This window comes from Streptomyces sp. NPDC107765 (assembly GCF_055657085.1).
In genome coordinates, this window is sequence record NZ_JBVKBL010000013.1 from 1 (window position 1) to 56,862 (window position 56,862).

Sequence of the window (56,862 nt, forward strand, 5' to 3'; positions counted from 1 at the left end):
CACTGGTCACACTTCCGCAGACGCAGCCAAGCCAGAGCCCGCCACTGCCACTACCAACGCCGAGGCCACACACACCACATGCGGTTGCAGTACTAAGGGCCCCTCCTCCCAGGTGCGGGCCGGGTAGGTGCGGGCCGGGTAGGGCCCCTCCAACCACCTCCCCCGACCCCCGGCCCTCCCGCCCCTCCCGCCCCGCCCGAAGCCCCCGAGCCCTACCGCAGGACCGCCGCCTCCTTCCCCTCCGCCAGCCCCACCGCCGGCCGGTCCGGACGCTGCGGCGCCACCCCGCCGATGCTCCGCAACCACGCCCACGTATCGGCCACCGTCTCGGCGACCGGCCGGCACCGCAGCCCCGTCGCCAACGCCCGGGACACATCCGCCCCGTACATCGCATCCCGCAACTCACCCGGCGCCAGCCACACCGGCAACTCGGTCCACGGCTCCACGCCGGCCGCGAGCACGTCCTCCGGCGCCGTCCAGCGCAGCTCCGCATCCGAGCCGGTGACCTTCACACAGCTCTCCAGCAACTCCCCCATGGTGGCGTGCCCGACCTCGCTCACCAGGTTGTACGCCCCGCCGAGCCCGGCCTCCAGCGCGTCCAGCGTCCACTCCGCGAGATCACGCACATCGATGTACTGCAGCGCCATCTCCCGCGGACCCGGCGCGAGCACCGGCCCACCACGGGCGATCCGGCCCAGCCACCACGGCAGCCGCCCGATGTTCTCGTACGGCCCGAGGATCAGCCCGGCCCGCACCAGCAGCGCCCGCTCCCCGAACGCCTCCAGGGCCGCCAACTCCCCGCCCCGCTTGGCCGCCGCGTAGTCCTCGGCGTCCGTGGCATCCGCGGACCCCGCCACCAGCGGCCCGCCCTCGTCCAGCCCGTAGGCCGCCGGATACGCGTACACCGACCGGCTGGACACGTACGCATACCTGCCGACCCGCCCGGCCAGCAGCCGCGCCGCGTCCCGCACCGCCGAGGGCGCACCGCTCCAGGTGTCCACCACGGCGTCCCATTCCCCCGCCCGCAACGCCGCGAGGCCCTCCGGGCCCGCCGCTCCCCGTTCACCGTGCAAGGCCGCCGCGCCCTCCGGCGCCGCATGCCGCCCCCGGTGGAAGACCGTCACCTGCCAACCCCGCGCCAGCGCCGCCTCGGTGACGGCCCGCCCCACGAACTCCGTACCGCCCAGCATCAGTAGCTTCATACCGCCGACTGTGCCGGACTGCGCCGCCCCGAACCAGCGCCGCACGCCGTCAGCGGAATCCCTGCCAGCGGAATTACCGGAGCCCCCGCCTCCGGCCCGCGGACGGCTCACGCCCTACGCCCGACGGCGAACGCGCACACCCATTGCCCGACGCCCGAGACCCGACGCCCGAGACCCGACGCCCGGTGATGGACGTCCGACGGCCGACGCGATGGACGTCCGACGCCCGACGGCCAACGGCCAACGGCAACCGCAACGGCCAACGATGAACGCTCAGTCCTCGGCCAGAACGAACGACGTACGGGCCGGCTTCAATCCCGGCACCTTGGCCTCGATCCGGTACTTGCCGGTCGGCACCGTGGCCGAACTGGGCGTCGCGCACTGCGGTCCGCTCGCCCGACGGTCCCACTCGACGGTGCGCTTCACGGAGCCGTTGGCCGGCACCTGCAACAGCGCCGGCGCGGTGCCCGAGGGGCAGTCGTTCGAGGCCCACACCCGGTCGTCACCCGCGGCGTCGCTGATCGTGAGCACCGCCGCCTTCCGCCCGAGGTCCACCTTGCAGGCCGCGTCAGCCGTGTTCTTGACGGTCAGCTCGAACTGCGGCTTCTTGCCCGGCGCGTACGAGCTCTTCACGCTCCGCAGCACCAACTCGACGTCTGGATCAGTGCAGTTGGGCAATGAAGAACTGGCCGGAACACCCTTCCCGGACCCCTGCCCGATCGGCCCGCCGGCTCCCGCGCCACCGCCCGACGCCCCGCCCCCGGAACCACCGCCGGCCCCGCCGCCCTCACCGCCGGCGCCGCCGCTCCCGCCGCCCGAGGAGCCCGCACCACCGCCGGAACCGGAGTCATCCCCTGACTCCCCTCCGGACCCCGACTCACCGCGTCCGCCGGGCTTTTGGCTGATCGCCGGGCCCGCGGACGAGGGTCCGGGCGTGATCGACGTCGCGGGTCCCTTGCCGTGCGCACCGCCCTTGCCCTCGTCGCCACTGTTGCCGCCGCCGCCCAAGTTGAGGGCCCACACGACCAGTAGGGCGAGCAGTACGACGATGGCCAGCGCAATGGCCCTCCGCCGCCAGTAGATGGAGGAGGGAAGCGGCCCGATCGGATTGCGCAGTGATCCCACGCGGAAACTCTACGAGAGATCAGCAGCCGCACCGGCCACTACCCGCCGCATCAGACTGCAACTTTTCCCATGATCAGCCTGGCCCTCACTGCCCACACCCGCCCAACCCCCCACACACAGCCCTTCCACCCCACCAACCCCACACATCCACCACCCCTCACGCACCACCGCCCACCCCACACACCCACCACCCCCGGTACAACACCGCCCACCCCCACACACCCATGCACCACCGCCCACCCCACCCCCTCGCCCCACGAGCAACCCACCACCCCCACGGTGCGGGCAGCGCCCGCGGACGACGGTGCGGGCAGCATCCTCCCGGGCCACCATGCGGGCAGTCCCACGGGTCAGTGCGGGCAGCCCCCGGGGCGCACCGCACCCCGGCCACTCTGCGGGGACGCTGCCCCCGGCCACTGCGCGGGCAGCGTCCCCGGCGGCGCCCAGCGCCTACGCCCCCTCTGGACGCGGCCACTCCACCTTGTGGCCGAAGCCCTGGCCGTTGTCGATCAGCCGTAGCCAGTCAGGGCGTAGCTCCCAGAGGGTGGTGCGTTCCAAGGCGGCCCGGAGCCGCTCGTCCGCCTCGACGAAGGGGAAGCGCCGGGTATAGGCCCGCCATCCGGCGTTCCGCTCGGCGCCCGACAGAGGCCGGCAGCGACCCCGGCCCTGAATTCCGGTCAGCGCGCTCCATTCCTGGCCGTCGCGTTGCACCGTGAAGGCGACCCGGGCCTCCGGGTCGGCCAGAGCCCGTCCGTGGCGGGTCGTGGTCGACGTGACGAAGTACAGCACCGGCCCGCCGACCGCACCTGCCGCCACCTCTACCCCCTCCGTCACCTCCTCCATCGTCTCCCCCACGTCGACCCCGCCGACCGCGTCGACCGCGTCGGTCGACTCCACCACGCCGGCGCCCCGGTCCGCCCCGGCCGCCTCGACACCGCCTGCGGCCGCGCCGACCCCGCCATCGGCTCCACCATCGGCCCCGTCAGCGGTCCCACCCGCGGCCTGGCTGGCATGGGCAGCATTGGGGGCGTCAGTGGCGACAGTCACGGCGAGGGTGGCGTGGGCGGGGGCAGTGTCGGTGGCGTACAGAACCGCGCAGGCCTGGGGACCCCCCTCGTCCACGTACGCCAGGGTGATCGTCGTGTGGGCGGCCAGTGCCTGCTGGATCGCATGCGGGCAGGGCAGGGAGCTCGCGGCTGTCGCGCCGCCATGCACCGACTCGCCACCATGCGCCGACTCACGGCCACGCACCGACTCGCCGCCCCGCCCTGACTCACCACCGCTCTCGGACCGGTCGCCACGCGCGGGCTCCCCGTCGCGTACGGCCTCGCCGTCGCGTACGGGATCCCCGCCACGCGCAGGGTCACTGTCCCGCACGCGCAAGGGCTCGCCGGCGCTGCTGCTCGGGTTCGCCGTACGTCCGGCGCTCTCTTCTGGTGTCTGCGGCATCTGCCTGTCGCTGCTGTCGTTCGTCTTCGCCATGTCCGTATCCCGGCCTTGTGCCCTACACCCCGCGCCGTGCGCCTTGTGCCCTATACCCCGCGCCTTGTGCCTGCGCCCTGCGTATTTTCCTGCGCGCCTCGGCTGGCCCGAGCCGACCTCGGTCTGGACCTGCCCAGCCGACCATGCGCTCAGCCGACCGTGCGCCCAGCTGACCATCAGCTGACCATGCCCTGCCCGCGTCTCCGCCTTGCTCGTCCCCGCCCCGTCATGCCCGGCCCTGGCGCGTCCTGCTCGCCCTGCCGCGTCTTCCCCCTGCCCGGGGCCGCCGCGCCCTGCCTTACCTACCCTCCTCTCCTCCTCGCCTCTCCTTGCCTCGTCCCTGCCTGGTCCGCCTTGTCGCCTCCTTCTATTCCGGCAACGATTACGGAGAGTAATCAGTTCCCGCGGAGTGTAATGAGTTTTGGTGAGTGTTCCCGAGGCGGTCTCGGGGGGCGGCGTACCGGCGGTAGCGGCCAAGCGTGCGTATGAGGTCCTCCTGCGAGTGGGTGGGCGTGCGGCGGGGCGCGGCCGGTGCGTTTCCTGGGCGCGGGCGGACGTGCCAGGATCGGCGGTGCCATGACTTCGACGCCTGTCACCTCATCTGCCACGTCCGACGCCGCCGAGACCGCTTCCGCCGCCGTTCCGGCCGCGGAGGCCGCAGACGGGACCGCGCTGCACGGGCCGGTCACCGACTGGTTCGACGAGCATGCCCGCGATCTGCCCTGGCGCCGCCCCGAGGCGGGCGCCTGGGGTGTGATGGTGAGCGAGTTCATGCTCCAGCAGACGCCGGTCAGCAGAGTGCTGCCGGTGTACGAGCAGTGGCTGGCCCGCTGGCCGCGCCCCGCCGACCTGGCCGCCGAGGCGCCGGGCGAGGCGGTCCGCGCCTGGGGCCGGCTCGGTTATCCGCGGCGCGCGCTGCGGTTGCACGCCGCCGCGTCCGCCATACAGGAGCGGCACGGCGGTGACGTACCGCGCGAGCACGCCCAGCTGCTGGCGCTGCCCGGCGTCGGCGAGTACACCGCCGCGGCGGTCGCCTCGTTCGCGTACGGGCAGCGGCACGCGGTGCTGGACACGAACGTGCGGCGGGTGTTCGCGCGCGCGGTGGCCGGCCGGCAGTTCCCGCCGAACGCCACCACCGCCGCCGAGCGCAAGCTCGCCCGCCAACTCCTGCCCGAGGACGAGGGGCTGGCGGCGCGCTGGGCGGCGGCCACGATGGAGCTGGGTGCGCTGTTGTGTACGGCGCGCACGCCGGAGTGCCACCGTTGCCCGATCGCCTCGCGGTGTGCGTGGCGGCTGGCCGGCTCCCCGGCGCACGACGGTCCGCCGCGGCGCACCCAGACGTACGCCGGTACCGACCGGCAGGTGCGGGGCAAGCTGCTCGCGGTGCTGCGGGAGGCGGTGGCGCCGGTTCCGCAGCAGGTGCTGGACGCGGTGTGGGACGAGCCGGTGCAGCGCGCCCGGGCGCTGGACGGGCTGGTCTCGGACGGCCTGGTGGAGCCGCTGGGCGGTGGCCGGTACCGGTTGCCGCTGTCGTAGACGGGTCATAGGCGGGGTCGTAGGCGGGAGCTCGATCAAGCTCGATCGACGTGGTCGGCCGAGCTCGATCGACGTGGTCGGCCGAGCCTGATGGGCACCCCTGCGTAACCGCCGCCCGTGGGCGTGCCCGCGCCCGTAGGCGTAACCGCCACCCGGCCCCGCACTCCCAGACCCCACACCCCCACACCCACCCCCACACCCACCCCAACACCCTCACGCCCTCCCCCCAGGGGCGGCTGCGCCCGCAGCCGCCCCTGACTCTTGACTGCCTTTCATGGCTGAAAAGGGGCGGTAATTGGCTGGATGGTGATTCTTCGATCGGGCGGTGCGGCAACCCGGCAACGGGGACGCGTGCGCTCCGACGAGTAGCCGTGAGGGGTGCCCTGGCTGGTGCCATGACGGCTGCCGTGACGGGTGCGAGGCGAGTGCCCTGAGCGTCATGGGCCTTTGGGCGGGGGTGTTGTCCGTCCGGAGTATGACGGGGCGGGGGTCGCCGTCCACCCGAGGTATGACCCCCGGCGGGCTGTTACACAACCGAGGGTTTTCCGTGCACTCGCTGTGGGGCCCACGCACATTACGCCGCAACACCCCCTCCGTAGCGTCTTCCACGTGCTGGAGATGACCGCCAGCGCAGTCAACGTGGGGAATCGCAAGCGGATCGGAGGCGTCGGGATGGCGACCAGCGGCGGCAAGGTACTGGACTTCGAAGAGTACGTGCGGACGCGGCAGGAGGCCCTGCTGCGCAGCGCCCGGCGTCTGGTGCCCGATCCGGTCGACGCTCAGGACCTGCTGCAGACGGCGCTGGTGCGTACGTACGGCCGCTGGGACGGGATCGCGGACAAGTCGCTGGCCGACGCCTACCTCCGCCGCGTCATGATCAACACCCGTACGGAGTGGTGGCGGGCCCGCAAGCTGGAGGAGGTGCCCACCGAGCAGCTGCCGGACGCGAGCGTGGACGACGGCACCGAGCAGCGCGCGGACCGGGCGCTGCTGATGGACATCCTCGGGGTGCTGGCCCCCAAGCAGCGCAGCGTGGTCGTGCTGCGGCACTGGGAGCAGATGAGCACGGAGGAGACGGCTGCCGCGCTCGGGATGTCCACGGGCACGGTCAAGAGCACGCTGCACCGTGCGCTGGCGCGGCTGCGTCAGGAGCTGCAGGCCCGCGACATCGACGCGCGGATGCTGGAGCGCGGCGAGCAGGACCGGGGGCGGCAGGACCAGGAGCGGTGCGCGGCCTGACGTGCGGGGCCTGACGTGCGAGGGAGCGGCTCCCCGGGCACGCGCGTGACAAATGTGTGAAAACGGTCACGTGGTCCGGAGCCGTACGGTTCACGGGTCGACGCGTCACAATCGCAGGGGACACCCCGGAACACTCCGGAACCTGGGGACACCTCGGGACACTCCGGAGCACCGCGGGAACGGCTTCGCCGGACGGCAGCGCGCTGCTCGGCGGGCGGCATTCCGTAGCGAGGACGGCTTTCACTCAGCAACGAGGACCACGACCACCACGCAGACCGACGACTATCGTCACTTCAGAGCCTTCAGAGCCTCCAGGCACTTCAGTCACTCGGCCTTCAGGCACTTCAGTCACTCACGAACAGCAGCGGGATCGGCGGCTGTGCGAGCAGCACGGTGAGCAGGAGCGGATTGTCCAGGAACAGGTTGACCAGGATCGGGTTGACCAGAGGCGGCGCGGCCACGGCAGGGGTGGCCGCCGTCGGCCTTTTGCTGGCCGGGTGCAATCCGGGGGGCGAGGGTGTGCGCAGCGAGGGGTCGGCGAGCAGCACCCCGGCGCCCAAGGCGGCGGCGAGCAACATGCCGAGTCCGACCTCGTCGGCCGGGTACAAGAAGGTCGACGCGGTCCGGCTGATGCGGGACGATCCGAAGGTCGGCGCGGATGTGAAGAAGTCCCTGTACAAGCCGTGCGCCGCCGACGAGTATCCGGTGGAGGTGACCTATGCGTCGCTGACCGGCGGTTCGTCGCCCGATGTCATCGTCAACGTCATGACCTGCGCGGATTCGGTGGGGATCGGGTCCTACGTGTACCGCAGGGACAGCGGGGCGAAGGACGGGTATGACAACGTGTATGCCAATGAGCAGCCGTCGGTCTCCGCCGCGGTCAACAAGGGTCAGCTGGAGATCTCGAAGCAGACCTATGCGGCCGGCGACCAGGTGTGCTGTCCGTCCGGTGAGGACGTGACGACGTACCGCTGGGCGGGCGGCCGCTTCCGCCAGGACAACCAGTACCACACCGACTACAGCAAGACCACCGTCGACAGCATCCCGGCGCCGGACGACAGCGGCGCGGGACCGGAGGGTTGAGACAACCGCATGGCCGACACCCATGTGCTTTTCGTCGAGGACGACGACGTCATCCGCGAGGCGACGCAGCTCGCGCTGGAGCGGGACGGATTCGTGGTCACCGCGATGCCGGACGGGCTCGCGGGGCTGGAGGCGTTCCGTGCGAACCGTCCGGACATCGCGCTGCTCGACGTGATGGTGCCGGGGCTGGACGGGGTGAGTCTGTGCCGGCGGATCCGTGACGAGTCGACGGTTCCGGTGATCATGCTGTCGGCGCGGGCCGACTCGATCGACGTGGTGCTGGGCCTGGAGGCGGGTGCGGACGACTACGTCACCAAGCCGTTCGACGGGGCGGTGCTGGTGGCGCGGATCCGTGCGGTGCTGCGCCGTTTCGGTCATGCCAGCGGCCCGGACGGTGCCAAGCCGGCCGGGGCGGCGGACGACGGCCCGGACGAGGCGGTGCTGCGCTTCGGTGATCTGGAGGTCGACACCGAGGGCATGGAGGTCCGCAAGGGCGGCGAGAACGTGGCGCTGACGCCGACCGAGATGCGGCTGCTGCTGGAGTTCTCCAACGCGCCGGGTACGGTCCTCTCGCGCGACCGGCTGCTGGAGCGGGTGTGGGACTACGGCTGGGGTGGTGACACCCGGGTCGTGGACGTCCACGTCCAGCGGCTGCGCGGCAAGATCGGCCAGGACCGGATCGAGACGGTCCGCGGTTTCGGATACAAGCTGAGAGGCTGACGCCGCCGGTGGTGAGGCTGGCCCTGCGGACAGGGCTGAGATGGAAGCTCAGCGCCGCGATCGCGCTCGTCGGAGCGCTGGTCGCGATCGCGCTGAGCCTCGTCGTGCACAACGCGGCCCGCCATTCCATGCTCGACAACAGCCGGGACGTGCAGGTCGAGCGGCTGAATTTCACCCAGAAGATCTTCGAGTCGACCAGCCGGCTGCAGTTCGGTGCGAAGCTCGACGATCCGGCGCTGCCGGCTCCGCTGCGCCGGGAGGTCGCGGAGAACGAGCGCGCGACGTATTTGCAGGACACCGGGGAGACGGCGCCGGAGGTGTGGGCGGCGACGCCGTTGAGCGACGGCCGGGTGCTGTCGATGCACGACCGTTTCCCGGATCGTTTCGCCGTTCTGGACGATCTCGACCAGGCGCTGCTGATCGGTTCGACCGCCGTGGTGGTGGGCGGCTGTGCGCTGGGCGTACTGGTCGGCGGGCGGCTGTCCAAGCGGCTGCGGAAGGCGGCCGCGGCGGCGGGGAAGCTGGCCGACGGGGACCGGTCGGTACGGATCCGGGACGAGGTCGGCGGCCGGGTGCGGGACGAGACGGACGATCTGGCGTGGGCGGTGGACGCCATGTCGGACGCGCTCCAGGAGCGGATCGAGGCCGAGCGGCGGGTGACCGCGGACATCGCCCATGAGCTGCGCACGCCGGTCACCGGTCTGCTGACCGCGGCCGAACTGCTGCCGCCGGGCCGCCCGTCGGAGCTGGTCCGGGACCGTGCGCAGGCGCTGCGGACGCTCGTCGAGGACGTCCTGGAGGTGGCCCGGCTGGACGGCTACGCCGAGCGCGCCGAGCTGCAGGACGTGGCGTTGGGCGAGTTCGTCACCCGCCGGGTGCGGGCCCTGGACCCGGACATCAGGATCGATGTCGTACGGGACTCCGAGGCGACCACCGATCCGCGCCGGCTGGAGCGGATCCTGGGCAATCTGATCGCGAACGCGGCGCGGCACGGCAAGCCGCCGATCGAGGTGACGGTCGAGGGCCGGGTGCTGCGGGTGCGCGATCACGGGCCCGGTTTCCCGGAGGCGCTGCTCCGCGAGGGGCCGAGCCGGTTCCGCACCGGCAGCAGTGACCGGGCGGGCCGCGGCCACGGGCTGGGCCTGACCATCGCCGCGGGCCAGGCCCGCGTACTGGGCGCCCGTCTGACCTTCCGCAACGCGGACGAGCTGACGGACGGCTCGACGGGCGCGATCTCCGTCCTCTGGCTGCCGGAGAACGCCCCGACGAATACGGGGAGCTTTCCCGTCATCCACCTTCCGGACAGATAGCCCACGTACCTGGCTCTCCCGCCGCGGGGCTTGCTCGCCGTTGCCGCTTTGCGGCGCCGCCCACGTACCCGGCTCTCCCGCCGCGGGGCTTGCTCGCCGTTGCGCTTTGCGGCGCCTCCCCCGTACTCGGCTGCAGCGCCATGGTTGTTGCTCGCCGTTGCGCCTGGCGGCGGGCGTTTGTTTGTCGGGTGCGGTGCCGGCCCTCCGGACTTCGTCCTCCGGTCCAGCCCCTCCCGTAGTGGGGGGAAATAGCTGAGTGGGGGTGCACGTGATCTCTCACGTGCACCCCCACTCGGCGTTTTTCACCCTCCACGACGGGAGGGGACGGGCCGGAGGCGCCCGCCGCAGGCGCTACGGCGAGAGTTCGTCGCGTCAGACAGCCGCCGGTACCCGCTCCTCCGGGCTGGGGGCCGCCTTGGGTGCGGCCCCGCCCCGCAGCGGGACCTCCTTGAGGAACCACGCCGCCGCGAAGCCGATGATGCTGACCAGGGCGCCCCACAGGAAGACCTGGTGGGTGCCGTTCGCCACCGCGTGCGCGTAGGCGTCCTTGATCACCGGCGGGAGCTGGGCCATGCGCTTGGGGTCCATCTGGGCGCCGCCGCCGGTCATCTTGGCGCCGGCGGCCTTGCCGAGCCGTGCGACCATCGTCGACTGCACCTCGTTGGTGAAGATCGCGCCGAGGATCGCGACGCCGAAGGAGCCGCCGATGGTGCGGAAGAGGGTGGCGGACGAGGAGCCGACGCCCATGTCCTTCAGCTCGACGCTGTTCTGGGCGATCAGCATCGTGGTCTGCATCAGGAAGCCCATGCCGGCGCCGAGCACGGCCATGTAGAGGCCCGAGGTGAAGCGGCTGGTGCCGGTGTCCATGAGGGACAGCACGGCCAGGCCCGCGGTGATCAGGCCGCCGCCGACCACGACGAAGACCTTGTACTTGCCGGTCTGGGTGGTGACCCGGCCGGCGAACAGCGAGACGACCATCATCGCCAGCAGCATCGGCAGCAGCAGCAGGCCGGAGTTGGTGGCCGAGGCGCCCTGCACGGTCTGCTGGAACAGCGGCAGGAAGGTCATCGACCCGAACATCACGAAGCCGACGAGGAAGCCGATCACGGTGACGAGCGAGAAGTTGCCGTTGCGGAAGATGTGCAGCGGCAGCACCGGCTCGGCGACCTTGCGCTCGACCAGGACGAACGCGATCAGGGCGAGGACGCCGAAGACGCCGAGGCCGATGATCTGCGTCGACAGCCAGTCGTACTCGGTGCCGCCCCAGGTGGTGATCAGGACGAGGGCGGTGATGCCGAGGGTGAGCAGTGCGGAACCGACGTAGTCGATGCGGGCCTTGGAGCGCTTCTTCGGCAGGTGCAGCACCGCGGTGATCATGGCCAGGGCTATCGCGCCGAGCGGGAGGTTGATGTAGAAGCTCCAGCGCCAGCCGAGGTGGTCGGTGAGGGTGCCGCCGACCAGCGGGCCGCCGATCATGGCGACGGCCATGACGCCGGCCATCATGCCCTGGTACTTGCCGCGTTCGCGCGGCGGGACCAGGTCGCCGAGGATCGCCATGACGCCGACCATCAGGCCGCCCGCGCCGAGTCCCTGGACCGCGCGGAAGCCGATGAGCTGGCCCATGTCCTGGGCCATGCCGGACAGTGCGGAGCCGACCAGGAAGAGCACGATGGAGGTCAGGAAGACGCCCTTGCGGCCGTACATGTCGCCGAGCTTGCCCCAGATCGGGGTCGAGGCGGCGGTCGCCAGCGTGTAGGCGGTGACGACCCAGGACAGGTGCTCCAGCCCGCCCAGTTCACCGACGATGGTCGGCATCGCGGTGCCGACGATCATGTTGTCCAGCATCGCGAGGAGCATCGCGATCATCAGCGCGAAGACCACCATCCGCACGCTCGAAGGCTTTTTGCCCTGCGGTGCGTCCGAGGGATTCGCCCCGGTCGCGGTCATTCGTCCGTCCCCCGTCGGGGTCGCAGGCTGCGACTTCCCCATCACTCACTCTCTCCTACTTACTTGCCGCCCGGCTAGTTCAGTACAGTGAGGAAGGTAGGCCGCTAACTAGCCGGGCGTCAAGTAAGTTTCTTTGGCCCCGTCCTGGGCACGCCTCCCACCAGCACCGACGACGCAGGAGAGCACCATGAGCACCGGGCAGACGCGCCGCGGGAACACCCGCCAGCGCATTCAGGACGTCGCTCTTGAGCTGTTCTCCGAACACGGCTACGAGAAGACCTCGCTCCGGGAGATCGCGGAGAAGCTGGAGGTCACCAAGGCGGCGCTGTACTACCACTTCAAGACCAAGGAAGACATCGTCATCAGCCTGTTCCAGGACCTGACCAGGCCCTGCGACGAGCTGATCGCCTGGGCCGAGGAGCAGCCGCGGACGCTGGAGACGAAGCTTGAGGTGATCCGCCGCTACAACGAGGCGCTGCGTTCGGCCGAGCCGCTGTTCCGCTTCATGCAGGAGAACCAGGCGGCGGTGCGCGATCTGAGCATCGGCGAGACCTTCAAGGCGCGCATGCTGACCCTTTTCGGCCTCCTGAAGGAGGACGATGCGGAGCTGACGGATCAGGTGCGCTGCATCACGGCGCTCTTCTCCATGCACGCGGGGATGTTCGCGATGCAGCACGTCGAAGGCGACCCCGAGGAGAAGCGCAAGGCCATCCTCGAGGTCGCCACAGAACTGGTCACGGCGGCAAACCCGCCGAACCGCCGGCCAGCCCGGCCGGATTCAGCTCAGACGGCGTCGCCGTGAGCCCGCAGGAATCCGGTCGGCTCGATGCCCGACCCGTAGTTGGGGCCGGTGCGAACTTCGAAGTGCAGGTGGGGGCCGGTCGAGTTGCCGGTGCTGCCGGACAGGCCGATCTGCTGGCCGGCGCCGACCTGCTGGCCGACGTGGACCTGGATCGCTGACAGGTGCGCGTACTGGGTGTACACCCCGTTGGCGTGCTGGATCACGATGGCGTTGCCGTAGGCCGGGCCGTCGCCGCCGCCCCAGGGGCCGGCCTTGATGACGGTGCCCTGGTGGACGGCCTTGACCACGGTGCCGCTCGGCACGACGAAGTCCTGGCCGCTGTGCTTGTGCGCCCAGTGGCTGCCGGGGATGCCGAAGGGCTCGCCCAGCGTGTACTTGTCGACCGGCTTGACCCAGGCGTCGGCCTTCTTGGCCGCGTCCTTCTTGGCCTTGGCCGCGGCGGCCTTGGCGCCGGTGGCGGCCTTGGCCTGGGCGTCGGCCTGGGCGCTGACGGTCGTGCCGACGTGCGAGGTGAGGCCCAGCAGACCACCGTCGGCGGCGGAGGCGGCACCGGCGCCGAGCGCGACGGTCACACCGACACCGGCGGCGACCACGGCGGCCCGGCGGCGCAGCAGGGACTTCGCGGTCTTGGGGGTACCGGCGGAGTTCTTGGAATGGCGAATGGCGGCGAACTTCGACATGCGGGTTTTTTCCTTCCGGAATTCGATCAGGAAGATCTGGGAGATCCGAGGGATCAGGCAGATCGGGGAGATCAGGAATTTCACGACTGCCCGGCTGCGGACCGGGAGTGCCATTCCTTGGTAACCGGTCGGGGCCGCCCCGCCAAGAGCCCCTGCTACTAGGCAGGCCCGTACAAAAGCCGTCGGGAAAGAGCCTCTTGCATTCCGGCCGGGCCTTTGCATGACCCGTACGAATCACCGCATTCCGGACAGCCCAGACGTCCACGAAACTGCGGCTGATCAGCGCTTTTACTCGTTCGTTGCCCAGGTGGTGGCCCCGCCCGGGCCGCCACCCCCACCACACCCCGCCCCGGCCCCGGAAAACCCCCGCGCCCCCACCCGCACTTTCTTCTAATTCCGCTAGTAGGCCCACAAGCGGCTGTGCGTCATGTCACCACCGGCCCGACTTCTTTGTGACCTGGATTACCCGGGCGATGTGACCTGGATTACCGGAAGGCTGTGACCCGCATTACTCGCGGGCGCTGATCCGGTTATTGCGGGGGGCTTCTTCGGCGACGCGGGATGGCGAATTCCGTGACCGCCGCCACACCGTCCCGGCTAGCCTGGCCCCACGACATCACCGGCCATATCACCGATCACGGCCACCGGTCGCGGTCACCGGTCGTGGATCACCGGCCCATGGGGGAGGCGGCGCACACGATGGACCCGTCAGCAGTGGGGATCCGGCTCGCGTCCGGGGCGGTGGCCCCGCTCGTCCGGAAGCTCTTCGTCAAGGAGGGGCCGGGCGCCGGCCTCGTCCCGGCCCCCGTACGGATCTCCGCCCTGGTGTCCTTCACCGGCGAGCAGCGCACCCTCACCCGCAAGGACCTGCACAAACTCGCCGCGGAGCTGGTGCAGCGGGCGTTACGCAGCCGCGGCCCCGGCGAACGGCCGGTCCCCGCGGACGAGGAGCGGGCCGTGGCCGACGCGCTCGCCGACACCCTGCACGCCCTCGGCGACCTCGACATGGACGACGTACAGGCCGTCCGCCTCGGCGCCGGTGCCCTCGCCGGCCGCCTGCTCGTCGCGGCTCCGTCCGCCGCCCGCGGCCTGTCCCGGGACGCCGAGCTGCTGCACCGCGCCCTGCTCGACACCGCCTGCCTGCACATCGTGCACTTCTTCAGCCAGCGGTCGGCCTTCGTCGCCCGCACCCTGGTCCAGCAGAGCCGCAGCCTGGACGGCCTGATCACCACCATGGACGCGTTCCTCGAACGGCATCCGTCCCCGCGGGCGGCGGAGCTCGCCTTCGAGCGCAGCTATCTCACCTACGTGGCGCGCAAGCACAGCCGGCTCACCATCTACGGCATCGACCTGACCCACTCCCCGGACCGGTGGCCGCTCGACGCCGCCTACCTGAGCCTCGCGGCGACGCCGGCCGCCGGGCGCGGGCCGGCGACCACCGCCCCGTGGGAGGAGGACGGCGCCCACCCGGCCGGCGCCCCGGCGCCCCTCCCCGCCGACCAGGCCCTGGCCGGCCGCGACCGGGTGCTGCTGCGCGGCGTGGCCGGCTCCGGCAAGAGCACCCTCGTGCAGTGGCTGGCCGTCTCCTGCACCAAGGCCCCCGGCGAGACGCCCCTCCCCCACCTCTACGGCCGGATCCCGTTCGTCCTGCCGCTGCGCACCCTCACCCGCGACGGTGCGCCGCTGCCCACCCCGGACCGCTTCCTCGCGGCAGTCGGCTGCCCGCTGTCCGGTGCCCGGCCCGACGGCTGGACCGACCGGATCCTGGCCTCCGGGCGGGGCCTGCTCCTCGTCGACGGGCTGGACGAGATCCCGGACCGCGAGCGCGACCGGGCCCGGCGCTGGCTGCGCGATCTGCTCGACGCGTTCCCGGACAACCTGTGGCTGGTCACCACCCGGCCCTCCGCGGTGCGCGACGACTGGCTCGCCTCCGACGGCTTCGACGAGCTGACGCTGGCGCCGCTGCGCCGCGCCGAGGTGGCCGCGTTCATCGGCCGCTGGCACGACGCGGCCCGCCTCGGCGCCGAGGACCCCGCCCGCCTCGACGCGTACGAGCAGTCGCTGCTGGCCGCCGTCCACACCAAGCAGGACCTCGCCCGGCTCGCCACCAATCCCCTCATGTGCGGGCTGATCTGCGCCCTGCACCGCGACCGGCGCGGCTATCTGCCCACCGGCCGCAAGGAGCTGTACGACGCGGCGCTGGTCATGCTGCTCTCCCGCCGCGACCGCGAACGCGACATGGCCGCCCCCACGGGCATCGAGCTGAACGACGAGCCGCAGATCCAGCTGCTGCAGCGGCTGGCGTACTGGCTGATCCGCAACGGCCGGACGGAGCTGGACCGGGACCGGGCCGAGCGGATCGTCGCCGAGGCGCTGCCGGCGGTGCCGGCGGCCGCCCGGCAGGGGGACGCGGCGGCCGTACTGCGTCATCTGCTGCTGCGCAGCGGGTTGCTGCGCGAGCCGGTGGCCGGTTCGGTGCAGTTCGTCCATCGCACGTTCCAGGACTACCTGGGCGCGAAGGCGGCCGTCGAGGACGGTGACATCGGGCTGCTGGTGGCGCATGCGGAGGACGTCCAGTGGGAGGACGTGATCCGGATGGCGGTCGCACACGCCCGCCCGCGCGAACGGGCCGAGCTCTTACGGGAGTTGCTCGCCCACGGAGACACCGCCGACGACGCCGCGACCCGGCTGCGGGTCCATCTGCTCGCCCTGGCCTGCCTGGAGCACGCGACGGAACTCGACCCGGGCGTACGGGAGGAGGTGAACGCACGGGCACGGGCGATCCTGCCGCCGCGCAGCCGGGAGGAGTCACGGCTGCTGGCCTCGGTGGGGCCGCTGGTCGTGGAACTGCTGCCGGGACCGGAGGGACTGGAGGACGACGAGGCGCAGGAGGTGGTGGCTACGGCGGCGCTGGTCGGGTCGGACGCGGGGTTCGAGGTGATCAAGCGGTTCCGTGACCATCCGGCGGCCGGCACACGGGTTCAACTCGCCGCTTCGTGGCGAGCGTTCGACGCCGAGCGCTACGCCCGGGACGTGATCCGGCACCTCGACGAGGAGGTGACGATCACTGCGGAGTCCACCGAGGAGCTGCGCCTGCTCAAGGCGCTCGGAGGCCGCCAACGCATGGTGGTGAGCGGCTCGTTCACCGCCCGCGAACTCTTGGCCGAACTGGTCCACGAGCCCCTCCGGAGCCTGACGATCGAGGGGAATCCGCTGATCAACGACCTGGACTTCCTCCGCGAGTTCCCGAACCTGGAGTGGCTGTCGCTGTGGGGGTGCCCCGCGGTCGAGAGCCTCGCCCCGCTCGCGGACCTCGGCCTCCGCACGCTGAACCTCAACTCACTGCCAAGGCAGAATCTGCCGACCGGACTCGATGCGCTGACCGGCCTCACCGGTCTGGGCCTCTACTCCCGACTGCCGGACAGCACCGCGGCTTTGCCCGCCGGTGCCCCGCTGGCCTTCCTGGCGACCGACCAGCCCCTCGGAACCGAGCTCGCCAGTCTGGTCTCCTGGCCCAGCCTGCGCACCCTGCACCTCGCGCGGCTCACGGATGCCTTCGGCGAGGACCAATGGGCCGAGCTGGCCTCGCTTGCGCAACTGCGCTGGCTGTCCCTGGGCCTGGCCTCCGACCAGGTGTCGCTGGAGCTCCCGCCCGGCCTCCGGCTCCCCCAGGTCACCGGCCTCAGCCTCCTCAACCCGGCACGGGTACCCGCACCCCGTCTGAGCGCGCTGCTGGACACCCTCCTCCCGGCCTTCCCTCACCTGCGCCAGCTCGACGTCTACGGCGTAATCGACACCCCGATCGCCCTTCCTTCCCTGGCCGGCCTGTCCGAGCTCCAGGAACTCGGTCTCTACGACCTCCGCCCCGACCCCGTCCCCGATCTCCCGCCCGGCGTCAAACTCACCCTCCACCCCCGCCCCCGCGCCTAGGCTGGCCGCACCGCACCACAGGCGCCCAACCCCCCTGCCCGGTACCGCAGTTACGGGAAGTCCATGGATCCCACGAGCCTCGCCGCACGTCTCGCCCCGCACACCGTCGATCCCCTCGTCCGCAAGCTGTTCCGCACCGACGGGCCGGTCACCGGGCTGGTCGGCCGGCCCGTTCCGATCGCGCTGCTGGTGTCGTTCACCGGTGAGAAGCCGGAGTTGAGCGGGTCCGGGCTGGACGACCTCGCCGCGTCCCTCGTCGAGCAGGCGACCGGTGCCGGGGACCCGGACCTGGCCGCCGCGCTGGCCCGTACGCTGCGGGCGCTGGCCGGGACCGGGATGGACGACGTCGACGCGGCGCGGCTGCTGCCCGCGGAGTTCGCCCGCCGGCTGTGCGCGCAGGTGCCCGGCGCCGCCGGCCGGCTCGCGGGGGACCGTGCGCGGCTGTACGGGCTGCTGGTGGACGTGGTGGCCCGGCACGTCCTGTACTTCCTCACCCGGCGGTCGCCGTATGTGGCCCACGCCCTCCCCGAGCAGACCCGTACGCTCGCCGAGCTGATCCACGGGCCGGGCGCAGCGGCCCCCGCCGCACCGCCGGACCGCACCCCCGGCGAGGCCGTCGACGAACCCACCATGGATGAACAAGCCGTGGACGAGGCCGCCTTCGAAGAGGGCACCTTCGACGAGGCCGCCTTCGAGGAGGAGTACGCCCGGCGCACCGCTGCCCTCCACAACCACCTCACCATCTACGGCATCGACCTCGCGCACTCCCCCGACAGCTGGCCCCTGGACGCCGCCTATCTGGGGCTGCAGTGCGAGCCGGGGTCGCCGGAGGACGATCCGCCGCTGCCCGCCGAGCGGGCGCTGGCCGGGCGCGGGCGGGTGCTGGTGCGCGGGGTGGCCGGGGCCGGCAAGACGACGCTGCTGCAGTGGCTGACCGTCGCCACGGCCCGCGACGAGCTGCCGGAGGCGCTGGTGGAGCTGCGCGGCCGGGTGCCGTTCCTGCTGCCGGTGCGCCGGTTCGCGCGGGCGGGGCTGCCCGACCCGGAAACGTTCCTGGACGCGGTCGGGTATCAGGACGCGGACCGGGCGCCGGCCGGCTGGGCGGAGCGGGTGCTGGCCGAGGGGCGGGCGCTGCTGCTGGTCGACGGGGTCGACGAGGCGCCGGAGGAGGAGCGGGAGGAACTGCGCCGCAAGCTCGGCGAGTGGACCGGCCGCTACCCGGGGAACGTCTGGATCGTCACGTCCCGGCCGTCCGCGGTGCCCGGCAACTGGCTGGCCGACGCGGGCTTCGCGGAGGTGGCGCTGGCGCCGATGAGCCGGGAGGACGTCGCCGCGTTCATCCAGCGCTGGCACCGGGCGGCGGCCCAACAGCGCCCGGCCGACCTCGACCGGCTCGCCGATTACGAGCGGACGCTGCTCAACGCGGTGCGGATCACCCGTGATCTGGGGCGGTTGGCGACCAATCCGCTGATGTGCGGGCTGCTGTGCGCCCTCCACCGCGACCGGCGCGGTTATCTGCCGCACGGCCGCAAGGAGCTCTACGACGCGGCGCTGTCGATGCTGCTGGAGCGGCGGGACCGGGAGCGGGCGATGGGGGCGCCCGACGGGGTGGAGCTGACCCGGCAGCCGAAGATCCAGCTGCTGCAGAAGCTGGCCCACTGGATGCTGATCCACGGCCGTTCGGAGATGGACCGGGCGACGGCGGTCGCGACGCTGGCGGAGCATCTGCCGGCCATTCCGGACGCCGCGCGGCAGGGCGGGCCGGAGGAGGTCTTCCGGCATCTGCTCAACCGGACCGGGCTGCTGCGGGAGCCGACGCCCGGCACCGTGGACTTCGTGCACCGTACGTTCCAGGACTATCTGTCCGCGCGGGCGGTGGTGCAGCGGCACGATTTCACGCTGCTGCTGGAGCACGCGCACCACGACGCGTGGGAGGACGTGATCCGGATGGCGGTGGCGCTGTCCCGGCCGGACGAGTGCGCGGCGCTGCTGGACGGGCTGCTGGCCCCGCATCCGGGCGTGCGGGCCGCGGAGGCCCGGCACCGCAAGCTGCTGGCGGCGGCCTGTCTGGAGCACGCCGCGGAGCTGGACCCGGCGGTCCGGGCGCGGGTGCAGCGCTTCACCCGGGACATGGTGCGCCCCGGTACGCCGTCGGCGGCCCGGGCGCTGGGCTGGATCGGGCCGATCGTGCTGGAGATGCTGCCGGACCCCACGGACGTCCCGGACCAGGAGGCGGTGCTGCTGGCGATCACCGCCACCTCGATCGCGGACGACATGGCGATCGACTATCTGACGGGACTGCGGGACCGGGCGCACCACGACATCCGGGCGCAGCTCGCCGGGGCGTGGCGGCGCTACGACACGGCCCGCTACGCCCGCGAGATCATCGCCCACCTCGATCCGGCCGAGCTGTATTTCCCGGTGTCCGGCCCGGAGGAACTGCAGGCGCTGCGCCGGCTGGGCGGGCGCCCGCACCTGCGGATCGCCGGGCACTTCACGCCAGACCAGCTGGTCGAGGGCATCGCGCCGGCCGATGGCCTGACCCGGCTGTGGCTCGCGTACGACCTCGGCGTTTCGATGGAGTGGCTGTCCGCCTTTCCGAATCTGGACACGCTGCGGATCGGCCGCCGCATTCCGCCGGTGCAGGGGGTTCCGGACGGAATTCGTGTGGTGCGGAGCTAATCACCGGAGCTAATCGTTCCGGAAGCGCCCGGAAGCCCCAGGGAAGTGCCCCGGAAGTGGCGCAGAAGTGCCGTGGAAGTGCTGGGGGGAAGCGCGCCGGAACAATGGCTCTGCCGCGTCGGTGTCTCATCGGTATCTACTGCATCGTGCGTATCCGCCGTATACCGAGCGCCGAAGGCCGAAGACCCGGCACCCGTATCCACCAAACGAAAACGGAACTGCCCGGAATCGTTTCGTACGATTCCGGGCAGTTCCGGTGCACCTGCTCCGATTTATTCGGTTGGGGCGCTATAGCCGCTTTGCACGGTGAGGCGTTTCCGCTGCTCAGGCATCCTTGCTCAGGTTGGGGCCCGAACCGCCGGTCGCGGACTCGATCGGCGGGGCGTCCGGCAGGGCGGACTTCTCCTCGCCGCGGAAGGTGAACTTGGCGCTGTCACCCTCACCCTCGGTGTCGACGACCACGATGTGACCCGGACGCAGCTCGCTGAAGAGGATCTTCTCCGAGAGGGCGTCCTCGATCTCGCGCTGGATCGTGCGGCGCAGCGGACGGGCGCCGAGCACCGGGTCGTACCCGCGCTTGGCCAGCAGCGACTTGGCGGTGCCGCTGAGCTCGATGCCCATGTCGCGGTCCTTCAGCCGCTCGTCCACCTTGGCGATCATGAGGTCGACGATCTGGATGATGTCGTCCTCGGTCAGCTGGTGGAAGACGACGGTGTCGTCGACACGGTTGAGGAACTCGGGGCGGAAGTGCTGCTTGAGCTCTTCGTTGACCTTGTTCTTCATCCGCTCGTAGCTGGACTTGGTGTCGCCCTGGGCCGCGAAGCCGAGGTTGAAGCCCTTGGAGATGTCCCGCGTACCGAGGTTCGTCGTCATGATGATGACGGTGTTCTTGAAGTCCACGACCCGGCCCTGGGAGTCGGTCAGGCGACCGTCCTCCAGGATCTGCAGCAGCGAGTTGAAGATGTCCGGGTGGGCCTTCTCGACCTCGTCGAAGAGCACCACGGAGAACGGCTTGCGGCGCACCTTCTCGGTGAGCTGCCCGCCCTCTTCGTAGCCGACGTAGCCGGGGGGCGAACCGAACAGCCGGGAGACCGTGTGCTTCTCGCTGAACTCCGACATGTCGAGGGAGATCAGCGCGTCCTCGTCGCCGAACAGGAACTCCGCCAGCGTCTTGGACAGCTCGGTCTTACCGACACCGGACGGGCCGGCGAAGATGAACGAGCCACCGGGACGCTTGGGGTCCTTCAGGCCGGCACGGGTACGCCGGATGGCCTGGGAGAGCGCCTTGATGGCGTCCTTCTGGCCGATGACGCGCTTGTGGAGCTCGTCCTCCATGCGGAGCAGACGCGAGGACTCCTCCTCGGTGAGCTTGAAGACCGGGATGCCGGTGGCCGTGGCCAGGACCTCGGCGATCAGCTCCTCGTCCACCTCGGCGACGACGTCCATGTCGCCGGCCTTCCACTCCTTCTCCCGCTTCGCCTTCGCGGCCAGGAGCTGCTTCTCCTTGTCGCGCAGGCCCGCGGCCATCTCGAAGTCCTGTGAGTCGATCGCGGACTCCTTCTCCCGGCGCACGTCGGCGATCTTCTCGTCGAACTCGCGCAGGTCCGGCGGCGCGGTCATCCGGCGGATCCGCATCCGGGAGCCGGCCTCGTCGATCAGGTCGATCGCCTTGTCCGGCAGGAAGCGGTCGGAGATGTAGCGGTCGGCCAGGGTGGCCGCGGCGACCAGTGCGGAGTCCGTAATGGACACGCGGTGGTGCGCCTCGTAGCGGTCCCGCAGGCCCTTGAGGATCTCGATCGTGTGCGGCAGCGACGGCTCCGCGACCTGGATGGGCTGGAAGCGGCGCTCCAGGGCCGCGTCCTTCTCCAGGTGCTTGCGGTACTCGTCGAGCGTGGTGGCACCGATGGTCTGCAGCTCACCGCGGGCCAGCATCGGCTTGAGGATGCTGGCGGCGTCGATCGCGCCCTCGGCGGCGCCCGCACCCACGAGGGTGTGGAGCTCGTCGATGAACAGGATGATGTCGCCGCGGGTGCGGATCTCCTTGAGGACCTTCTTCAGGCGCTCCTCGAAGTCACCGCGGTAGCGGGAGCCGGCGACGAGGGCACCGAGGTCGAGGGTGTAGAGGTGCTTGTCCTTGAGGGTCTCGGGCACCTCGCCCTTGACGATGGCCTGGGCCAGGCCCTCGACGACCGCCGTCTTGCCGACGCCGGGCTCGCCGATGAGGACCGGGTTGTTCTTCGTACGGCGCGACAGCACCTGCATGACGCGCTCGATTTCCTTCTCGCGCCCGATGACCGGGTCGAGCTTGGTCTCGCGAGCGGCCTGCGTGAGGTTGCGGCCGAACTGGTCCAGGACGAGGGAGGTCGAGGGCGTGCCCTCGGCGGGGCCGCCGGCCGTGGCGGCTTCCTTGCCCTGGTAGCCGGAGAGCAGCTGGATGACCTGCTGCCGCACCCGGTTGAGATCGGCACCCAGCTTCACGAGGACCTGGGCGGCGACGCCCTCGCCCTCGCGGATCAGGCCGAGCAGGATGTGCTCGGTGCCGATGTAGTTGTGGCCGAGCTGGAGGGCCTCGCGGAGCGACAGCTCCAGGACCTTCTTGGCACGGGGGGTGAAGGGAATGTGCCCGGACGGGGCCTGCTGGCCCTGGCCGATGATCTCCTCCACCTGCTGACGGACCGCCTCAAGCGAAATGCCGAGGCTCTCCAGGGCCTTTGCGGCGACACCTTCACCCTCGTGGATCAGGCCCAGGAGGATGTGCTCGGTGCCGATGTAGTTGTGGTTGAGCATCCGGGCTTCTTCCTGAGCCAGGACGACAACCCGCCGCGCGCGGTCGGTGAACCTCTCGAACATCGTTAATCGCTCCTCAGAGCGGTCAGGCAGTTAGGGGTCGGTCCCCTCCCTGTCCTTCCGCATGCTAGTCCCGCGGGGCGGGACAGCTCATTCCAACTGCCGACACCCGTCCGGATCACCCCCGCTCCGGCGGGGAAATTTACTGCCGAACAGCTGACATCTGCTCCAACTCGATGGTGCGAGACGATGTTCCCGCAGGCCAGGCATATACGCCCTCCGCCACTACGCCCGTGGCGAACGCGCCCTTCCCCGACACGCCGCCCGCATCCCGCCGAAAGCCGGGCCGAGGCGCTTCGTGCGCCGGTCACACCGTCTCTTCCCACTGAGACTGTCTTACCCGCTGCCTCTGACACTCCATGCGGCGCGGACCGCTTCCATCCGCTACGGGCGAACATCCGCGCGCCGCCGGACGCCTCACCAAGCCGCTTACGCAAACACGGTGAGTATGGGTGCAGGCACGCACCGTAACTTCCGTGGTCGCGGGCAGTTGCACCGGTCATGCTCCGCGTGCTCCCGCGCCCCCGCAACCTCCACAGCCCCTCCGAGGGCTCCGGCCCACCGGACCCCTCGGGTCCGCTCGCCGCCGCCCGTCGGCGGTACGAGGACGGCATGGGGTGGCCGACGGCACCTACGGACCCGCCGGAGCTGCTGACCGGGGTGCGTTTCGACGTGCTGGAGATGCCGGCCGGTGCCGGAAGTGCGGTGCTGCGGCGGTGGCCGCTGCTGGGCCCGGTGGCACTGCTGCGGCCGGGAGGCGACGCGAACCCTCCGGGTAACCGGCCGAAATTGCTCGTTCTCATCGCGCCGGGCGGCGCCGAGGAACTTCCGGGAATCCTGGAATGGCTGGAGTGGGGCGCACTCGCCGGGGATCTCACGGCGCGGGGGGCCGGCGGCCGGATGCCCGCACCGGCGTTCCCCTTCGACCCCTCATCACCTGGTGCATTCGGTTCGTGGGAGGCCGCGGTATGGGTGCGACCTCCCCGGACCGGGCACGAGGCGGAGAATTCCCTGCCCGGCACGGGGTTCGGGACAGGAATCGGGGACGGTGGAGGCGTCCCCGACCTCGTACGGCTTGTGAGCGCGGCGGCGACGGAGTGCCACCGTGCCCGGTTGTTGCGTGCTGGTAATGCCCAATCGGACCGCGTGTGCCGCGATCAGGCGTTGGCCTTCTCGAATGCCTCGCGAATGTCGGCGGGGACACGGCCGCGGTCATTGACGTTGTAGCCGTTCTCCTTCGCCCAAGCGCGGATCTTCGCGGTGTCCTGGCTGCCGGCGGAAGCCGCCGCACGTGCCTTGCCGCGACCGCCGGAACGTCCACCGGTACGACGGCCGGCCTTCACGAAGTCGGCGAGCGACTCACGCAGCTTCTCGGCGTTGCTGTCGGAGAGGTCGATCTCGTAGGCCTTACCGTCGAGCGCGAACGTCACGGTCTCGTGGGCCTCGCCGCCGTCGAGGTCGTCGACAAGAAGAACCTGAACCTTCTGTGCCACCGGTTTCCCTTTCATCGAATGCGGATTACGACGGAAAGCAAACCGCTTTTCCGGGAAAAACACAAACCCTTGGGTAGGGTTCACTTGCCCGCAGACCGGGGAACGCATGCTTCCGTAGCCATGAGATAGGGGAGCGATTCGGACATAGAACACTCATCACAGGTGCAGAAGCATCCGGCTGTTACCCAGGGTGTTGGGCTTCACTCGTTCGAGGCCGAGGAACTCGGCAACGCCCTCGTCATAGGAACGCAGCAGCTCGCTGTAGACATCACCGTCTACCGGGGCCTCGCCGATCTCGACGAAGCCGTGCTTGCCGAAGAAGTCGACTTCGAAGGTGAGACAGAAAATGCGCCGCACTCCGAGCCAGCGCGCGGTGGCCAGCAGCTTCTCCAGCACCTGATGACCCACGCCGGCCCCCTTGAGCTGCGGATCCACCGCCAGGGTGCGCACCTCGGCCAGGTCTTCCCACATCACGTGCAGTGCGCCGCAGCCGACGACCTCGGCGTCTTCGTCGCGCTCGGCGACCCAGAACTCCTGGATGTCCTCGTAAAGCGTGACCGTGGCTTTGTCGAGGAGGATCCCGTCGCGGGAGTAGGCGTCGATGAGACGGCGTACGGCGGGGACATCGCCGGTCCTGGCGCGGCGGACGGTGAGGCCTTTTGAATGCGCGGGCATGCCGGGACGCTATCGCCCCTTGCCGCCGGCGTTCGCCCCGGGTTCACGCCCTTCGCCGGATCCCGGTTCGCCGGCCGCTTCCGGTGGCGCGGGCGTCCGGTCTTCTTCCACCGGGCCGGCCTGTTCTGCCCGTTCGCCTTGTCCGGCGGCTTCTTGGTGGCCTTCTGCTTCTTCGGGGTCTTCTGCGTCTTCGGGGTCTGCCGGCTCGTCGACCTGCACCATCCGTACGGCATCGCGCAGAGCCTGCCGTTGTTCCGGCGACATCATGCCGAAGAAGGCCACAAGTGCGGCGGCGGGGTTGTCACTGGCGGACCACGCTTCGTTCATCAGTGCGGCGGCGTAGGCGGCGCGAGTGGAGACCGCCTCATATCGATAGGCGCGGCCTTCTGCTTCGCGGCGCACCCAGCCCTTCTGATGGAGGTTGTCCAATACGGTCATGACCGTGGTGTAGGCGATCGACCGTTCCTTCTGGAGATCTTCCAGGACTTCTCGAACGGTGACCGGGCGGTTCCACTCCCAGACCCGCGTCATCACCGCGTCTTCCAGATCACCCAAGCGTCTCGGCACACAAGAACAATAGTGGGAGATGTCCAGAATGCCCGTTGATCTCGTTGCGTTTGGAGGAGGGAAAGCCGGAAAAGGAGGCGGCCCGGGACGCTCGGTCCCAGGCCGTGGGTGCGTGCGGGCCGCCGGTGCGGCGGCCGGCGGATCAGGCGCCGTGCGCGGTGGACTTCCGCCCCGGGGAAACCGAGGATCCCGCGGCCCCCGAGGATCCCGAGGTCCCCGACGACTCGGTCCGGGCCAGCGCCGCGTCCACGGCGGCGTCCTCCTTGGACTTGTTCGCACCGCCCTGGCTCTTGATCATCGTCACGATCAGGCAGGTGAAAGCCACCGCCATCACGACGGGCGGGAGCAGGGCTGCGACGTAATCCATGGCGTATGGCCTCCTTATAGGGCGTAAGCCGCCGAGGGTACGCAGCCAGGGTACGCAGCGCTCAGGCGGTGCGGCTCTCCGGGGGCGGGGCGGGCTTGCGGCGGGGCGGGAAGACCTCGCCGGGCGTGGGGATGGGCCGGTCCGGGCGGGGGCCCTTGGGCCGCGGCTCGCGCTGCGGCTGCGGGGGCCGCTTGGGTTCGGGCTCCCGCGCGGGTTCCTGTTCCCGGCCGTTGCGGGCCCCTGAGCGGCCGCCAGGCAGCGCGCGGAGCCGCACCCGTACGGATTGTTCGGCCAGTTGCTCGCAGTGGCGCAGCAGGGCGCTGCGGCGTGCGAGTTCGGCCCCGCCGGCGCAGCGGGTGCGCAGCGAGCGCAGTGCGGCGAGGTCGTCGGGGCCGGGCACGTGCCCGGCGGCCAGTGCCTCCTTCAGCTGCGCGAGGTAGCCGGCGGCGGAGCCGGGCAGGGCGTCGCGGTAGCGGGCGAGGTCGGCCAGCAGGAAGGTGCGCAGCCGGCCGCCTTCGCGGACCGCCTCGTCGACCGCCTCGGCCAGCCGGAGGTATTCCTGGATGTCCCGGTCGCGCTCCGGCCCGGGGGTGCCGGGCGGGGCGGTGGAGGACGTCGTGGTCAGGGCATGGGCGAGGGCGCGACGGAGCACACGCAACTCATCGGCGCTGAACGCCATGCCGCCGCGGGTTCCGTTTGGCATTGGCATGTGGCGACTTTACGACCGATTCCGACAAAACCGGCTTAATTCGTGAATGGTGGCGCGGCAGAACCCGACAGAACCGGTACGGCGGACGCGGGCGGGCGCCACCCGCGCCGGGCCGTTTCCCTCCCAGGGCCGGGGCTCTCCCTCCCTGGGCCGGGACTCCTAGGACCGGGCGACGTTCCGCTCGTAGACCAGGCGCAGCCCGATGAGGGTGAGCCAGGGCTCGTGCGCGTCGATCACCGAGGATTCGCCGAGGACCATGGGGGCGAGGCCGCCGGTGGCGATCACGGTCACCTCGTCGGGGTCGTCGGCCAGCTCCCGCGCCATCCGGTGGACCACGCCGTCGACCTGGCCGGCGAAGCCGTAGAGGATGCCGGACTGCATCGCCTCGACGGTGTTCTTGCCGATCACGCTGCGCGGCCGGGCCAGTTCGATCTTGCGGAGCTGGGCGCCCTTGACGCCCAGCGCGTCCACGGAGATCTCGATGCCCGGCGCGATGACCCCGCCGACGTATTCGCCGCGCGCGCTGACCGCGTCGAACGTGGTGGCCGTGCCGAAGTCGACGACCACCGCCGGACCGCCGTAGAGCTCCACCGCGGCCAGGGCGTTGATGATCCGGTCGGCGCCGACCTCCTTGGGGTTGTCCATGAGGATCGGCACGCCCGTCTTGACGCCCGGCTCGACCAGGACGGCGGGCACGTCGCCGTAGTAGCGGCGGGTGACCTCGCGCAGCTCGTGGAGGACGGAGGGCACCGTGGAGCAGATGGCGATGCCCTCGATGCCGTCGCCCAGGTCGTCGCCGAGCAGCGGGTGCATCCCCATCAGGCCCTGCAGCAGCACGGCGAGTTCGTCGGCGGTGCGGCGGGCGTCGGTGGAGATCCGCCAGTGCTCGACGATCTCCTCACCGTCGAAGAGCCCGAGGACGGTGTGGGTGTTGCCCACGTCAATGGTCAGCAGCATGGCGGTCAGCGGTCCTCACGCGGCTCGGCGTCCCGGGAGCCGGCCTCCTCGCCGTCCTCGTGCCCGCCGTCCTCCTCGCGCAGGTCCAGGCCGATGTCGAGGATCGGCGAGGAGTGCGTGAGCGCGCCCACCGCCAGATAGTCGACGCCGGTCTCGGCGTAGGAACGGGCGTTGGCGAGGGTGAGCCGGCCGGAGGACTCCAGCATCGCGCGGCCCGCGACCAGCTCGACGGCCTCCTTGGTCTGCTCCGGGGTGAAGTTGTCCAGCAGGATCAGGTCGGCACCCTCGGCGAGGATCGGCGGGATCTGGTCGATCCGGTCGACCTCCACCTCGATCGGCACACCGGGGAACTCGGTCCGTACGGCGGTGAACGCCTCGGCCACCCCGCCCGCCGCGACGACGTGGTTGTCCTTGATCAGCGCGGCGTCCGACAGCGACATCCGGTGGTTGACACCGCCGCCGCAGCGCACCGCGAACTTCTCCAGGGCGCGCAGTCCCGGCGTCGTCTTACGGGTGTCGCGGACCTTGGCCTTCGTTCCTTCGAGGAGGTCCGCCCAGGCCCGGGTGGTGGTCGCGATACCGGAGAGCCGGCACAGGATGTTGAGCGCGCTGCGCTCGGCGGTGAGCAGGTCGCGGGTGCGGGTGGTGACGCTCAGCAGCTTGGTGCCGGCCTCGACCCGGTCGCCGTCCTCGACGTGCCGTTCGACCGCGAACTCGTCGGTGCACACGATGGACAGCACCGCTTCGGCGATCCGCAGACCGGCGACCGTGCCGGCCTCACGGGCGGTGAAGTCGCCGGTGGCGACGGCGTCCTCGGGGACGGTGGCCACGGTCGTGACGTCCACGCCCTGGTCGAGGTCCTCCTCGACGGCGAGGTGCGCGATGTCCTCGACCTGTACGGGGTCGAGCCCGGCGGCCACCAGGAGGGCGGCCAGATCGGGGTCGAGCCCGCAGGTCAGCGGGTCGAGCTCGTACGAGGCGTCGTCACCGCCACCACAGCCGCAGGCGTCGCCGCAGCCACCGGTGGGGGCGCCGCCGCCGGGCCTGCCGATCTGGAGGAGGGGGAGGTCGTCGGGGGTGCTGCTCACGGGATGGGCTCCGTCTTCGGGATGGGGTGGTCGGTGGGGTCTTCGGGGCGGGCGGGCCCGGCGGGCTACCGGAGGGCCGGCGGGAAGCCGGCGTCCTCGGTCGTACGGATGGTCAGCGCGCGGTCCGCGTCCAGGGTGATGCGGAAGTGCCGGCGCCAGGAGGCATCGTCGCGGTCGGGGTGGTCCTCGCGCCAATGGCAGCCGCGGGTCTCCTCGCGGCGCCGGGCGGCGGCGACCAGCACCCGGGCGACGCACAGCAGGTTGGTGGCCTCCCAGGCCTCCACACCGGGCTCGGGGGCCTTCTGCGCGGCCTCCGGGGCGCCGGCCTGCGCGTCGGCCGCCGCGGTCGCCTCCTGGTGGATGCGGTCGAGTGCGGCGGCGGCACGGGCCAGGCTCTCGGCGCTGCGCACCACCCCGGCGCCGGCGGTCATGATCCGCTGGACGGCCGTGCGGGTCTCGGGGGCCAGCAGCGGGAGGGTGGCCGGGGGCGCGGCCGGCGCACCGGCGGCCACCGGGGCGGGGCCGTCCGCGGGGCGCGGCGCGGGGCCGCCCGCGGCGATGTCGGCGGCGATCCGCTCGGCGAAGACCAGGCCCTCCAGAAGGGAGTTGGAGGCGAGCCGGTTGGCCCCGTGGACGCCGGTGCAGGCGACCTCACCGCAGGCGTAGAGGCCGGGCACCGTGGTGCGGCCGTGCAGGTCGGTGCGGACGCCGCCGGAGGCGTGGTGCGCGGCCGGGGCGACCGGTATCGGTTCGGTGACCGGGTCGATGCCGTGGCTGCGGCAGGCGGCGAGGATGGTCGGGAAACGGCTCTCCCACATCGGGGCGCCGAAGTGCCGGCCGTCCAGATACATGTGGTCCACGCCCTGTTCGAGCGAGCGGCGCAGGATCGCCTTGGCGACGATGTCCCGCGGCGCCAGTTCGGCGAGCTCGTGCTGACCGACCATGAACCGGGTGCCGTCGGCGTCGACGAGGTGCGCGCCCTCGCCCCGTACGGCCTCGGAGATCAGCGGCTGCTGGCCCTCCGCTTCCGGCCCCAGATAGAGCACGGTGGGGTGGAACTGCACGAATTCGAGGTCGGACACCTCGGCGCCAGCGCGCAGCGCGAGGGCGACGCCGTCACCGGTGGACACGGGCGGGTTGGTGGTGGCGGAGAAGACCTGCCCCATGCCCCCGGTGGCGAGGACCACGGCCGGGGCGTGCACGGCTCCCACGCCGTCGTGCTGGCCCTCCCCCATGACGTGCAGGGTGACGCCGGAGGTGCGGCCGGCCTCGTCCGTGAGGAGGTCCAGGACGAGGGCGTTCTCGATGGTGCGCAGTCCGGCGGCGCGGACCGCCTCGACCAGGGCGCGGGAGATCTCGGCCCCGGTGGCGTCGCCGCCGGCGTGCGCTATCCGGCGCCGGTGGTGGCCGCCCTCACGGGTCAGCGCTATCTCGTCGCCGCCCGGGGTGGTGTCGAAGCGGGCACCGGCCGCGATCAGCCGGTGGACGGCGTCCGGGCCCTCGGTCACCAGGGCGCGTACGGCGGCCTCGTCGCAGAGTCCGGCGCCCGCGACGAGGGTGTCGTCCAGGTGCTGCTCGGGGGTGTCGCCGTCGCCCAGGGCCGCGGCGACACCGCCCTGCGCCCAACGGGTGGAGCCGTCGTCCAGGCGGGCCTTGGTGACCACCACGGTGCGCCGGCCGGCCGCGGCACAGCGCAGAGCGGCGGTCAGCCCGGCCACGCCGGACCCCACGACGACGACGTCGGCCTCGATCGCCCAGCCGGGGGCGGGGGCCTTCAGGCGTATGCCGGGTACGGGGCCGGTGGCTGTTGCGGTGGCGGGCGCGGTCATCGGGTCGCTCCGAGGGGGCCGGGGGGTGGGGTGGGCGGTACGGCGGTCGCGGGGGCGGACCGCTCGCGGGCGGCGGATGCAGGTGCCCGGGCTTCCTGAGGGACGGGCGTCACGTCGTCGCGGCAACCGGAAGCGGCGCCGGAGGCCGGCGACTCCGCGCCGAAGGTGAGGCGGAGGTTGTCGATGAGGCGCGTGGTGCCGACCTTGGCGGCCACCGCCAGGATCGCCTCCCCCACGTACGCGTCGGAGATCTCCGTGAAGTCGGACGGGTCGACCAGCGCCAGGTAGTCGAGCACCAGGGGCGGGTCGAGCCGTGCGGCGTCCTCCAGGACGGCGCGGGCGGCGGCGCGGGCGACGGACGGCGCGTGCCGGGGGACCGCGGCGGCGTACGCGACGGCGTGCGCATCGGCGGCCGCCCGGTCCTCCCCGAGGGCGGCCAGCGCCGCCGAGCGGTCCTGGGCCGCGTGGGCCGTGCAGGCGGCGCGGGCGCGCAGCGCCTCCTCGGCGGTGAGCCGGTCGCGCGCCGCGAACAGGGCCGCGGACAGCGCCAGCGCGGTGCGCCGCTCCGGGGCGGACAGATAGCGGTTGCGGCTGGAGAGGGCGAGGCCGTCCTCCTCGCGCACCGTGGGGACGCCGATGATCTCGACGGGGAAGTTGAGGTCGGCGGCCATCCTGGTGATGACGGCGAGCTGCTGGGCGTCCTTCTGGCCGAAGAACGCGAGGTCGGGCGCGGTCAGGTGGAGCAGCTTGGCGACGACGGTCAGCACACCGTCGAAGTGCCCGGGCCGGCTGGCCCCCTCCAGGCGCGTCCCCATGGGCCCGGCGGTGATCCGGACCTGCGGTTCGCCGCCCGGATAGACCTCGTCGACGGACGGCGCGAAGACGGCGTCCGCACCGGCCGCCAGGGCCAGCTCGACGTCCGCGTCCAGGGTGCGCGGATAGCGGTCCAGGTCCTCACCGGCCCCGAACTGCAGCGGGTTGACGAAGACCGTGACGACGACCTGGCCCTGCGCTCCGGCCCGCCGGCGGGCGGCGCGGACGAGGGTCGCATGGCCCTCGTGCAGCGCCCCCATGGTCATGACGACGGCCCGCGCGCCACTACGGCGCGGCAGGTCACGGAGCGCGGCGGCGGTGTGGAGGAGGGTCATCGCTCGTCTCCCTCGGGGCCGTGACCGTCCTGGCCCGGATCGTTCGGACCGGGGCCGTCCTGGCCGGGGCCGTTCGGGCCCGGGCCCTTCGGGCCGGTGGCGGGCGGGGAGTCGGGGGCGGCACCGGCGAGCACGCCGAGGAGGTCCTCGGCCAGCTCCGGCTTCAGCAGGCCGTGGGCCAGCGCCCGGTCCGCGGTGGCCCGGGCCATGGCGAGGTATCCGGCGACGTTCTGGGGGGCGTGCCGGCGCAGTTCGGCGACGTGGGCGGCGACGGTGCCCGCGTCACCGCGCGCCACCGGGCCGGTCAGGGCGGCGTCGCCGGACCGCAGCGCGTTGTCGAGGGCGGCGCCGAGCAGCGGGCCCAGCATCCGGTCCGGGGCCTGCACGCCCACGTCACGCAGCAGCTCCAGCGACTGGGCAACCAGGGTGACCAGGTGGTTCGCGCCGATGGCCAGCGCCGCGTGGTAGAGCGGACGGTCCGATTCCGCGATCCATTCGGGCTCCCCGCCCATCTCGATGACCAGCGCCTCCGCGGCCATCCGGAGCTCCTCGGGCGCGGTCACCCCGAACGAGCAGCCGGCCAGCCGCTGGACGTCCACGGAGGTGCCGGTGAACGTCATCGCGGGGTGCAGCGCGAGCGGCAGCGCCCCGGCCCGGGTGGCCGGGTCCAGCACCGCCGTCCCGAAGCGCCCGGAGGTGTGCACCAGCAGCTGTCCCGGCCGTACGGCGCCGGTCTCCGCGAGGCCGCTCACCAGGCCCGCGAGGGCGTCGTCGGGGACGGTCAGCAGGACCAGCTCGGCGCGGGCGAGCACCTCGGCCGGGGTGACCAGCGGGACGTCCGGCAACAACTCGGCCGCCCGCCGCACGGAGGCGTCGGAGACCCCCGACACGGCGACCGGGCGGTGCCCGGCGAGCTGCAGGGACGCGGCCAGGGCGGGGCCGACCCGGCCGGCGCCGACGACCCCGACCGTCAGCCGGGCGGGGCGGTCCTGGGCCTCGGTGGGCGGATGTGCGTTCACGTGGCGATGGCCTTCCGTTCCAGTCCTCAGGGGGTACCGGACGATTCCTCGCCATGCTACGCGAGTGTTTCCGGGAGACTTCAGAGCTGTACGGAGGGTGAGACGCGGATCTCTCCCAGAGTTATCCACAGGTTTTTCCACAGGGCTCGCGGGCTGTGCGCAGCTGCGTCATGATCGGTCCCGACGGCGACCCACGCACGGGCCAGCGCACGGGCCAATCAGTCCGGCGGCAAGCCACCGCACGGCAAGCCACCGCACGGGCGGCCCACCGCACGGGCGGAACGGAATCGTCGCGAAACGGCAGGCGGGCGGACCGGGGTCAGGCTGAGGGCCGGCGACGGCTGGGGGCAGGTTCACGGCCGTAGACCGGCTCACGAAGGACCAGGGGGTGACGGGGATGACCGGATGAGGGGGACGAGGGAATGACGGGGATCATGAAAGACAGCGACAAGGGCAGCGACCACGGCCCCGGCGTGAGCGAGGCCGGGAGCGGCAGCTCCCGGGAGGCGCGGCGGATCGCCGCACTGCGCCGGGTGGCGCGGTCGCTCGCACCGGCCCCACGGCCCGAAACGGTCCGCGAACGGCTGGACCGACTGGTGGCCGACGCCCCCACCGCCTACGACCTGGACAAGATCACCGACATCTACGCCGACGACGACGGGATAGTCGGCGAGCTGGAACGCCGTACCGCCGAGGCGCTCGGCACGGAGGCCGCCGCCTTCTTCCCGACCGGCACGATGGCCCAGCAGGTGGCGCTGCGCTGCTGGGCGGGGCGTACGGGCAATGCGACGGTCGCCGGCCATCCGCTCTCCCACCTGGAGATGCACGAACGGGACGCGTACGCAGTGGTCAGCGGATTGCGGATGGTCCATCCGACCCGCGCGCCCCGGCTGCCGACCGCCGAGGAGATCTACGGGCTCCAGGAGCCGTTCGGAACCCTGGCCCTCGAACTCCCCCTGCGCGACGCCGGTTTCGTACTGCCGGAGTGGGACGAGCTGACCGCGGTGGTGGCGGCCGCCCGGGACCGGGACGCGGTGGTGCACTTCGACGGCGCCCGTCTGTGGGAGTGCGGCCCGCACTTCGGCCGCACGCTCCCCGAGATCACCGCACTCGCGGACAGCGTCTACGTCTCCTGCTACAAGTCGCTGGACGGCATATCGGGCGCCGCGCTCGCCGGTTCCGAGGACTTCGTCGCAGAGGCACGTGCCTGGCGCCACCGCTACGGCGGCCAGCTGTTCCAGCAGTGGCCCGCCGCGCTGGCCGCCCTGGCGGGCCTGGACCGCGAACTCCCCCGGCTGCCGGAGTACGCCGCCCACGCCAAGGTGGTCGCACAGGCGCTGCGCGAGGGCCTGACGGCGGCCGGCGTGCCGTGGTTCAGGGTCCACCCGGAGGTGCCGCACACCCATCAGTTCCAGGTGTGGCTGCCGCACCCCTCCGCGGTCCTGGACGAGGCCGTCATACGGCAGGCGGAGGAGAGCAGGACGGCGCTGTTCCGCGGCTGGTTCGAACGAGGCCTGACCGAACCGCCGGGAGTGGCCCTGACCGAGGTCACGATCGCCGCGCCCGCCCTGGAATGGACACCGCAGGACGTCCGTACGGCAGTTGCGGCATTCATGCGGTGCGTGAGGGAGGTGCGGGCCGGGTCGGGGGCGTGACGGCCTTTCGTCTCATGGGGTGGCGGTGGGGGTGGGGGTGGGGCGGGGGCCCCGGGGGGAGGCGGGGGAAACGTCGAGGGAGCCCCCCAAGGGCCGCGCCGCACCCGAGGTTCCTCGCATCGCCCTCCGGAGGCGTCGCCACCAGCGGATTTCGCGCACGGTGCGCACGGTGTGGGTGCCGGGGAGGGGCGGGGCGGTCTCGCCTCGTCGGGCGGCCCGGTAGGCGTCGAGAAGGTGCTGCTGGTTCGCGTTCATGCCGCCACTCTGGAACGGACGGTCCGCCCGCGGCGCATCGATTGACGGGAGCCGTCAATCGACGACCGCGCAGGTCGCGGGCTCGCGCATGATGGGCCCATGGCCAACGTCATCGACATCACCGGGCTGCCCACGGAGCGCATCGTCTTCGCCCCCTCTCCGCTCGCGGAGTTGGGCGCCGCGCTGCACGCCCTGTCGGAGCCAGGACACCACCCCGGGCTGCACGGCTGGGTCACCGCCACCAACGCGGCCCTGAAGACCGACCTCGCCGACCGGCTGTGCGAGGCGGACTTCCTGTGGCGGTCCTCCCGTTCCGACATCCTGCTGCCGGCCCACCCCGGATCGACGCTGGCCGAGGAACTGGACGAGCTGGACAAGATCGACGACGAGCGGTTCGTGGCCGCCGCGTTCGAGATCTCCTGCTCGGCGACCTACACCCGCGCCACACCGTCCCCGCTGGTCGATGCCGAAGAACGGGCGCGGGTACGGGAGATGGCCGCCGCGCGCGGTCCGCGGCAGGCGGCCTTCACCGACCGGATGCTCACCGACCCCGACGGCCTGCGGGTCTGGCTGCGCCGCCTGCTGGAGGACTGCGAGGACGCGTTCTTCGGGGACATCTGGCGCCGGGTGGGCATCCAGTTGGCGGCCGATGCCCGGCACAAGACCGAACTGCTGCGGCGCAAGGGCCTGGCCGAGACGCTGCCCGCGACCTCGATCGCACTGTCGCTGGACGAGGCGCAGGACGGGAGCGGCGGCGTCCGCATCATGGTGGACAAGTTGGCCAGGGGCCGTACGACGGCGTTCGCGAGCCCCGGGGATCCCGGCGTCACGTTCCTGCCGACGTCGTTCGGCTGGCCGCATCTGCTGGTCAGTTACGCCCCGGGCTGGCGTCCGGTGCTGCAGTACCCGGTCGCCAGCCCGGAGTTGCCGGCGCCGGCCACGCTCGAACTCATCCAGCAGCGGCTGGAGGCGCTGGGGCATCCGATGCGGATGCGGCTGTGCCGCACGCTGGCGCGGGGGCCGCATACGACGGGGGAGCTGGCGAACTCGTACGGCATCACCTCACCGGAGGTGTCGCGGCACATCACGACGTTGAAGAAGGCCGGGCTGATCCAGACGCGGCGCCGTGGGCGCTATGTGCTGCACCAACTGGACCTCCAGGTGGTCGCCCGGCTGGGCAGCGACTTCCTGGAGGGCGTACTGCGCTGACGGCGTGCTGCGCTGGAGGACGTCTGTGCTGACGGGCGTACTGCTGCGCCATACGCCTTGTGCTGGAGGACGTACTGCGTGCGCGGCAGGGCGTACCGCGCCGAGGTCCTCCCCCGGCACCTCTCCGGCCTATCCCCGGCCCTCCCGGCCCCGACCCACACCCGCCGTCGCCCGACCCTGCCCTACGTGCCCGCCGGCCCCTACGCCCCCGCTCCGCCGGCCCGCACCAGCCCCGTTTCGTACGCCAGCACCACCGCCTGGACCCGGTCGCGGAGGCTCAGCTTCGTCAGGATGCGGCCCACGTGCGTCTTGACCGTCGCCTCGGACAGCACCAGCCGGGCCGCGATCTCGCCGTTCGACAGCCCCTGGGCGACCAGCAGCAGCACCTCGCGCTCGCGGTCCGTGAGCCGCTCCAGCTCGGGGCGGCCGGGCTCGCCGGAGGTGGCGGGCAGCATGGGCGTGAAGCGGTCGAGGAGCCGGCGGGTGGTGGACGGTGCGACGACGGCGTCGCCGCTCTGCACCGCGCGGATCGCCGCGAGCAGTTCGCCGGGCGGCACGTCCTTGAGCATGAATCCGCTGGCCCCGGCCTTCAGTGCGGAGAAGGCGTACTCGTCCAGGTCGAAGGTGGTCAGGATGAGCACCTTGGGGGCGTCCTCCTTCTGGCCGCCCTCGCAGATCCGGCGGGTGGCCTCGACCCCGTCCAGATGCGGCATCCGGACGTCCATGAGGATCACATCGACCTTGGTGGAGCGCAGCACCTCCAGCGCCTCGGCGCCGTTCCCCGCCTCCGCGACGACCTCCATATCCGGCTGGGCGGCCAGCACCATCCGGAACCCGGTGCGCAGCAGCACCTGGTCGTCGACGAGCATCACGCGGATGGTCATGGGTCAGGGGTCCCTTCGTGGGCTGATGGCTGAGCGGGTGGAGCAGGTCGAGCGGGTGGAGCGGGTCGAGCAGGGCGCGGTGGGTCGAGCGCAGAGGGTCGAGCGGGTCGCGTGGGGCACAGTAGGTCGAGTGGGGGCTGCGTGAGGTGAGCGGGCTGCCGCAGGAGGGCCTGCTCGGCTCAGCGCATCACATGCCTCACCGGCCTGGTTTCAGGGGGAGTACGGCGCTGACGCGGAATCCGCCGCCCGGGCGCGGGCCGGCTATCAGGGTGCCGCCGACCATGCCGACCCGTTCCCGCATGCCGATCAGGCCGTGGCCGAGGCCGTCCGCCCCGCCCGATTCGTAGAGCTCGTGCTGCGCACCGCGGCCGTCGTCCTCGACGAGCAGTTCGAGGTCGTCGTCCCGGTAGCTGAGGCGGACGGTGGCGGCGACGTCGGGGCCGCCGTGTTTGCGGCTGTTGGTGAGCGCTTCCTGGACGATGCGGTACGCGGTCAGTTCGACGCTGCTGGGCAGCGGGTGCGGCTCGCCGTCCACCCGGAAGTCGACGGGCAGTCCGGCGCCGCGGACCTGGTCGATGAGGTCGGTGAGCTGTTCGACGCCGGGCTGGGGGACGTATTCGCCGCCTTCGGCCTGTTCGCCGGTGCGCAGCACGCCCAGCAGGCGGCGCATCTCGGCCAGTGCCTGGCGGCCGGTGCCGGAGATCGTTTCCAGGGCCTGCCGGGTCTGTTCGGGCGCGGCATCGAGGACGTAGGCGGCGCCGTCGGCCTGGACGACCATGACGGAGACGTTGTGGGCGACGACGTCGTGCAGTTCGCGGGCGATCCGGGCGCGCTCGGCGGCGACCGCGATACGTGCCTGGGTCTCGCGCTCCTTCTCCAGCCGGGTGGCCTTCTCCTCCAGCTGGGCCCAGTAGGCGCGGCGGGTGCGTACGGAGTCGCCGAGGACCCAGGCGAGCACGAAGGGGACGGTGAGCAGCGCCGTGAAGAACAGGCTTTCCCACAGCTGCCGCCTCTCGGGCCCCTCCCCGAAGCGCACCAGGGACAGGGCCGGGCCGACGAGGGCGCCGGCGAGGGCGCAGCGGGAGGCCCAGCGGGCGGTGGAGGTGCCGGATGCGACGGTGTACGTGATCACGAACATCGCGAAGTTGCCGATATTGGGCGGGATGTTGAAGATCAATTGGCCGACGCCGATGGCGGCCGTCAGCAGCAGCATCTTCACCGGGGCCTTGCGGCGCAGCGCCACGACGAGGCAGAGGCCGACCGTGAAGATCGCGGCGGCGATCTGGCGGGCGCCGAAGAGGTCCGTGCTGACGACCCACAGGCTGGTGAACCCGAGGAGAAGGACGGCCCAGAAGGTGTCCACTCCCGTCGGGTGCCTGCGGAGGAAGTCATAGAGGCGCTGCACGTCACCCAGCGTAGGCAGAGCGGAAAGGTGTACGAGTCAACCGGAGGGGCGATCCTCTACGTCAGCTCTACTCCCCAAGGTGGAGACTCCATGCACCAAATGTGTCGGACCAGGGGACGGCCTGCACATCAACCCGTGGGTCGACCTGGCGCCCCGCCCGTACCGTGGGGTGGTGACGAATGAGTGGTGCGGCTGGCGGGACGCGACCGAACGGGCACTGTACGGGGCGGACGACGGCTTCTACACGCGGCCCGGTGGCCCTGGTCCGGCCGGCCATTTCCGCACGTCGGTGCATGTTTCCCCGCTGTACGCCGGTGCCGTCGCGGCCCTGCTGTGCCGGGTGGACGGCGCGCTGGGCCATCCGGAGGAGCTGGCGCTGGTCGACGTGGGCGCGGGCCGCGGTGAGCTGCTGACGGGGGTGCTGGCCGCGCTGCCGGACGGGGTGGCCGCCCGGCTTCGCCCGTACGCCGTCGAGCGGGCCGCGCGCCCCGGGGGGCTGGATCCGCGGATCGACTGGCTGGGCGAACTGCCGGCGCCCGGCTCGGTCACCGGGCTGCTGTTCGCGAACGAGTGGCTCGACAACGTGCCGGTGGACATCGTCGAGACGGACGGGGACGGGGTGGCTCGGCGGGTGCTGGTCCGCGCGGACGGCACCGAGCGGCTGGGCGAGCCGGTCGACGGCGCGGACGCGGAGTGGCTGCGGCGCTGGTGGTCGCCGCCGGCCCCGTCCGCCGCTCCTGACGTCCGTGCCGCGCCCACCGTCCGTGCCGCGCCCTCCCCCGGGCTCCGCGCGGAGATCGGGCGTCCTCGGGACGAGGCGTGGGCGCGGGCCGTCCGTACGCTGCGCGCCGGGCTCGCGGTCGCCGCCGACTACGCGCATGAGCGGGATGACCGTCCGCTCTTCGGCACCCTCACCGGCTTCCGCGACGGCCGCGAGGTGCGCCCTGTTCCGGACGGCAGCTGTGACATCACGGCGCATGTGGCGCTGGACGCCTGCGCCGGGCCGTCGGCCGAGCTGCTGACCCAGCGCGAGGCGCTGCACGCCCTGGGGGTGGACGGCCGTCGTCCGCCGCTCTCCCTGGCGTCCACCGACCCGGCCGCGTACGTCCGGGCCCTCGGTACGGCCGGCGCGGCGGCGGAACTGACCGATCCGGCGGGGCTCGGGGGCTTCGGCTGGCTCGTGGAGCCGGTGGGCGGGGAGTGCGCGGGCCTGCTCAAGCCGTGATGCCGGGGCTGCTCAGCTGTGAGGCCGGGCCTGCTCGGGCCGTGAGGATGCTGCCGGGGCTGGGGCCTTCCGGCGGGACGCCTCGTCGGCGTTCCGCGAGGGCGTCCCGTGATGGCGTCCCGCGAGGGCGTTCCAAGGGGTGGGACGGCGCAGGCCCAGGGCGTCCACCGGGGTGGCGGGCTGCGAAACTGTTCCCATGACGGAGACGACGGTCGGCATCGGCGGCGCGGCGGAAAGCACCGACATGGTGCTGAACATCGGCCCGCAGCATCCCTCCACGCACGGTGTGCTGCGGTTGCGCCTCGTCCTGGACGGCGAGCGGATCCAGCACGCCGAGCCGGTGATCGGATACATGCACCGGGGTGCCGAGAAGCTCTTCGAGGCCCGCGACTACCGCCAGATCATCATGCTCGCCAACAGGCACGACTGGCTGTCGGCGTTCTCCAACGAGCTGGGTGTGGTGCTGGCCGTCGAGCGGATGCTGGGCATGGAGGTGCCCGAGCGCGCGGTGTGGACGCGAACGCTGCTGGCCGAGCTGAACCGCGTGCTGAACCATCTGATGTTCCTCGGGTCATACCCCCTCGAACTGGGCGGTATCACCCCCGTCTTCCACGCGTTCCGTGAGCGCGAGGAGCTCCAGACCGTCATGGAGGAGATCTCCGGCGGCCGGATGCACTACATGTTCAACCGCGTCGGCGGCCTCAAGGAGGACCTGCCCGCCGGCTGGCTGGGCCGGGCCCGGCAGGCCGTCGCGGATGTGCGCTCCCGTATGGACGTCTTCGACAACCTGGTGCTGGGCAACGAGATCTTCCGCGGCCGGACCCGGGGCGTCGGGGTGCTCGCCCCGGAGACGGTGCACGCGTACGGCGTTTCCGGGCCGATCGCCCGCGCCTCGGGCGTCGACTTCGACCTGCGGCGCGACGAGCCGTACCTCGCGTACGGGGAGCTGGCGTCCACGCTCAAGGTGGTCACCCGGGAGGAGGGCGACTGCCTGGCCCGCTTCGAGTGCCTGCTGGAGCAGAGCCACAACGCCCTGGATCTCGCCGACGTCTGCCTGGACCGGATCGCGGAGCTGCCGCCGGGGCCGATCAACCAGCGCCTGCCGAAGGTGCTGAAGGCGCCCGAGGGCGCGACGTACGCCTGGACCGAGAACCCCCTCGGCATCAACGGCTACTACCTCGTCTCCAAGGGCGACAAGACGCCGTACCGCCTGAAGCTGCGCTCCGCGTCATACAACAACATCCAGGCGCTGGTGGAGCTGCTGCCGGGGACGCTGGTCGCCGACATGGTCGCGATCCTCGGCTCGATGTTCTTCGTCGTCGGTGACATCGACAAGTAGAGCACCGGCGAGGGCACCGATGTTGTCCACAGGCTGTGGACAACATCGGTGCCCTCGTCGGCTCCCGCCCCCGAAAACCACTCGGCCCCGGAGCCGGTCGGGGCTTCGGGGCCGAATGTTTGAGAGCGAGGGCGGGGGGTCGGGAGCCCGCCGAATCCGGAAATGACAGCCAGGAAACGGCGGTCAGGAGATGGCGGTCAGGAAATAGCGGTCCGGAGGGCGCCGAGGTCGAGTTGCTCGGTCTCGTCGTGGGCGGTCAGGTCGATGACCTCGCCGGTACCGCTGGTCGTCTCGCCGTCCGCGGTAGAAACCCCGTCCTGCGTGCCCTCCACGGGCGCCCCGGGCTGCGGCTCCCCCGCGTCCTGCTCGTTCTGCTCGTCGCCCGCAACCCGCTCAGCGGCGGCCGGCGCGGCACCGGACTCCGGCGCGCCCCCCGCCTCCGTACCGGCCCCGGGGAGGGCCGTGCGGCCGGCCGTACGGGCCGCCGTCCGGGCCGAGTGCTCGGCGAGGGCCTCGTCTCCGACGACGTCCGCCAGGTCGTCCTCCAGCGGCGCGGGCAGCTGACGGGGGCCGGGGGCGGTCGCGTTGCCGAAGAAGTCGAAACCGCCCACGGTGCGCGAGGCGGTGGGACGCAGCGGGGCGACCGCGGCGGCGGACGGGACCGGGCGGAGCGCGGGTCCGGCGGCGGTGGCCGTACGGGCGGCGAGAGCGCCGCCCGTGCGCTGTGCGGCGGCCGCCTGGCCGTTCCCCCGGCCGTTGTCCCCGTCCTGGCCGGTGGGGCCGCCCGAAGCGGTGTGGCCGCCCGGTGCGGGCTGCGCGGGCCGCTCGGCGGCGGCGCGCTGCCGGGCGGCGTTGCGCGCCAGTTGACGGAGCGCCTGGTCGGCCTGCGCGTACGCCGCGGCGGTCGGGGCCGGCACCGGCCGGTCCGTCGACGGCCGGCCCGAGGTCTCACGGTCCACCGATGCCTGACGGCCCGACGCTTGGCGGTCCACCTGTCCCCGGCGGCCCGCTGCCGGGGCATCGGGGGCGGTGGGCGCGGCCGCTCCTGCGGACCCGGGCGCCCGGGAGGTGCCGGCGGCGGCCGGGAGTGCCCGGGCCGGGGCGGTCGCCTCGATGGCGAGCAGCCGGCGGCCCTCCAGGGCGCTGGCCCGCTCGGTCTCGGCGGTGGCGTAACGGCGGAGCAGCTCGGCGTGTTCGCTGCGCAGCCGGGCCAGTTCGGCGCGCTTGGCGCGCAGCTTGGTGTCGAGGGCGGCGCGGAGCTCGCGGGACTCCTCGATGTCGGTTTCGAGCTCGGCTATCCGCTCCTCGGTGCGCCACTCGTCGCGCACCCGGGCGCGGGTGAGTTCGGCGACCCGTCGGCCGGCCTTGCGGTCCCAGCTCCTCAGCAGGACGGCACCGGTGACGGCCGCGGCCGCCGCGCCCGCGGCGAGCACGCGTTGGACCAGATCATCGCCGACAAACCACGGGCCCGCGGCGCAGACAAGGGACACACCGGCGACCGTCGTGGGAGGAAGCAGCCGGTGGAGGGGTGGGGAATGGCGGTGGCGTCCTCGTGGCATGGCCAGAAACTTACCGTGCGTGCGGGATCTATGGGGCCCGGCCCACAAATCCGTTTCCGGCTGGTTACTTCCTGACCAGTCCCTTCGCCTCCACATATGACTGCGCGACATCCGCGGGCTTGAGCCGCTCGGCATCCACCTTGCGGTTCAAGTTGATCAAGTCTTCGGTGGTCAGGGTGCGGGTGAGCTTCCCGAGGGCGCTCTCGATCCGCTTGTCCCCGGCACTCTTGGCATTCACCACCGGCAGCACATTGTCGGCGTTCTGCAGCCGCTTGTCGTCCTTGAGGAGCACCAGTCCGAAGCTGTCGAGCGTGGCGTCCGTGGTGGTGGTGAGCACCAGTTGATCGGTGCTGTCCTTGACGGCCTGCTTGGCCTGCGGCGTCCCGACTCCCTTGGGGTCCAGACCCGTGATGTCGATGCCGTACGTCTTCTCCAGGCCCGGCTTGCAGAACACCCGGGTCTCGCACTCCTCACCCGAGGCGAGTTTGATCTTCTGCTTCGATTCTCCGAGGTCGGAGAGGGTGGAGAGCGAGTGCTGCGCGGCGAATTCCTTGCTCACCGCGAAGGCGTTCTGGTCCGTCGCGCGGCCTGCCGGCAGCACCTTCAGTCCGCGCGGTCCGGCGAGCTTCTTCAGTGCCGCGACCGTCTTGCCGATGTCGCCGGACGCGACCGGCTTCGCCTTGCTGCCGTTCTTCTTCGCGTTGAGGAATTCGGCGAGCGTGGAGGCATATTCGGGAACGACGTCGATCTGGCCCTTCTCCAGGGCCGGTTCATACAGCTCTCGATTGGCGAGGGTCTGAACTCGGGTGCGGTAACCGGCGTCCTGCAGGAGCCGGGAATAGATCTCGGCGAGCACCTTGGACTCGGTGAAACCCGCCGAGCCGATGACCAGCTCACCGCGCTTTCCGCCCTTGCCCTCGCCGCCGCCCTTCTCCTCCAGGGTCGGGCCGCCGCACGCGGCCAGCCCGGCCGCCACCGCCAGCACCGTGCCCGCGACCACCGCGGTACGTGCCGTGCGTGCCGTACGCACCGTGCGTTCCGCGCGTGCAATGCGTTCCGTGCGTGCCGTGTTGCTTCTCATCGCTGCCACGTGGGTGCTCCTTCAGCCCGTCAGTCAATTCAGTCCGTAAGCCGGCGGCCCCTCAGCCGGCAGCCCGTCCGTCAGTTCCGTCCGTCAGTCCGCCGACCCCTCAGCCCGTCAGGCCGCCGGCCCCTCAGCCCGTAAGTCCGTCAGTCCGTAAGCCCGTCAGTCCGCCGGTATCAGCTCTGCGCGGGACCGGGCGGACCGCATGGTTCGCCGGCCGCCCCGCATCGGGTCGAGGAGCCGTTCGGCGAGGACGAGGACGCCCTCCACAGCCAGGGCGAGGACGGCCACCAGCAGCGCGCCCGCGACGACCTGTGCGGTGTCGTAGTTGCCGAAGCCGGCGGTGATGATCCGGCCCAGTCCCCCGCCGCCGGCGAGCGCCGCCAGGGTCGCGGTCGCCACCACCTGGACCGTGGCCGACCGCAGGCCCGTCATGATCAGCGGGTAGGCGAGCGGTATCTCGACCCGGAACAGCACCTGCGGCCCCGACATACCCATCCCGCGCGCGGCCTCGACCACATTGCGGTCCGCCTCCCGCATCCCCAGATAGGCGTTGGTCAGCAGCGGCGGCACCGCGAACAGCACCAGCGCCAGGACCGTCGGCCAGTCGCCGTGCCGGCCCAGCGGGCTGAGCGTCAGCAGCACCAGGACCGCGTACGTCGGCACCGCCCGCCCGATGTTGGCGAGATTGACCGCCAGCGCGCCGCCCTTGCCGAGGTGACCCAGCCAGAGCGCCACCGGCAGCGCGATCAGGCAGGCCAGGGCCAGACACACCGCGCTGAGCCGGACGTGCTCGGCGAGGCGGTGCGTCACGCCCTTCTCGCCCGCCCAGTTGGCGGCCGTCGTCAGCCACTGCCAGGCCCCCGCGATCACGCCCATCGCTCAGCCCACCGCCTTCGTGGCACGGGTCCGGCCACGCGCCCACGCCGCCGCCCTGCCCCACACCCCGGCCCGGACCCCGGTACGGGCCCCGGCCCGCGTCCACGGCGTCAGCAGCCGCTCCAGGGCCATCAGCAGGATGTCCGCGACCAGCGCCAGCAGCACGCACAGCACCGAGGCCGTCAGCACCTCGGCCTTGAAGAAGCCGGCCATTCCGCTGGCGATGAGGTTGCCCAGGCCGCCGTAGCCGACGACGGAGCCGACGGTCGTCATCGCCACCGTCGAGACCGTGGCGATCCGCAGCCCGGCCACCAACGCCGGTATCGCCAGCGGGAGTTCGACGCCGAACAGCAGCCGCACCGGGCCGTACCCCATGCCGCGGGCGGCCTCCCGCACCCCTGCGGGCACCGCCTGCAGACCGGCGAGGATGTTGCGCACCAGGATCGTCAGCGAATACAGCACCAGGCCCGTCACGACCACCGCCGCCGAGACCCCGAAGACCGGTGTGAGCAGCGCGAACATCGCCAGCGAAGGGATCGTGTACAGCACCGTCGTCAGCCCCAGCACCGGCCCGGCCGCGCCCCGCCGGCTACGCGCCACCAGCGCCAGCGGGAAGGCGAGCAGCAGGCCGAGCGCGACGGACACGGCGGTGATGCCGAGGTGCTGGACCGTGGCGTCCAGCAACTCCTGGCTGCGGGTGCGCAGATACTCACCGCACACCCAGTCGTTCGCCTCCAGGCAATTCGCCCCGCCCGCCCGGCCGCTCATACCGTCACCTCCCCCGCCGGTCCTCGCCCGACCACGCCGCCCCGGGCGCACCGTGCGGCATCTCTGCCCTGGCGCAACCCGTTCGCTCATCTTTTCGATGCCGTGTGACCGACCCTAGACCCGACCACTGACAATCGCACCGGCCCCGCCGCCCACCGGCCCGTATCGCCATCCACCCGCAACACCCCGTTCACGGCCGGCGGCAGGCGGCGGTACGGGTGGCAGGCGGCGCACGGGCGGTCCGCGAGGCGCAGAGGTGCCGGGCCCGCCCGCAACGCGCCGCCGGGCCTGCCCGCAACGCCGCCGGACCCGCCTGCCCAACGCCGCGGGGCCCGGCCCGCGCAGCGTCTCGCTGTCGCAGGCCGGGCCCCGCCCGGTGTCACTGTGCGGGTCAGGCCCGCGCGTCGGCCCCGCCGTCGCCCTCGTCGTCCGGCAGCTTGCAGACCCTCTCCAGGAAGATCGCGGCGACCACCACGGCCGCGCCGGCGAGCACCGACAGACCGGCGTAGATCGCCTGGTCCCGGCGGGCTTCGACATCGAGGCCGGCGGTCAGCAGGAAGACGCCGACGCCGCCGTACAGCCCGGCCACCAGCGCCGCCACCAGGGCGCTCGCCTGGCCGAAAATCACCGCACGGGCGGCCAGCAGCGGATCGACGCCCTTGGCGCCGGGCCGCCGCTCCCGCTGGGCCCGCAGCCGTCCGCGGATCTCGAAGGCGGTGCCCGCGAGTACGGCGGCGAGGAACGCCAGCACGATCGGCGCGGCCACCGGCACACTCGGGAGCGTGCCGAAGGAGTCCCACAGCCGGGCGCCGCCCCAGGCCAGCACCCCGGCTGCCAGGAACAGCCCGACGAGCACCTTGATGTGTAGCTGTTTCACCGAGCGATCGCCCCTCGCACCGTCCTGCCCCTTACCGCCACCGCGGCCGTCCTCGTCGTCGTACCGCCGCCGTCGCCATGGCCGTCACTCCGGTCCCGCGACCGCGCCGGTCCCACGACTCCTCCGGTCCAACGCCTACTCCGGCAGCCGGAGTTCCAGGTCCGCGCGCGGCAGCACGCCCGTGCGGCCGACCACCGAGAGGAGCTCGGCCACCGCACCGCGCCCGGGAACCTCCGCCTCCGGGTCGATGTCGTACCACGGCGCCAGGACGAAGGCCCGCTCATGGACGCGCGGGTGCGGCAGCGTCAGCCGCGGGTCGTCGGAGACGATGCCCTGATAGGCCACGATGTCGACGTCGATGGTGCGCGGCCCCCAGCGCTCGTCGCGGACCCGCTTGAAGGCCTCCTCGATGGCGTGCCCGCGCTCCAGGAGGGAGTCCGGCGGCAGGGTCGTCTTGATCAGCACCACGGCGTTGAAGTACGACGGCTGGCTGCCCTGCGCGACGCCCCACGGCTCGGTCTCGTACACCGGGGAGACCGCTTTGACCCGCAGACCGGGCGTGTCCTCCAGCGCGTCCACGGCGCCCTGGAGGGTCTCCAGGCGGTTGCCGAGGTTGCTGCCGAGGGAGATCACGGCGTGCTTGGGGTTGGAGAGCGTCACATCGGCGGCGTCCACCTGCTCCACGACGGAGGCGGGCACCGGCTGTACGGTCGGGTCACTGCTGGTGTTCATGTACTCGACTCCGAGTGATGGTGATGGTCACGTCGTCGAAGGGGACGGTGATCGGCGCGTCCGGCTTGTGCACCACCACCTCCACTTCCTGCACACCCTCGTGCTTGAGGCACTGGTCGGCGATGCGCTCCGCCAGGGTCTCGATGAGGTCGACGGGCTCGCCCTCCACGACGGCCACCACCTCCTCGGCCACGACGCCGTAGTGCACGGTCTTCGCGAGATCGTCGGAGGCGGCCGCCTGACGGGTGTCCAGACCGAGCACCAGGTCCACGATGAAGGTCTGGCCTTCTTCGCGCTCCCGCGGGAACACCCCGTGGTGGCCTCGGGCCCTCAGCCCACGCAGCGCGACACGATCCACGCGAATCACTCCCACTGGTCCACGGCACCTCTGGCGCCACTGTTCGTCGGTTCCGGGCAGGCGCCGGAGCGATCCGGCAACACTGCCCCGCCATCGAATCTACCTTCGAGCACCGACAGTCCTCGCCCACGGGGGCTATGGACAAGACCCCGACCTGCTGCTAGGCGTGCCGCACGAGCGGGCCGGGAGATCGTCCGCGCGCCTCTTACCCCCTGGTCCGCGCCCCACCCCTACCCGTCCCGCACTTGGCTCGAACGGGTGCGCCCTCGTCCATATGGCTGACGCCCGCCGCTGACACCGGCACAGAACCGGGCCATCGGCGCAAGTCCGGACGGCCATGGCAAGGCTCACACACCGGCCGGCCCCGGGCACACCCCCGACACGCACCGGCCACAGCCCCGGCACATCCCGCTCACCCGCCGGCCACTCCCCCGGCAGGCGCGGTTCACACCGCGCCCGCGTCCGGCTCCCCCTCGTCGTCCTCGTCCTCGTCGTCCTCGCGGTCCGCCAGCACCGGCGACCCGTGGTGCGACCACACCCGCCAGCCGTCGTCCGTGCGCCGGAAGACGTTCGTCGCCACCACCAACTGGCCGATCAGCGGCCCCACCGACCCGTCGTCCTCGGCCGGCCCGCCGCTGAGGATGTTCTCGGTGCAGGTCACCAGCGCGGTGTCCCCGACGACGTCGATCTCGACGTCGGTCAGGAAGAACTGGATGTACTCGGTGTTCGCCATGATCAGGGCGTACGAGCGGAGCACCTCGCCGCGACCGCGGAGCACCGGCCACCCGGGATGCACCACGCTCACCTGACCGTCCAGCCACAGCTCGGACAGCGCCTCGTGATCGCCGCGCTCGATGGTCTCGTACAGGGTCGTGTTCGCCTGCTCGACCAGCTCGATGTCCGTTCGTGGGCCCAAGCCGCTCACACCGCTCCCGTCGTCTTCGACGTCCGCTTCGTCCTACCGTCCGTACCGTCCGCCGGGTCCGTTCCGGCGGCCGTGGTCGCCGCGCCCTCCACGGCACGGGCCACCCGTACCGCGTCCGCGCTCGCCCTGACCTCGTGCACCCGCACCGCCCAGGCCCCCTCTCGCGCCACCATCGCCGATACCGCCGCCGTCGCCGCGTCCCGCTCCCGGGCCGGCGGCGGGGCCGCTCCCTCGTCCCCCGCCAGCACCCTGCCCAGGAACCGTTTCCTCGATGCCGCCACCAGCAGCGGCCGGCCCAGCGCCCGCAGCCGCTCCAGACGGGCGATCAGGGCCAGGTCGTGCTCCGCCTGCTTGGCGAAGCCCAGACCGGGGTCGATGACGATCCGCTCGGGGTCGATGCCGCCGGCCACCGCGCGCTCCATGGCCTGCCCGAGCTCGTCGACGACCTCGGCGACCACGTCGCCGTAGACGGCGCGGTTGTTCATGTCGATGGACTGGCCGCGCCAGTGCATCACGACGAACGGCACGTGGTGCGCGGCCACCACCGGCACCATCGCCGGGTCGGCGGCACCGCCGCTGACGTCGTTGACCAGCCGCGCCCCCGCCTGCACCGCCTGCTCGGCGACCGAGGCGCGCATGGTGTCGACGGACACCACGGCGCCGGCCGCGGACAGCTCCCGTACGACCGGGACGACCCGCCGCAGCTCCTCGGCCTCGTCCACCCGCGCCGCGCCCGGACGGGTCGACTCGCCGCCCACGTCCACCAGGTCGGCACCCTGTGCCACCAGGTCCAGGCCGTGTTTGACGGCGAGTTCGGTGTCGAACCACTCACCGCCGTCGGAGAACGAATCGGGCGTCACGTTCACGACGCCCATCACCGCGCAGCGGTCCCAGTCCGGCAATCCGGCCACCTGGCCACGCAAGGTACTCATGGGACCAGCGTAGGCCGTGTGCCGACCGGCCGGATTGCCACCGTCGCCTGGGGCGTACGGCCGGGGGCCGTACCGCCGGGTGTCCCGGGCCGGCCCCGGCCGCGCCGCCGTGCAGGTGTCCGTCAGGCCGCCTGCTCGACCGCGTCCGCGGCCCGGACCGGCTCCACCGTATGTGCGCACGGCCGCGGCTCCGCGGCCTTCCTGCGGCGCAGTACGCGCGGCAGCTCCAGATAGCCCTCGGCCTGCATGGTGGCCAGGCCGATGCGCGGGATGTCCCGGGTGGTGCGGAAGACCACGAAGCGCGGCTCCCAGCGCGGGCGGAATTTGTCGTTGAACTTGTACAGCGACTCGATCTGGTACCAGCGGGACAGGAAGAGCAGCGTCCCGCGGGTGATGCGCATCACCGGCCCCGCGCCCAGCTTCTCGCCGCGCTCCAGGTAGGAGCGGAAGACCGCGAAGTTCAGCGAGAGCTGCTTGATCTTCAGGTCCGGCGCGGCCTGCAGGGCGGCGACGATCAGCAGCTCGTTCATGCCGGGGTCGGCGCTGCGGTCGCGCCGCATCCGCTCCAGCGAGATGCCGTCCGGGCCCCAGGGCACGAAGTACTGCAACGCCTTCAGGTCGCCGAACGGGCCGAGCTCCTCGCCCTCCCCGGGGGTCAGATGCGCGGTCGCGATCACCGCGTCGCCGTCCTTGACCGCGTCGATGCGGCCCAGCGCCATGGAGAAGCCACGCTCCTCGTCGGTGTCGCGCCAGGCGTCGGCGGCCCTCTGTACGTGCTCCAGCTCCTCCGGCTCCAGGTCACGCACCCGGCGCACCTTGGTGGTGTACCCGTTGCGCTCGATGCGCTTGACCATCTGGCGCACGTTGCGCATCGCACGGCCGGACAGCGTGAAGTCGGCGACGTCGACGATCGCCTCGTCGCCCAGCTCCAGCGCGTCCATGCCGGTCTCACGGGTCCAGACCTGGCCGCCGGTCTCGCTGCAACCGTGCACCGCCGGCGTCCACGAGTGCGCCCGCGCCTCCTCCATGAAGCGCTCGATGGCGCCCGGCCACGCCTCCACGTCGCCTATCGGGTCACCGCTGGCGAGCATCACGCCGGAGATCACCCGGTAGCAGACCGCGGCCTTGCCGGACGCGGAGAAGACCGCGCCCTTGTCGCGGCGCAGCGCGAAGTAGCCGAGCGAGTCCCGGCCGCCGTGCCGGGCCAGCAGCTCGCGCAGCTGCCGCTCGTCCTCGTCGGTCAGCCGGGCCGCCGGGTGCTCGGGGCGGAGGGCGAGGTAGGCGGTGGTGGCGACGGTCAGCAGGCCCAGCGCGCCGAGGGAGTAGCCGACGGTGTAGTCCACCTGGTGGGTGTAGCCGATCGGGCCCTCGAAGCCGAAGAGGCCGAACAGCACATGCTCGGCGCGCTGCAGGAAGGACGGCGACCCGACGATCTTGCCCGGGTGGGAGCTGACGATCACCATGCCGATGGCGAAGCTCGCGCCGCCCAGGACCACGAAGTTGGCCAGCGCCTTCCAGCGGCTGCGCGGATCGGGCAGGGCCGCGAACTCCTTCCGGTGCCACACCAGGAAGCCCAGCAGCGCGGTCGAGAGCACCGCGCCGAAGACGGAGTGGCGGTACACGAGCTGAGCGGCGATCCCCACCGGGAGCAGCGCCACCGCCGCTCCCCAGGCCCGCCGCTTACGCCGTTTGAGTCCGTGCGCCAGGAGGAGCAGCAGGATGCCGACGACGATGGAGGCGGCGGCCGCCAGCGGACTGACCGCGCCCGGCAGCACTTCGGCCAGGGCGTGCACCCGGCTGTGCCGGAAGCGCGGGAACACTCCGGCGACCAGGTTCAACAGGCCGACGGCCGCGCCGGCGGTGCCGATGAGCCCGGGCACCGCTTCGGGCCGTGGGCCGCGGAGCCAGCGTGGCGTTCGCCACGCAACCTTCTCCGACTTTTCGCCATCTAGCCTGTCAGACATCACTTTCCCGTCGCCCCGGTCGAGAAGACGTGCGAGCCTAGTCGCAGCATCTGGACTTTTGCGCCCTGTATGACGGCGTTTCAGGGCTCGGGGTTCCATCAGCGGTACGGATGACCCGGCCGCCCGGAAGAAAGCACCACATGGGTCTCACCAGCAAGAAAGTGCTGCTTCTTGCCGTCCTCGTCGCGGTGGCACTGTTCATCCTCACCATTTGGCTCTGGCCGCGCCTGTCCAAGGGGAACTGGCGCACCGTCCTCGGCCGGGTCGGGCTTTTGCTGGCGACCCAGCTCTCCCTCTTCGCCGCGGTCGGCCTGTTCGCCAACAACTCCTTCGGCTTCTACGCCTCCTGGGCCGACCTCTTCGGCCAGGAGCAGGAACCGGGTGTGGTGACGAATTACCAGACCGGCCCGAACGGCACCAAGCTGCAGATGCTGGGCACCGAACGCATCAGCGTCCAGAACGGCTCCCGGCCGTCGTCGGCCGGCCGAATCGACAAGGTGCTCATCCGCGGCGAGCATTCCAAGATCGCCAGCCCGGCGTTCGTCTATCTGCCGCCGCAGTACTTCCAGAAGAAATACGCGAAGAAGAAATTCCCGGCGGCGCTGGTGCTCACCGGCTACCCGGGCACCGCCGAGGCCCTCTACAAAAAGCTGCATTTCCCGCAGACCCAGCACGGCCTGCTCAAGGAGCACCGGATGCGGCCGACGGTCCTGGTGATGATGCGGCCGACCGTCGCGCCGCCGCGGGACACCGAGTGCGTGGACATACCGGGCGGCCCGCAGACCGAGAGCTTCTTCACCACGGACCTGCGCGCGGACATCACCGAGCACTACCGAATAGGGCGTGAGGCGAAGAGCTGGGGCGTCATCGGCGACTCCACCGGCGGCTACTGCGCGCTGAAGATGACCATGCGCCACCCCGAGGCGTACTCCACCGCGGTGGCCCTCTCCGGCGCCTACAAGGCCCCGCTGGACGCCACCACCGGCGACCTCTTCGGCGGCGACCTGCGGCTGGAGCGCGAGAACAACCTGCTGTGGCGTCAGCGGCACCTGCCCGCACCGGCGGTGAACCTCCTGGTCACCAGCAGCAAGCAGGGCGAGGGCAACTACAAGCAGACGCTCCGCTTCATCGAGCAGACGAAGTCGCCCACCCGCGTCTCGTCGATCATCCTCGACAGCGGCGGCCACAACTTCAACACCTGGCGCCGCGAGATCCCCGCGGCCCTCGAATGGCTGGGCAACCACCTCAAGGCGTGACGCCCGGCGCCGGCCCTTCGGAGGGTCCTCCGTGCGGCGGGACGGCCGGTGTGCCGCCCCGTCGCCTTCCCGCCCCGTCGCCTTCCCGCCGGCGTCAGCGCGCCAATATCAGGCTCATCGCCTCGGCCCGGGTCGCCGCATCGCGCAGCTGACCGCGGACGGCCGAGGTCGTCGTCTTCGCGCCCGGCTTCCGCACCCCGCGCATTGTCATGCACATGTGCTCGCACTCGATGACGACGATCACGCCGCGCGGCTCCAGGATCTCCATCAGCGAGTCCGCGATCTGCGTGGTCAGCCGCTCCTGCACCTGCGGGCGCCGGGCGAACACGTCCACCAGACGGGCCAGCTTCGACAGGCCGGTGATCTTGCCGTCGGCGGACGGGATGTAGCCGACGTGCGCCACACCGACGAACGGGACGAGGTGGTGCTCACAGCTCGACATCACCTCGATGTCCTTGACCAGCACCATCTCGTCGTGGCCCAGGTCGAACGTGGTCGTCAGCACGTCCTCCGGCTTCTGCCACAGCCCGGCGAAGATCTCCTTGTACGCCCGTGCCACCCGAGCCGGCGTCTCCAGCAGACCCTCGCGGTCCGGGTCCTCGCCCACCGCGATCAGCAGCTCGCGGACGGCATTCTCGGCCCGCTTCTCGTCGAACGTACCGATCGTGCCGTCGACGTCCAGCGTCACAGGGTCCGTCATATGTGCCTCGTTCCTTCTGCGCCCGCTCGAACGCGATGTCCCTCGAACGCGGTGTCCCTCGCGGAAATGCCGCGCCCCCCAGGCTAAACCTGGGGGGCGCGGCATGTATTCCAGGGCCTGTGGAGCCCCTGGTCAGCTCTCCGTGTGCGGCTCCTCCGAGCTCTCCACCTTCTTCTCCGTGGAGACGGTGGCCGCCGTCACGGCGCCGTTGGCCGGGGCCAGCTCCTTGGGCGAGAGCACCGGCGGGCGGGTCGACGGCGTACGCCGCGAGGAACCGGTCCACGCCGGGCGGGCCGGGCGCTTGACCACGTGCTTGAACAGCTCCGCGATCTCCTCCTTGCCGAGGGTCTCCTTCTCGAGGAGCGTCAGCACGAGGTTGTCGAGGATGTCGCGGTTCTCGACCAGGATCTCCCACGCCTCGTTGTGCGCGGTCTCGATCAGCTTCTTGACCTCTTCGTCGACCAGCGCGGCGACCTCTTCGGAGTAGTCGCGCTGGTGACCCATCTCACGGCCCAGGAAGGGCTCGGAGTTGTCGGTGCCGAACTTGATCGCGCCGAGCCGCTCGGTCATGCCGTACTGCGTGACCATCGCGCGGGCCGTGGCGGTGGCCTTCTCGATGTCGTTGGCGGCACCGGTGGTCGGGTCGTGGAAGACCAGCTCCTCCGCCGCGCGCCCGCCCAGCATGTACGCCAGCTGGTCGAGCATCTCGTTGCGCGTGGTGGAGTACTTGTCCTCGTCGGGCAGGACCATGGTGTAGCCCAGGGCCCGGCCGCGGGACAGGATCGTGATCTTGTGCACCGGGTCGGAGTTCGGGGAGGCCGCCGCGACCAGGGCGTGTCCGCCCTCGTGGTACGCGGTGATCTTCTTCTCCTTCTCGGACATGATCCGGGTCCGCTTCTGCGGGCCCGCCACGACGCGGTCGATCGCCTCGTCCAGGAAGTGGTTGTTGATCAGCTTCTCGTCGCTCCGGGCCGTCAGCAGCGCGGCCTCGTTGAGGACGTTCGACAGATCGGCACCGGTGAAGCCGGGGGTGCGCTTGGCGACGGCCGAGAGGTCGACGTCCGGGGCGACCGGCTTGCCCTTCTGGTGGACCTTGAGGATCTCCAGACGGCCCTGCAGGTCCGGACGGTCGACGGCGATCTGCCGGTCGAAGCGGCCGGGGCGCAGCAGCGCCGGGTCGAGGATGTCCGGACGGTTCGTCGCGGCGATCAGGATCACACCGCCCTTGACGTCGAAGCCGTCCATCTCGACGAGGAGCTGGTTCAGGGTCTGCTCACGCTCGTCGTGGCCACCGCCGAGACCCGCACCGCGGTGCCGGCCGACGGCGTCGATCTCGTCGACGAAGACGATCGCCGGGGCGTTCGCCTTGGCCTGCTCGAAGAGGTCACGGACCCGGGAGGCACCGACACCGACGAACATCTCGACGAAGTCGGAGCCGGAGATCGAGTAGAACGGGACGCCCGCCTCGCCGGCGACGGCGCGCGCGAGCAGCGTCTTGCCCGTTCCGGGCGGGCCGTACAGCAGCACGCCCTTGGGGATCTTGGCGCCGACCGCCTGGAACTTGGCCGGCTCCTGCAGGAACTCCTTGATCTCGTGGAGCTCCTCGACGGCCTCGTCCGAGCCCGCGACGTCCGCGAAGGTCGTCTTGGGGGTGTCCTTGGTGAGCAGCTTCGCCTTCGACTTCCCGAAGTTCATCACCCGGGAGCCGCCGCCCTGCATCTGATTCATCAGGAACAGGAAGGCGATCGGAATCAGAATGAAGGGAAGCAGCGTCATCAGCAGACTGACGAACGGATTCGTCTTCGACGGGGAGACGGTGTACCCGTCCTTGATCTCGCCGGTCTGGTACTTGGCCTGCAGGTTCTTCGCGAGATCGACGCCCTGGTCGCCGATGTAGCTCGCCTGGATCTTGTTGGAGCCGTCGACCTTGTTGGAGCCCGACAGCTCGACCTTGATCTTGTTCTCGTCGCCGGTGGTGAGCTCGGCGGACTTCACCTTGTTGTCAGCGATCGCCTTGACGACCTGACCGGTGTCCACCGTCTTGTAGCCGCCGGACGAGCCGACGACCTGCATCAACACGACCACGGCGAGGACGGCCAGCACGATCCACATGACCGGCCCACGGAAGTATCGCTTCACGTCCATCCATACGGAGCCGTTGGCGGCCCCGTCCCTCCTGCCACAGTGAGGCACAACGCCCTTGGAGGGCTGGTCGTGCGTACGGTGTATTACTGGCCCGAAAAACAACTGCCTTCGGACGGTACCCCAGCATTGTCACCCGGCGCCTGCGCCGACAGAGAACATGCAGCCGGGGATTTGGCTCTCCCTGCTCCAACGGCGGGCGGCCGCGAAGGGTTCCCGACGGGCCGCGGCAACTCCGCCGGACCCGTCCGGCCACCCCGGCCGGACGGGTGCGCGGGCGCCGTCAGCCGCCGTAGACCTGGGGCGCGAGGGTACCGACGAACGGCAGGTTCCGGTACTTCTCGGCGTAGTCCAGGCCGTATCCCACGACGAATTCGTTGGGGATGTCGAAGCCGATCCACTTCACGTCGATGGCGACCTTGGCCGCCTCCGGCTTGCGCAGCAGCGTGACGACCTCCAGCGAGGCCGGCTCGCGCGAGCCGAGGTTCGACAGCAGCCACGACAGCGTCAGGCCGGAGTCGATGATGTCCTCGACGATCAGGACGTGCTTGCCCTTGATGTCGGTGTCGAGGTCCTTGAGGATGCGGACCACGCCGGAGGACTGGGTGCCCGCGCCGTACGACGACACGGCCATCCAGTCCATCGTGACGGGGGTGGACAGCGCGCGCGCCAGATCCGCCATCACCATCACCGCGCCCTTGAGGACACCGACGATGAGCAGGTCCTTGCCCGCGTACTCCGCGTCGATCTTGGCAGCCAGCTCGGCCAGCTTCGCGTCGATCTCTTCCTTGCTGATGAGTACCGACTGAAGGTCGGAGCCCATGTCCTTGTCGTCCACCCGTGCCACTCTCGCTCGGTTCGGTGTTCACGTCAGCCGTGAGACTTCAGATGCAAGGCAGCGTGTGCGGCTCAGCCCTGCCGGATGACAAGTCTGCCACCCTGCCGCCGGACACCGACCCGCCCGGGGAGGTTGATGGCCCCCTGGCCCCGCCAGGCGGTGATCAGCCGGTCCACTTCCTCGATGTGGCGGGCGAAGAGGGAACCGGCGGGGGAACCGGCGCCGATCACGGCCCGGCGCAGCACCCGGCGGCGGACCGCGGGGGGCAGCGCGTACAGGGCCGCGACGTCGAGGCCGCCGGTGTCGTCGAGGACCGTGCCCTCGGCGTCGGCCGCCCAGGCGTCCAGGGCGTCGGCGTCGTCGCGGGAGAGCTGGGCGGTCCGGGCCAGCGCCTCGACGACGCCCTTGCCCAGCGCCTTCTCCAGGGCGGGCAGGCCCTCGTGGCGCAGCCGGGAGCGGGTGTACGCGGGATCGGAGTTGTGCGGGTCGTCCCAGACGGGCAGCGACTGGATCAGGCAGGCCTTGCGGGCGGTCTGGCGGTCGACGTCCAGGAAGGGGCGGCGGTAGCGGCCGCCGCTGCCGCTGGTGGCGGCCATGCCGGAGAGCGAACGGGTCCCGGAGCCGCGGGCGAGGCCGAGCAGCACGGTCTCGGCCTGGTCGTCGCGGGTGTGGCCGAGCAGGACGGCGGTGGCGCCGTGGCGCTCGGCGGTGGCATCGAGAGCGGCGTACCGGGCGTCACGGGCGGCGGCTTCCGGACCGCCCTCCCGGCCGACGGTGACGGCGACGACCTCGACCGGGTCGAGGCGCAGGGCCCGCAGCCGCAGCGCGACCTCGGCGGCGCGCAGATCGGAGCCTTCCTGGAGGCCGTGGTCGATGGTCACGCCCCCGGCCCGGACGCCGAGCTTGGGCGCCTCGAAGGCGAGGGCGGAGGCGAGCGCCATCGAATCGGCGCCGCCGGAGCATGCGACGAGCACGAGCGGGGGCTCGTGCCGGTCCTGTGCGCTGTGGTGGGTGAGCACGTCGTGGAGTACGCGGCGGACCGCCAGGCGTATCGCGGCGACCGCTGGATGGGGACCCATGTCCGTTTCCAATCGTTCAGCTGGGGTGCCTCGGGCCGGTGAGGGCTTTTCGTCACACAGAGTGCCTAGATGGTGACAGAGGCGAGCGGTTCCCCGAGCATTGCACGCCTATCCATCGGTAACGGTCCCTCAGACGGGTGATTGAAGGGGCGCTCTACTGCCACGCGGTGTGCCCAGCTCACAACGTTCGCCTACGGTGCCCCGTCCGCCTTCCGGTGCACCCGCGCGACCCAGTCCGCCGGTTTGGCGATCTCCTGTTTGGTGGGGAGGGTGTTCGGCGACGTCCAGACCCGGTTGAAGCCGTCCATCCCGACCTCGTCGACGACCGCGCGGACGAAGCGCTCCCCGTCGCGGTACTGC

At 71.6% G+C, this 56,862-nt stretch carries 49 protein-coding genes (1 of these 49 only partly in view); 14 read left to right on the forward strand and 35 right to left on the reverse strand.

Annotated features, from left to right (window positions below; genetic code table 11):
- Positions 1–212: 212 nt before the first annotated feature.
- From ACZ7MX_RS28050 to ACZ7MX_RS28060, 3 genes are all read right to left on the reverse strand, one after another.
- A complete protein-coding gene (locus ACZ7MX_RS28050) occupies positions 213–1,202 on the reverse strand; it encodes an NAD-dependent epimerase/dehydratase family protein (protein WP_472136014.1) in 990 nt (329 codons plus the stop codon).
- A gap of 273 nt (positions 1,203–1,475) precedes the next feature.
- Complete coding sequence (locus tag ACZ7MX_RS28055) at positions 1,476–2,327, reverse strand: hypothetical protein (protein ID WP_472136015.1); 852 nt, start codon at positions 2,325–2,327, stop codon at positions 1,476–1,478.
- Positions 2,328–2,777: 450 nt separating this feature from the next.
- Positions 2,778–3,809 carry a hypothetical protein gene (locus ACZ7MX_RS28060; protein ID WP_472136016.1) on the reverse strand — a complete coding sequence of 344 codons (1,032 nt, stop codon included), beginning with the start codon at positions 3,807–3,809 and terminating at the stop codon, positions 2,778–2,780.
- 576 nt (positions 3,810–4,385) lie between these two features.
- On the opposite strand from ACZ7MX_RS28060, the gene ACZ7MX_RS28065 reads away from it, so the two are divergent.
- On the forward strand, positions 4,386–5,345 hold the full coding sequence (locus ACZ7MX_RS28065) for an HhH-GPD family protein (RefSeq protein ID WP_030801722.1): 960 nt from the start codon (positions 4,386–4,388) through the stop codon (positions 5,343–5,345).
- A gap of 618 nt (positions 5,346–5,963) precedes the next feature.
- Positions 5,964–6,584 (forward strand): SigE family RNA polymerase sigma factor, encoded by a 621-nt coding sequence (locus tag ACZ7MX_RS28070; RefSeq protein WP_472136282.1) that lies wholly within the window; start codon positions 5,964–5,966, stop codon positions 6,582–6,584.
- A 344-nt stretch (positions 6,585–6,928) separates the two neighbouring features.
- Here the strand turns inward: ACZ7MX_RS28070 and ACZ7MX_RS28075 are convergent, their stop codons facing one another.
- Entirely contained in the window at positions 6,929–7,162 is a 234-nt protein-coding gene (locus ACZ7MX_RS28075; protein WP_393572629.1) for a hypothetical protein, read from the reverse strand.
- Here ACZ7MX_RS28075 and ACZ7MX_RS28080 point away from each other — a divergent pair.
- The 3 genes from ACZ7MX_RS28080 to cseC are packed head-to-tail and all read left to right on the forward strand — an operon-like array spanning position 7,161 to position 9,697.
- Positions 7,161–7,667, forward strand: coding sequence for a hypothetical protein (locus tag ACZ7MX_RS28080; protein WP_472136017.1), 507 nt, complete (start codon positions 7,161–7,163; stop codon positions 7,665–7,667). The genes ACZ7MX_RS28075 and ACZ7MX_RS28080 overlap by 2 nt on opposite strands.
- A gap of 9 nt (positions 7,668–7,676) precedes the next feature.
- The gene (gene cseB, locus ACZ7MX_RS28085) at positions 7,677–8,387 is read left to right on the forward strand and encodes a two-component system response regulator CseB (protein WP_472136018.1); all 711 of its coding nucleotides are present in this window, start codon (positions 7,677–7,679) and stop codon (positions 8,385–8,387) included.
- A gap of 8 nt (positions 8,388–8,395) precedes the next feature.
- Positions 8,396–9,697, forward strand: coding sequence for a two-component system sensor histidine kinase CseC (gene cseC / locus ACZ7MX_RS28090; protein ID WP_472136019.1), 1,302 nt, complete (start codon positions 8,396–8,398; stop codon positions 9,695–9,697).
- Positions 9,698–10,069: 372 nt separating this feature from the next.
- Here the strand turns inward: cseC and ACZ7MX_RS28095 are convergent, their stop codons facing one another.
- Entirely contained in the window at positions 10,070–11,644 is a 1,575-nt protein-coding gene (locus tag ACZ7MX_RS28095; RefSeq protein ID WP_472136020.1) for an MDR family MFS transporter, read from the reverse strand.
- Between the two features lie 187 nt (positions 11,645–11,831).
- Here ACZ7MX_RS28095 and ACZ7MX_RS28100 point away from each other — a divergent pair, with 187 nt between their 5' ends.
- A complete protein-coding gene (locus ACZ7MX_RS28100; protein WP_472136021.1) occupies positions 11,832–12,446 on the forward strand; it encodes a TetR/AcrR family transcriptional regulator in 615 nt (204 codons plus the stop codon).
- Here ACZ7MX_RS28100 and ACZ7MX_RS28105 read toward each other — a convergent pair.
- Complete coding sequence (locus ACZ7MX_RS28105; protein WP_472136022.1) at positions 12,428–13,126, reverse strand: M23 family metallopeptidase; 699 nt, start codon at positions 13,124–13,126, stop codon at positions 12,428–12,430. The two genes, ACZ7MX_RS28100 and ACZ7MX_RS28105, sit on opposite strands and share 19 nt — an antisense overlap.
- Positions 13,127–13,825: 699 nt before the next feature.
- On the opposite strand from ACZ7MX_RS28105, the gene ACZ7MX_RS28110 reads away from it, so the two are divergent.
- A complete protein-coding gene (locus tag ACZ7MX_RS28110; RefSeq protein WP_472136023.1) occupies positions 13,826–17,056 on the forward strand; it encodes an NACHT domain-containing protein in 3,231 nt (1,076 codons plus the stop codon).
- Positions 17,057–17,119: 63 nt separating this feature from the next.
- Positions 17,120–19,738, forward strand: coding sequence for an NACHT domain-containing protein (locus ACZ7MX_RS28115; RefSeq protein ID WP_472136024.1), 2,619 nt, complete (start codon positions 17,120–17,122; stop codon positions 19,736–19,738).
- Positions 19,739–20,062: 324 nt separating this feature from the next.
- On the opposite strand, the gene ACZ7MX_RS28120 is transcribed toward ACZ7MX_RS28115, so the two are convergent.
- The gene (locus ACZ7MX_RS28120; RefSeq protein WP_472136025.1) at positions 20,063–22,588 is read right to left on the reverse strand and encodes an ATP-dependent Clp protease ATP-binding subunit; all 2,526 of its coding nucleotides are present in this window, start codon (positions 22,586–22,588) and stop codon (positions 20,063–20,065) included.
- A gap of 609 nt (positions 22,589–23,197) precedes the next feature.
- Between ACZ7MX_RS28120 and ACZ7MX_RS28125 the strand changes: the two genes are divergently transcribed.
- Positions 23,198–23,812: an SCO3374 family protein gene (locus ACZ7MX_RS28125; RefSeq protein WP_472136284.1), complete on the forward strand. Its 615-nt coding sequence runs from the start codon at positions 23,198–23,200 to the stop codon at positions 23,810–23,812.
- Here the strand turns inward: ACZ7MX_RS28125 and ACZ7MX_RS28130 are convergent.
- From ACZ7MX_RS28130 to ACZ7MX_RS28175, 10 genes are all read right to left on the reverse strand, one after another.
- Positions 23,743–24,078 carry a histone-like nucleoid-structuring protein Lsr2 gene (locus ACZ7MX_RS28130; protein WP_030416764.1) on the reverse strand — a complete coding sequence of 112 codons (336 nt, stop codon included), beginning with the start codon at positions 24,076–24,078 and terminating at the stop codon, positions 23,743–23,745. The two genes, ACZ7MX_RS28125 and ACZ7MX_RS28130, sit on opposite strands and share 70 nt — an antisense overlap.
- 156 nt (positions 24,079–24,234) lie before the next feature.
- Positions 24,235–24,753, reverse strand: a complete 519-nt coding sequence (locus ACZ7MX_RS28135; protein WP_030801698.1) for an amino-acid N-acetyltransferase — start codon at positions 24,751–24,753, stop codon at positions 24,235–24,237.
- 9 nt (positions 24,754–24,762) lie between these two features.
- Positions 24,763–25,284, reverse strand: a complete 522-nt coding sequence (locus ACZ7MX_RS28140) for a BlaI/MecI/CopY family transcriptional regulator (protein WP_472136285.1) — start codon at positions 25,282–25,284, stop codon at positions 24,763–24,765.
- Between the two features lie 178 nt (positions 25,285–25,462).
- Positions 25,463–25,687: a hypothetical protein gene (locus ACZ7MX_RS28145; protein ID WP_472136026.1), complete on the reverse strand. Its 225-nt coding sequence runs from the start codon at positions 25,685–25,687 to the stop codon at positions 25,463–25,465.
- A 61-nt stretch (positions 25,688–25,748) separates the two neighbouring features.
- Positions 25,749–26,366, reverse strand: a complete 618-nt coding sequence (locus ACZ7MX_RS28150; RefSeq protein ID WP_472136287.1) for a hypothetical protein — start codon at positions 26,364–26,366, stop codon at positions 25,749–25,751.
- Between the two features lie 189 nt (positions 26,367–26,555).
- Complete coding sequence (locus tag ACZ7MX_RS28155; RefSeq protein ID WP_030416769.1) at positions 26,556–27,353, reverse strand: type III pantothenate kinase; 798 nt, start codon at positions 27,351–27,353, stop codon at positions 26,556–26,558.
- A gap of 5 nt (positions 27,354–27,358) precedes the next feature.
- On the reverse strand, positions 27,359–28,441 hold the full coding sequence (gene nadC / locus ACZ7MX_RS28160) for a carboxylating nicotinate-nucleotide diphosphorylase (protein ID WP_472136027.1): 1,083 nt from the start codon (positions 28,439–28,441) through the stop codon (positions 27,359–27,361).
- 65 nt (positions 28,442–28,506) lie between these two features.
- Positions 28,507–30,270 (reverse strand): L-aspartate oxidase, encoded by a 1,764-nt coding sequence (locus ACZ7MX_RS28165; protein ID WP_472136028.1) that lies wholly within the window; start codon positions 30,268–30,270, stop codon positions 28,507–28,509.
- Positions 30,267–31,418, reverse strand: a complete 1,152-nt coding sequence (gene panC / locus ACZ7MX_RS28170; protein ID WP_472136029.1) for a pantoate--beta-alanine ligase — start codon at positions 31,416–31,418, stop codon at positions 30,267–30,269. Before panC ends, ACZ7MX_RS28165 begins: the two co-directional genes overlap by 4 nt.
- Positions 31,415–32,437, reverse strand: coding sequence for a Rossmann-like and DUF2520 domain-containing protein (locus ACZ7MX_RS28175; protein WP_472136030.1), 1,023 nt, complete (start codon positions 32,435–32,437; stop codon positions 31,415–31,417). The genes panC and ACZ7MX_RS28175 overlap by 4 nt, the downstream gene beginning before the upstream one ends.
- 434 nt (positions 32,438–32,871) lie before the next feature.
- Here ACZ7MX_RS28175 and ACZ7MX_RS28180 point away from each other — a divergent pair, with 434 nt between their 5' ends.
- Positions 32,872–34,092, forward strand: coding sequence for a threonine aldolase family protein (locus tag ACZ7MX_RS28180; RefSeq protein WP_472136031.1), 1,221 nt, complete (start codon positions 32,872–32,874; stop codon positions 34,090–34,092).
- 12 nt (positions 34,093–34,104) lie between these two features.
- Here ACZ7MX_RS28180 and ACZ7MX_RS28185 read toward each other — a convergent pair whose 3' ends face one another.
- Positions 34,105–34,347, reverse strand: a complete 243-nt coding sequence (locus ACZ7MX_RS28185; protein WP_472136032.1) for a hypothetical protein — start codon at positions 34,345–34,347, stop codon at positions 34,105–34,107.
- 99 nt (positions 34,348–34,446) lie between these two features.
- Between ACZ7MX_RS28185 and ACZ7MX_RS28190 the strand changes: the two genes are divergently transcribed.
- Positions 34,447–35,556 carry a DUF5937 family protein gene (locus ACZ7MX_RS28190; protein WP_472136033.1) on the forward strand — a complete coding sequence of 370 codons (1,110 nt, stop codon included), beginning with the start codon at positions 34,447–34,449 and terminating at the stop codon, positions 35,554–35,556.
- 200 nt (positions 35,557–35,756) lie between these two features.
- On the opposite strand, the gene ACZ7MX_RS28195 is transcribed toward ACZ7MX_RS28190, so the two are convergent.
- Positions 35,757–36,440 carry a response regulator transcription factor gene (locus tag ACZ7MX_RS28195; RefSeq protein WP_310728355.1) on the reverse strand — a complete coding sequence of 228 codons (684 nt, stop codon included), beginning with the start codon at positions 36,438–36,440 and terminating at the stop codon, positions 35,757–35,759.
- Positions 36,441–36,636: 196 nt separating this feature from the next.
- Positions 36,637–37,845, reverse strand: a complete 1,209-nt coding sequence (locus ACZ7MX_RS28200) for a sensor histidine kinase (RefSeq protein ID WP_472136034.1) — start codon at positions 37,843–37,845, stop codon at positions 36,637–36,639.
- 172 nt (positions 37,846–38,017) lie between these two features.
- Between ACZ7MX_RS28200 and ACZ7MX_RS28205 the strand changes: the two genes are divergently transcribed.
- Together ACZ7MX_RS28205 and ACZ7MX_RS28210 are read left to right on the forward strand one after the other, a co-directional pair.
- On the forward strand, positions 38,018–39,070 hold the full coding sequence (locus ACZ7MX_RS28205) for an SAM-dependent methyltransferase (protein WP_472136035.1): 1,053 nt from the start codon (positions 38,018–38,020) through the stop codon (positions 39,068–39,070).
- A gap of 196 nt (positions 39,071–39,266) precedes the next feature.
- Complete coding sequence (locus tag ACZ7MX_RS28210; protein WP_030414992.1) at positions 39,267–40,409, forward strand: NADH-quinone oxidoreductase subunit D; 1,143 nt, start codon at positions 39,267–39,269, stop codon at positions 40,407–40,409.
- Between the two features lie 197 nt (positions 40,410–40,606).
- Here the strand turns inward: ACZ7MX_RS28210 and ACZ7MX_RS28215 are convergent, their stop codons facing one another.
- From ACZ7MX_RS28215 to ACZ7MX_RS28260, 10 genes are all read right to left on the reverse strand, one after another.
- Positions 40,607–41,899 (reverse strand): hypothetical protein, encoded by a 1,293-nt coding sequence (locus ACZ7MX_RS28215; protein ID WP_472136036.1) that lies wholly within the window; start codon positions 41,897–41,899, stop codon positions 40,607–40,609.
- A 133-nt stretch (positions 41,900–42,032) separates the two neighbouring features.
- Positions 42,033–43,049 (reverse strand): ABC transporter substrate-binding protein, encoded by a 1,017-nt coding sequence (locus tag ACZ7MX_RS28220; RefSeq protein ID WP_472136289.1) that lies wholly within the window; start codon positions 43,047–43,049, stop codon positions 42,033–42,035.
- Between the two features lie 165 nt (positions 43,050–43,214).
- Complete coding sequence (locus ACZ7MX_RS28225) at positions 43,215–43,931, reverse strand: ABC transporter permease (RefSeq protein WP_472136037.1); 717 nt, start codon at positions 43,929–43,931, stop codon at positions 43,215–43,217.
- Between the two features lie 3 nt (positions 43,932–43,934).
- Positions 43,935–44,699, reverse strand: coding sequence for an ABC transporter permease (locus ACZ7MX_RS28230; protein WP_472136038.1), 765 nt, complete (start codon positions 44,697–44,699; stop codon positions 43,935–43,937).
- Positions 44,700–45,090: 391 nt separating this feature from the next.
- Positions 45,091–45,576 carry a DUF3180 domain-containing protein gene (locus tag ACZ7MX_RS28235; RefSeq protein WP_472136039.1) on the reverse strand — a complete coding sequence of 162 codons (486 nt, stop codon included), beginning with the start codon at positions 45,574–45,576 and terminating at the stop codon, positions 45,091–45,093.
- Positions 45,577–45,711: 135 nt separating this feature from the next.
- Positions 45,712–46,308 (reverse strand): 2-amino-4-hydroxy-6-hydroxymethyldihydropteridine diphosphokinase, encoded by a 597-nt coding sequence (gene folK / locus ACZ7MX_RS28240; protein ID WP_472136040.1) that lies wholly within the window; start codon positions 46,306–46,308, stop codon positions 45,712–45,714.
- Positions 46,292–46,666 (reverse strand): dihydroneopterin aldolase, encoded by a 375-nt coding sequence (gene folB, locus ACZ7MX_RS28245; RefSeq protein WP_472136041.1) that lies wholly within the window; start codon positions 46,664–46,666, stop codon positions 46,292–46,294. The genes folK and folB overlap by 17 nt, the downstream gene beginning before the upstream one ends.
- 445 nt (positions 46,667–47,111) lie before the next feature.
- Positions 47,112–47,582 carry a nuclear transport factor 2 family protein gene (locus ACZ7MX_RS28250; protein ID WP_037809296.1) on the reverse strand — a complete coding sequence of 157 codons (471 nt, stop codon included), beginning with the start codon at positions 47,580–47,582 and terminating at the stop codon, positions 47,112–47,114.
- 5 nt (positions 47,583–47,587) lie between these two features.
- Positions 47,588–48,523: a dihydropteroate synthase gene (gene folP / locus ACZ7MX_RS28255; protein ID WP_472136042.1), complete on the reverse strand. Its 936-nt coding sequence runs from the start codon at positions 48,521–48,523 to the stop codon at positions 47,588–47,590.
- Positions 48,524–48,645: 122 nt separating this feature from the next.
- A complete protein-coding gene (locus tag ACZ7MX_RS28260) occupies positions 48,646–50,487 on the reverse strand; it encodes a phosphatidylglycerol lysyltransferase domain-containing protein (protein WP_472136043.1) in 1,842 nt (613 codons plus the stop codon).
- Between the two features lie 140 nt (positions 50,488–50,627).
- On the opposite strand from ACZ7MX_RS28260, the gene ACZ7MX_RS28265 reads away from it, so the two are divergent.
- The gene (locus ACZ7MX_RS28265; protein ID WP_472136044.1) at positions 50,628–51,743 is read left to right on the forward strand and encodes an alpha/beta hydrolase; all 1,116 of its coding nucleotides are present in this window, start codon (positions 50,628–50,630) and stop codon (positions 51,741–51,743) included.
- A 94-nt stretch (positions 51,744–51,837) separates the two neighbouring features.
- On the opposite strand, the gene folE is transcribed toward ACZ7MX_RS28265, so the two are convergent.
- The 5 genes from folE to ACZ7MX_RS28290 form a co-directional block, all read right to left on the reverse strand.
- Positions 51,838–52,443 carry a GTP cyclohydrolase I FolE gene (folE, locus tag ACZ7MX_RS28270; protein WP_472136045.1) on the reverse strand — a complete coding sequence of 202 codons (606 nt, stop codon included), beginning with the start codon at positions 52,441–52,443 and terminating at the stop codon, positions 51,838–51,840.
- A gap of 132 nt (positions 52,444–52,575) precedes the next feature.
- Positions 52,576–54,588: an ATP-dependent zinc metalloprotease FtsH gene (gene ftsH / locus ACZ7MX_RS28275; protein WP_472136046.1), complete on the reverse strand. Its 2,013-nt coding sequence runs from the start codon at positions 54,586–54,588 to the stop codon at positions 52,576–52,578.
- 280 nt (positions 54,589–54,868) lie between these two features.
- On the reverse strand, positions 54,869–55,408 hold the full coding sequence (gene hpt, locus ACZ7MX_RS28280; RefSeq protein ID WP_030414979.1) for a hypoxanthine phosphoribosyltransferase: 540 nt from the start codon (positions 55,406–55,408) through the stop codon (positions 54,869–54,871).
- Positions 55,409–55,494: 86 nt separating this feature from the next.
- Positions 55,495–56,502, reverse strand: coding sequence for a tRNA lysidine(34) synthetase TilS (tilS, locus tag ACZ7MX_RS28285; protein WP_472136047.1), 1,008 nt, complete (start codon positions 56,500–56,502; stop codon positions 55,495–55,497).
- Positions 56,503–56,693: 191 nt separating this feature from the next.
- A protein-coding gene (locus ACZ7MX_RS28290) for a zinc-dependent metalloprotease (RefSeq protein ID WP_030801631.1) crosses the window boundary here: on the reverse strand, positions 56,694–56,862 show its 3' portion. The gene runs 977 nt beyond the window's last position; only the last 169 of its 1,146 coding nucleotides appear in the window; its start codon lies beyond the right edge, outside the window; its stop codon occupies positions 56,694–56,696.

Coding starts and splice junctions, on each gene's coding strand:
- ACZ7MX_RS28230 (WP_472136038.1), bottom strand. CDS start 44,699: ATGAGCGGCCGGGCGGGCGGGGCGAATTGCCTGGAGGCGAACGACTGG.
- ACZ7MX_RS28265 (WP_472136044.1), top strand. CDS start 50,628: ATGGGTCTCACCAGCAAGAAAGTGCTGCTTCTTGCCGTCCTCGTCGCG.
- ACZ7MX_RS28100 (WP_472136021.1), top strand. CDS start 11,832: ATGAGCACCGGGCAGACGCGCCGCGGGAACACCCGCCAGCGCATTCAG.
- tilS (WP_472136047.1), bottom strand. CDS start 56,502: ATGGGTCCCCATCCAGCGGTCGCCGCGATACGCCTGGCGGTCCGCCGC.
- ACZ7MX_RS28120 (WP_472136025.1), bottom strand. CDS start 22,588: ATGTTCGAGAGGTTCACCGACCGCGCGCGGCGGGTTGTCGTCCTGGCT.
- hpt (WP_030414979.1), bottom strand. CDS start 55,408: ATGGGCTCCGACCTTCAGTCGGTACTCATCAGCAAGGAAGAGATCGAC.
- ACZ7MX_RS28105 (WP_472136022.1), bottom strand. CDS start 13,126: ATGTCGAAGTTCGCCGCCATTCGCCATTCCAAGAACTCCGCCGGTACC.
- ACZ7MX_RS28165 (WP_472136028.1), bottom strand. CDS start 30,270: ATGACCGCGCCCGCCACCGCAACAGCCACCGGCCCCGTACCCGGCATA.
- ACZ7MX_RS28115 (WP_472136024.1), top strand. CDS start 17,120: ATGGATCCCACGAGCCTCGCCGCACGTCTCGCCCCGCACACCGTCGAT.
- ftsH (WP_472136046.1), bottom strand. CDS start 54,588: ATGGACGTGAAGCGATACTTCCGTGGGCCGGTCATGTGGATCGTGCTG.
- ACZ7MX_RS28260 (WP_472136043.1), bottom strand. CDS start 50,487: ATGTCTGACAGGCTAGATGGCGAAAAGTCGGAGAAGGTTGCGTGGCGA.
- ACZ7MX_RS28145 (WP_472136026.1), bottom strand. CDS start 25,687: ATGGATTACGTCGCAGCCCTGCTCCCGCCCGTCGTGATGGCGGTGGCT.
- ACZ7MX_RS28060 (WP_472136016.1), bottom strand. CDS start 3,809: ATGGCGAAGACGAACGACAGCAGCGACAGGCAGATGCCGCAGACACCA.
- ACZ7MX_RS28150 (WP_472136287.1), bottom strand. CDS start 26,366: ATGGCGTTCAGCGCCGATGAGTTGCGTGTGCTCCGTCGCGCCCTCGCC.
- ACZ7MX_RS28135 (WP_030801698.1), bottom strand. CDS start 24,753: ATGCCCGCGCATTCAAAAGGCCTCACCGTCCGCCGCGCCAGGACCGGC.
- ACZ7MX_RS28190 (WP_472136033.1), top strand. CDS start 34,447: ATGGCCAACGTCATCGACATCACCGGGCTGCCCACGGAGCGCATCGTC.
- ACZ7MX_RS28065 (WP_030801722.1), top strand. CDS start 4,386: ATGACTTCGACGCCTGTCACCTCATCTGCCACGTCCGACGCCGCCGAG.
- panC (WP_472136029.1), bottom strand. CDS start 31,418: ATGACCCTCCTCCACACCGCCGCCGCGCTCCGTGACCTGCCGCGCCGT.
- ACZ7MX_RS28210 (WP_030414992.1), top strand. CDS start 39,267: ATGACGGAGACGACGGTCGGCATCGGCGGCGCGGCGGAAAGCACCGAC.
- ACZ7MX_RS28220 (WP_472136289.1), bottom strand. CDS start 43,049: ATGAGAAGCAACACGGCACGCACGGAACGCATTGCACGCGCGGAACGC.
- ACZ7MX_RS28080 (WP_472136017.1), top strand. CDS start 7,161: ATGCCGAGTCCGACCTCGTCGGCCGGGTACAAGAAGGTCGACGCGGTC.
- cseB (WP_472136018.1), top strand. CDS start 7,677: ATGGCCGACACCCATGTGCTTTTCGTCGAGGACGACGACGTCATCCGC.
- ACZ7MX_RS28070 (WP_472136282.1), top strand. CDS start 5,964: ATGACCGCCAGCGCAGTCAACGTGGGGAATCGCAAGCGGATCGGAGGC.
- ACZ7MX_RS28050 (WP_472136014.1), bottom strand. CDS start 1,202: ATGAAGCTACTGATGCTGGGCGGTACGGAGTTCGTGGGGCGGGCCGTC.
- ACZ7MX_RS28155 (WP_030416769.1), bottom strand. CDS start 27,353: ATGCTGCTGACCATTGACGTGGGCAACACCCACACCGTCCTCGGGCTC.
- folP (WP_472136042.1), bottom strand. CDS start 48,523: ATGAGTACCTTGCGTGGCCAGGTGGCCGGATTGCCGGACTGGGACCGC.
- ACZ7MX_RS28185 (WP_472136032.1), bottom strand. CDS start 34,347: ATGAACGCGAACCAGCAGCACCTTCTCGACGCCTACCGGGCCGCCCGA.
- ACZ7MX_RS28140 (WP_472136285.1), bottom strand. CDS start 25,284: ATGACGCGGGTCTGGGAGTGGAACCGCCCGGTCACCGTTCGAGAAGTC.
- folE (WP_472136045.1), bottom strand. CDS start 52,443: ATGACGGACCCTGTGACGCTGGACGTCGACGGCACGATCGGTACGTTC.
- ACZ7MX_RS28075 (WP_393572629.1), bottom strand. CDS start 7,162: ATGTTGCTCGCCGCCGCCTTGGGCGCCGGGGTGCTGCTCGCCGACCCC.
- ACZ7MX_RS28225 (WP_472136037.1), bottom strand. CDS start 43,931: ATGGGCGTGATCGCGGGGGCCTGGCAGTGGCTGACGACGGCCGCCAAC.
- ACZ7MX_RS28125 (WP_472136284.1), top strand. CDS start 23,198: ATGGGGTGGCCGACGGCACCTACGGACCCGCCGGAGCTGCTGACCGGG.
- ACZ7MX_RS28110 (WP_472136023.1), top strand. CDS start 13,826: ATGGACCCGTCAGCAGTGGGGATCCGGCTCGCGTCCGGGGCGGTGGCC.
- ACZ7MX_RS28195 (WP_310728355.1), bottom strand. CDS start 36,440: ATGACCATCCGCGTGATGCTCGTCGACGACCAGGTGCTGCTGCGCACC.
- ACZ7MX_RS28095 (WP_472136020.1), bottom strand. CDS start 11,644: ATGACCGCGACCGGGGCGAATCCCTCGGACGCACCGCAGGGCAAAAAG.
- ACZ7MX_RS28180 (WP_472136031.1), top strand. CDS start 32,872: ATGAAAGACAGCGACAAGGGCAGCGACCACGGCCCCGGCGTGAGCGAG.
- folK (WP_472136040.1), bottom strand. CDS start 46,308: ATGAACACCAGCAGTGACCCGACCGTACAGCCGGTGCCCGCCTCCGTC.